The organism is Cnuella takakiae (genome assembly GCF_001953305.1).
Classification (GTDB): Bacteria; Bacteroidota; Bacteroidia; order Chitinophagales; family Chitinophagaceae; genus Flavisolibacter; species Flavisolibacter takakiae.
The window spans coordinates 3,620,252-3,677,922 of record NZ_MTFE01000010.1; the positions used below are offsets into that span (position 1 = coordinate 3,620,252).

Annotated in this window: 43 protein-coding genes (1 of these 43 cut by a window edge); 25 read left to right on the plus strand and 18 right to left on the minus strand. The window is 50.1% G+C overall.

Annotation, left to right across the window (positions count from 1 at the left end; all coding sequences use genetic code 11):
• Window positions 1-22: 22 nt before the first annotated feature.
• Window positions 23-1,057: a hypothetical protein gene (locus BUE76_RS15750; RefSeq protein ID WP_073047777.1), complete on the minus strand. Its 1,035-nt coding sequence runs from the start codon at window positions 1,055-1,057 to the stop codon at window positions 23-25.
• Between the two features lie 124 nt (window positions 1,058-1,181).
• Between BUE76_RS15750 and BUE76_RS15755 the strand changes: the two genes are divergently transcribed.
• From BUE76_RS15755 to BUE76_RS15765, 3 genes are all read left to right on the plus strand, one after another.
• Entirely contained in the window at window positions 1,182-1,955 is a 774-nt protein-coding gene (locus BUE76_RS15755; RefSeq protein WP_073047779.1) for a 3-keto-disaccharide hydrolase, read from the plus strand.
• Between the two features lie 73 nt (window positions 1,956-2,028).
• Window positions 2,029-2,772, plus strand: a complete 744-nt coding sequence (locus BUE76_RS15760) for a class I SAM-dependent methyltransferase (protein WP_073047782.1) — start codon at window positions 2,029-2,031, stop codon at window positions 2,770-2,772.
• A gap of 68 nt (window positions 2,773-2,840) precedes the next feature.
• The gene (locus tag BUE76_RS15765) at window positions 2,841-3,275 is read left to right on the plus strand and encodes a VOC family protein (protein WP_073047785.1); all 435 of its coding nucleotides are present in this window, start codon (window positions 2,841-2,843) and stop codon (window positions 3,273-3,275) included.
• Between the two features lie 254 nt (window positions 3,276-3,529).
• Here the strand turns inward: BUE76_RS15765 and BUE76_RS15770 are convergent, their stop codons facing one another.
• The 6 genes from BUE76_RS15770 to BUE76_RS15785 form a co-directional block, all read right to left on the minus strand.
• Entirely contained in the window at window positions 3,530-6,973 is a 3,444-nt protein-coding gene (locus tag BUE76_RS15770) for a ThuA domain-containing protein (RefSeq protein ID WP_245798424.1), read from the minus strand.
• A 123-nt stretch (window positions 6,974-7,096) separates the two neighbouring features.
• Entirely contained in the window at window positions 7,097-8,845 is a 1,749-nt protein-coding gene (locus BUE76_RS15775) for a sodium:solute symporter (protein ID WP_073047790.1), read from the minus strand.
• Window positions 8,842-8,964 (minus strand): hypothetical protein, encoded by a 123-nt coding sequence (locus tag BUE76_RS25305; protein ID WP_262485779.1) that lies wholly within the window; start codon window positions 8,962-8,964, stop codon window positions 8,842-8,844. Before BUE76_RS25305 ends, BUE76_RS15775 begins: the two co-directional genes overlap by 4 nt.
• 265 nt (window positions 8,965-9,229) lie before the next feature.
• A complete protein-coding gene (locus BUE76_RS24530) occupies window positions 9,230-9,397 on the minus strand; it encodes a hypothetical protein (RefSeq protein ID WP_158069985.1) in 168 nt (55 codons plus the stop codon).
• Window positions 9,398-11,890, minus strand: a complete 2,493-nt coding sequence (locus BUE76_RS15780; RefSeq protein ID WP_073047793.1) for a PIG-L family deacetylase — start codon at window positions 11,888-11,890, stop codon at window positions 9,398-9,400. It lies immediately after the preceding gene.
• 296 nt (window positions 11,891-12,186) lie between these two features.
• Window positions 12,187-14,691, minus strand: coding sequence for a M14 family metallopeptidase (locus BUE76_RS15785; protein WP_073047797.1), 2,505 nt, complete (start codon window positions 14,689-14,691; stop codon window positions 12,187-12,189).
• Between the two features lie 171 nt (window positions 14,692-14,862).
• On the opposite strand from BUE76_RS15785, the gene ggt reads away from it, so the two are divergent.
• From ggt to BUE76_RS15805, 4 genes are all read left to right on the plus strand, one after another.
• The gene (gene ggt, locus BUE76_RS15790) at window positions 14,863-16,566 is read left to right on the plus strand and encodes a gamma-glutamyltransferase (protein ID WP_073047800.1); all 1,704 of its coding nucleotides are present in this window, start codon (window positions 14,863-14,865) and stop codon (window positions 16,564-16,566) included.
• A 75-nt stretch (window positions 16,567-16,641) separates the two neighbouring features.
• On the plus strand, window positions 16,642-17,055 hold the full coding sequence (locus tag BUE76_RS15795; RefSeq protein WP_073047803.1) for a hypothetical protein: 414 nt from the start codon (window positions 16,642-16,644) through the stop codon (window positions 17,053-17,055).
• A 122-nt stretch (window positions 17,056-17,177) separates the two neighbouring features.
• Window positions 17,178-18,188 (plus strand): isoaspartyl peptidase/L-asparaginase family protein, encoded by a 1,011-nt coding sequence (locus BUE76_RS15800; RefSeq protein ID WP_245798425.1) that lies wholly within the window; start codon window positions 17,178-17,180, stop codon window positions 18,186-18,188.
• Window positions 18,189-18,367: 179 nt separating this feature from the next.
• The gene (locus tag BUE76_RS15805) at window positions 18,368-23,146 is read left to right on the plus strand and encodes a translocation/assembly module TamB domain-containing protein (RefSeq protein ID WP_073047809.1); all 4,779 of its coding nucleotides are present in this window, start codon (window positions 18,368-18,370) and stop codon (window positions 23,144-23,146) included.
• Between the two features lie 225 nt (window positions 23,147-23,371).
• Here BUE76_RS15805 and BUE76_RS15810 read toward each other — a convergent pair whose 3' ends face one another.
• On the minus strand, window positions 23,372-24,568 hold the full coding sequence (locus BUE76_RS15810; protein WP_073047812.1) for a bifunctional 3,4-dihydroxy-2-butanone-4-phosphate synthase/GTP cyclohydrolase II: 1,197 nt from the start codon (window positions 24,566-24,568) through the stop codon (window positions 23,372-23,374).
• 296 nt (window positions 24,569-24,864) lie between these two features.
• On the opposite strand from BUE76_RS15810, the gene BUE76_RS15815 reads away from it, so the two are divergent.
• From BUE76_RS15815 to BUE76_RS15825, 3 genes are all read left to right on the plus strand, one after another.
• Entirely contained in the window at window positions 24,865-28,017 is a 3,153-nt protein-coding gene (locus BUE76_RS15815) for a TonB-dependent receptor (RefSeq protein ID WP_073047815.1), read from the plus strand.
• Between the two features lie 81 nt (window positions 28,018-28,098).
• Window positions 28,099-29,037 carry a hypothetical protein gene (locus BUE76_RS15820; RefSeq protein ID WP_143157462.1) on the plus strand — a complete coding sequence of 313 codons (939 nt, stop codon included), beginning with the start codon at window positions 28,099-28,101 and terminating at the stop codon, window positions 29,035-29,037.
• A gap of 701 nt (window positions 29,038-29,738) precedes the next feature.
• Entirely contained in the window at window positions 29,739-30,587 is an 849-nt protein-coding gene (locus BUE76_RS15825) for a glycosyltransferase (protein ID WP_073047821.1), read from the plus strand.
• A 146-nt stretch (window positions 30,588-30,733) separates the two neighbouring features.
• Here BUE76_RS15825 and BUE76_RS15830 read toward each other — a convergent pair whose 3' ends face one another.
• The 3 genes from BUE76_RS15830 to BUE76_RS15840 form a co-directional block, all read right to left on the minus strand.
• Complete coding sequence (locus BUE76_RS15830; protein WP_073047824.1) at window positions 30,734-31,360, minus strand: alpha-ketoglutarate-dependent dioxygenase AlkB; 627 nt, start codon at window positions 31,358-31,360, stop codon at window positions 30,734-30,736.
• A gap of 74 nt (window positions 31,361-31,434) precedes the next feature.
• On the minus strand, window positions 31,435-32,118 hold the full coding sequence (locus BUE76_RS15835) for a CPBP family intramembrane glutamic endopeptidase (protein WP_073047826.1): 684 nt from the start codon (window positions 32,116-32,118) through the stop codon (window positions 31,435-31,437).
• 263 nt (window positions 32,119-32,381) lie between these two features.
• Entirely contained in the window at window positions 32,382-33,146 is a 765-nt protein-coding gene (locus BUE76_RS15840; RefSeq protein ID WP_245798426.1) for an alpha/beta hydrolase, read from the minus strand.
• A 178-nt stretch (window positions 33,147-33,324) separates the two neighbouring features.
• On the opposite strand from BUE76_RS15840, the gene BUE76_RS15845 reads away from it, so the two are divergent.
• The 11 genes from BUE76_RS15845 to queA all read left to right on the plus strand — a co-directional run bounded on the left by BUE76_RS15845 (window position 33,325) and on the right by queA (window position 46,020).
• Complete coding sequence (locus BUE76_RS15845) at window positions 33,325-34,278, plus strand: ATP-grasp domain-containing protein (RefSeq protein WP_073047832.1); 954 nt, start codon at window positions 33,325-33,327, stop codon at window positions 34,276-34,278.
• Window positions 34,279-34,474: 196 nt separating this feature from the next.
• Window positions 34,475-35,587 carry a carboxylate-amine ligase gene (locus BUE76_RS15850; protein ID WP_073047835.1) on the plus strand — a complete coding sequence of 371 codons (1,113 nt, stop codon included), beginning with the start codon at window positions 34,475-34,477 and terminating at the stop codon, window positions 35,585-35,587.
• A gap of 91 nt (window positions 35,588-35,678) precedes the next feature.
• Window positions 35,679-37,334 carry an amidase gene (locus BUE76_RS15855; protein WP_073047838.1) on the plus strand — a complete coding sequence of 552 codons (1,656 nt, stop codon included), beginning with the start codon at window positions 35,679-35,681 and terminating at the stop codon, window positions 37,332-37,334.
• Between the two features lie 249 nt (window positions 37,335-37,583).
• Entirely contained in the window at window positions 37,584-37,862 is a 279-nt protein-coding gene (locus tag BUE76_RS15860; RefSeq protein ID WP_083596694.1) for an endonuclease domain-containing protein, read from the plus strand.
• Window positions 37,863-38,180: 318 nt separating this feature from the next.
• On the plus strand, window positions 38,181-39,785 hold the full coding sequence (locus BUE76_RS15865; RefSeq protein ID WP_073047842.1) for an amidohydrolase: 1,605 nt from the start codon (window positions 38,181-38,183) through the stop codon (window positions 39,783-39,785).
• A gap of 171 nt (window positions 39,786-39,956) precedes the next feature.
• Window positions 39,957-40,790 carry a type 1 glutamine amidotransferase gene (locus BUE76_RS15870; protein WP_073047844.1) on the plus strand — a complete coding sequence of 278 codons (834 nt, stop codon included), beginning with the start codon at window positions 39,957-39,959 and terminating at the stop codon, window positions 40,788-40,790.
• A gap of 25 nt (window positions 40,791-40,815) precedes the next feature.
• A complete protein-coding gene (locus BUE76_RS15875; RefSeq protein WP_073047847.1) occupies window positions 40,816-41,766 on the plus strand; it encodes an alpha/beta hydrolase in 951 nt (316 codons plus the stop codon).
• A gap of 26 nt (window positions 41,767-41,792) precedes the next feature.
• Window positions 41,793-41,978, plus strand: a complete 186-nt coding sequence (locus tag BUE76_RS15880) for a hypothetical protein (protein ID WP_073047850.1) — start codon at window positions 41,793-41,795, stop codon at window positions 41,976-41,978.
• 159 nt (window positions 41,979-42,137) lie between these two features.
• Complete coding sequence (locus BUE76_RS15885; protein ID WP_073047853.1) at window positions 42,138-42,488, plus strand: ArsC family reductase; 351 nt, start codon at window positions 42,138-42,140, stop codon at window positions 42,486-42,488.
• Between the two features lie 118 nt (window positions 42,489-42,606).
• Window positions 42,607-44,748: an LTA synthase family protein gene (locus BUE76_RS15890; RefSeq protein WP_073047856.1), complete on the plus strand. Its 2,142-nt coding sequence runs from the start codon at window positions 42,607-42,609 to the stop codon at window positions 44,746-44,748.
• A gap of 222 nt (window positions 44,749-44,970) precedes the next feature.
• Window positions 44,971-46,020: a tRNA preQ1(34) S-adenosylmethionine ribosyltransferase-isomerase QueA gene (queA, locus tag BUE76_RS15895; protein ID WP_073047859.1), complete on the plus strand. Its 1,050-nt coding sequence runs from the start codon at window positions 44,971-44,973 to the stop codon at window positions 46,018-46,020.
• Window positions 46,021-46,260: 240 nt separating this feature from the next.
• Here queA and BUE76_RS15900 read toward each other — a convergent pair whose 3' ends face one another.
• The 6 genes from BUE76_RS15900 to BUE76_RS15925 form a co-directional block, all read right to left on the minus strand.
• Complete coding sequence (locus tag BUE76_RS15900; RefSeq protein ID WP_073047862.1) at window positions 46,261-47,580, minus strand: aspartate kinase; 1,320 nt, start codon at window positions 47,578-47,580, stop codon at window positions 46,261-46,263.
• Window positions 47,581-47,649: 69 nt separating this feature from the next.
• The gene (locus BUE76_RS15905; RefSeq protein ID WP_073047864.1) at window positions 47,650-48,735 is read right to left on the minus strand and encodes an Ldh family oxidoreductase; all 1,086 of its coding nucleotides are present in this window, start codon (window positions 48,733-48,735) and stop codon (window positions 47,650-47,652) included.
• Between the two features lie 356 nt (window positions 48,736-49,091).
• Complete coding sequence (locus BUE76_RS15910) at window positions 49,092-50,480, minus strand: Gfo/Idh/MocA family protein (protein ID WP_073047867.1); 1,389 nt, start codon at window positions 50,478-50,480, stop codon at window positions 49,092-49,094.
• Window positions 50,481-50,564: 84 nt separating this feature from the next.
• Window positions 50,565-52,409 (minus strand): FAD-dependent oxidoreductase, encoded by a 1,845-nt coding sequence (locus BUE76_RS15915; protein WP_073047870.1) that lies wholly within the window; start codon window positions 52,407-52,409, stop codon window positions 50,565-50,567.
• A 75-nt stretch (window positions 52,410-52,484) separates the two neighbouring features.
• Complete coding sequence (locus tag BUE76_RS15920; RefSeq protein ID WP_073047872.1) at window positions 52,485-52,940, minus strand: single-stranded DNA-binding protein; 456 nt, start codon at window positions 52,938-52,940, stop codon at window positions 52,485-52,487.
• A gap of 5 nt (window positions 52,941-52,945) precedes the next feature.
• Window positions 52,946-53,149, minus strand: coding sequence for a hypothetical protein (locus BUE76_RS15925; protein ID WP_073047876.1), 204 nt, complete (start codon window positions 53,147-53,149; stop codon window positions 52,946-52,948).
• A gap of 169 nt (window positions 53,150-53,318) precedes the next feature.
• Here BUE76_RS15925 and BUE76_RS15930 point away from each other — a divergent pair, with 169 nt between their 5' ends.
• Complete coding sequence (locus BUE76_RS15930) at window positions 53,319-53,927, plus strand: hypothetical protein (RefSeq protein WP_073047879.1); 609 nt, start codon at window positions 53,319-53,321, stop codon at window positions 53,925-53,927.
• A gap of 111 nt (window positions 53,928-54,038) precedes the next feature.
• Here the strand turns inward: BUE76_RS15930 and BUE76_RS15935 are convergent, their stop codons facing one another.
• On the minus strand, window positions 54,039-54,293 hold the full coding sequence (locus BUE76_RS15935; protein WP_083596696.1) for a DUF3072 domain-containing protein: 255 nt from the start codon (window positions 54,291-54,293) through the stop codon (window positions 54,039-54,041).
• Window positions 54,294-54,506: 213 nt separating this feature from the next.
• Between BUE76_RS15935 and mnmA the strand changes: the two genes are divergently transcribed.
• The 3 genes from mnmA to BUE76_RS15950 form a co-directional block, all read left to right on the plus strand.
• Window positions 54,507-55,607: a tRNA 2-thiouridine(34) synthase MnmA gene (mnmA, locus tag BUE76_RS15940; RefSeq protein ID WP_073047882.1), complete on the plus strand. Its 1,101-nt coding sequence runs from the start codon at window positions 54,507-54,509 to the stop codon at window positions 55,605-55,607.
• A 114-nt stretch (window positions 55,608-55,721) separates the two neighbouring features.
• Window positions 55,722-56,501: a hypothetical protein gene (locus BUE76_RS15945; RefSeq protein WP_143157463.1), complete on the plus strand. Its 780-nt coding sequence runs from the start codon at window positions 55,722-55,724 to the stop codon at window positions 56,499-56,501.
• A gap of 9 nt (window positions 56,502-56,510) precedes the next feature.
• A protein-coding gene (locus BUE76_RS15950) for a S8 family serine peptidase (protein ID WP_073047888.1) crosses the window boundary here: on the plus strand, window positions 56,511-57,671 show its 5' portion. It continues 792 nt past the right edge of the window; 1,161 of the gene's 1,953 nt are visible here — the first part of the coding sequence; its start codon is at window positions 56,511-56,513; the stop codon falls past the right edge of the window.

Here is a 57,671-nt window from a genome sequence, read left to right on the forward strand (position 1 = left end):
ATCACTAATCACTAATCACTAATCACTGATACTGTATATACACCGGCCTTGGCACCAGCTTCAGCACATCGGCAGGCTGCATTTCTTTGGCGGCGCCTGATTTCTGTGTGTCATTTTTATAGAAAATTTTGAAGCCGGTAAACTGCACAGGCTCGCGGTAGATGAATTGCTTGTAGGTGTTCACCTTCTTTGCGGCACCACCCCAGCCATCCATATCCATCACCACCTGCACCTCGGGACGGAGTTTAATTTGCTTGTAGTTGGTAACCATGCCCTGTGTAAACCGGTGCACCACCAGCATTTTAGGCGGCAGATTGTGCTTTTTTACCAAGCCCGCCAGGTAATCGGAAACATAGTTGATGTCGGCGGCATCATAGGTGCCTACAACAGCGCCGGGCCGCTGGCCGCCTTTCATTGAAAACTCGGGATCAATCCCAAAATGCACGTTGGGCAGGGACAGGTATTTTTCAAACTCAGGCACTTCCTGTTGGAGGGAGCTCAGGCCCACCTGGATATCGATGAATACAAGGGCATTGATTTCTTTGGCCCAGTTGAGTACTGTATCTATCTGGTGGTGGGGCATCCGCAGCCGGTAGTTGCCACCTTTGCCGGGTTCGCTTTGCGCCGTTATGGCGATATAATGCAGGGCAGGTACTGCAGGAATGGTGCTATCGGCAGCCGTCCATTTTTTCACTTCAGCCTGAAGGCGACGCAGCATTTCCGCTTTGGGAAACTCACCAAGCGCTCCCATACGGGTAGAGTATAAATTGCCATAATAGCTCACGACCCTATTGAAAGGCAGCACGGCGCCGGCCTTGGGATAGTCGTGTTTTACCGGCCAGCGGCCCGTTGTGTCTCCGGCATGGATGTGCTGCATCAAACGGTTGTAACGCACGGTATCCAACTTGGGTTCTGCTACAGGTTTGGGCTTTGAGGCAACCGCCTCTTTCCGCTCAGCTTGTGCAATCCCGCTTTCCTGTGCCTGCGAGGCATCGCGGCAGCCTCCCGATATCAACAATGCGGCAAGGGGCAAACAATTCAGTATTGTGTTGTTCATGTGTACTTAGCTATTTCGTAGGGTGCAAAAAGAAAGCCAGCCCTGCAACAGGCAGGTCGGCAGAATGCGAATATCCTTATCTTCCGCCACGATTTAATTAACCATATAAAATCATTGCGTGCACATGAACTGCAAAGCTTTGCCCACCCTTTTCCTGGCCACCCTTCTTGCCGGTGGCACCAACCATGCATTTGCCCAGAAACCAGAAGACACCGAACAGTGGAAACCAGTGCCCAAAACAGTAGTTACCAAAAGCTCTGGTCAGGCTCCCGCAGATGCCATCGTTTTATTTGATGGCGATAACCTCAACCAGTGGCTGTCGGTAAAAGACAGTACCCAACCTGCACAGTGGACCGTTAACGGCGATGTGTTTACCGTTAAAAAAGGCACGGGAAATATCCGCACCAAACAGGCTTTTGGCGACTACCAGTTGCACCTGGAGTTCCGTATTCCCAAAAACATTACCGGTAAAGGACAGGGCCGCGGCAATAGCGGTTTGTTCCTTGCCAGCATCGGCCCCGGCGATGATGGTTATGAACTGCAGATACTGGACTCTTACCAAAATGAAACTTATGTAAACGGCCAGGCCGGTTCTATTTACAAACAAACAGCTCCCCTTGCCAATCCTACCAAGGCACCCGGTGAGTGGAACCTGTATGATATTGCCTGGAAAGCGCCCCGCTTTAAAGCTGATGGCAGCCTGGAAACACCGGCAATGGTTACCGTTTTCCTGAACGGCGTGCTGGTGCAAAACCACACCATATTGCAAGGTCCAACCCAATATATTGGTAAGGCTTCGTACAGGAAAGCACACGGTGCTGCGCCCATCAAGCTGCAGGACCATGGTGATCCCAGCGAGCCTATCTCCTACCGCAATATCTGGATCAGGCCTATTTAATATTTGGTGCTACTTGCAAAACCCGCGACCTTGTTGCGGGTTTTGTTTTAATATCTTGTTGAAAACGCATGTCATGAAAGACCTGTTTTCGGGCCACTCAGCACAGTATGCACAATACAGACCCGGCTACCCACCCGAACTGTTTCAATGGTTAGCGGATAGTTTACCTGCACAAAAAACTGCATGGGATTGCGGCACCGGTAACGGGCAGGTGGCCACCCTGCTGGCACCCCATTTTGAACAGGTTTTTGCCACCGACATCAGCAGTGAACAACTGGCGCAGGCGCCGAAAGTTGCCAACATCACTTACAGCCAACAACCTGCCGAACATACCAACATCCAAGATCTTTCTATTGACCTGGTTACTGTTGCACAAGCCATACATTGGTTTGACTTAACTGCCTTTTTTACCGAAGTAAACCGGGTTGCCCGGCCAGGAGCTAGACTGCTGGTTTTAGGTTATGGTTTACTGCAGGTAAACGAAAACATCGATGCCTTGATCAAACAATTGTACACACAGGTATTAGGTCCTTATTGGGCGCATGAACGGCGCCTGATTGACGAAGGTTATAAGAGCATCCCCTTTCCGTTTACCGAGTTAACCCTGCCCCAGTTCCCTAATCTTTACCAATGGAATTTGCAGCACCTGTTGGATTACCTCCGTACCTGGTCGGCAGTAAAGCAATACCAAAAAGTAAACGGCACAGACCCGGTAACTATAATGAAAGCGGATTTCAGCAAGGCTTGGGGGCCTGGAGCAACAGCAACCATTTCCTTTCCCCTGATAGGCAGGCTAGGTGTTATTGACGGACTATAAAGTAAAGGCTGCCATTTTGAATTTGCACACGACCGGCGCCAGGCCTATCTTCATCAAAACCCATAAACATGGCAACCAGAATTTTTGTCAACCTGCCGGTAAAAGACCTGCAGGCTTCCATTCAGTTTTTTACCAGTCTTGGCTTTTCCTTTAACCCACAGTTTACCGATGAAACGGCTACCTGTATGTTGATTGGCGAAAACATTTTTGCCATGTTGCTCACAGAAGAACGTTTCAAGGATTTTACCAAAAAACCTATTGCCGATGCCAAACAAACCACCGAAGTACTCCTGGCATTGGATGCACCCAGCCGCGAAGCCGTAGACACCATGGTGCAGCAGGCAGCAGAGGCCGGCGGCACTATATATGCTGAACCCCAGGATCATGGCTGGATGTACGGCCATAGCTTCGCCGACCTAGACGGGCACCAATGGGAAGTCATGTTTATGGACGAATCGGCGTTGCCACAGGAAGAGCGGGAAGCTATAGAAGCGGGGACTTAGGAAAAGTGTTAGGATAAGGCTTAGGTGAAGGTTATGCGCATTATACCATTTTCAAATGGGTAGTTCAGCAATAGGGGAATAAGTCATGCCGAAATAAGTTCAGCATGACAATCGCCTAACGTGCAAACCGAACTACTTAATTGAAAAGAGTATTAGTTGCATTTTTCTAATCCTTTCGTCCAAACCAGCAATCACTGGCAAATAAAAAAAGAAAGCCGCATCCTTTGATGCGGCTTTCTTTTTTATGGTATCAGTTACCGGGGATTAAACCGGATACTTGTTACCGCAGGTTCGTGCCGTTCGCCGGCTTTGGCGGAGCGGGCAACAATATACAGGGTATGCATCTTGTTGTCGGTAACAGGTTGAATATCTACCTTGATACCGGCGCCACCACCAGTGGCACTGGTGGGCAGTCCGCCGGCAAGGGCACCGCTACCAATCTGCTTACCATCAGGTGCATCCAGCCTTACTTCGAAAGCATAGCCATAGAGCGGCGCCTTGCCCCAGTTCAGGTTAATGTCCAGGCTGCCGATACCCGACAGGTCGATATTGTTGAATGCAAACCAACCACTGCCCTTGGGGAAGATGAGCAACTGGTTGCCGCCATTGTCCATCAGGTTAAAGCCCTGGGTTTTGGCTACCGCACCCATACCAACCGTATTGCTGCGCAGCGCAATGCCGCTATGACTTTCCAAAGGCCTGATGCCATTGCTACCCTTATCGGTATAAGATGCAGAGATCACCAGCATGCCATTGTCTTTGGCAGGCTTGCCCAGGGTGGCAGGTACCGTGCCATTTGCAGGCAGTGATTTGTTCAGGGCACTACCACCGGAAAGAGAGAGGATATAGGCAACAATTTGCCTTGCATCAGTTGGCTTCAGGTTGGGGTGCGCCGGCATCGCCGTTTCGCCCCATACACCTGCGCCGCCCCTGATAATTTTATTTACCAGGTGGTTTACGGCGCCGCCATCTTTTTGGTATTTCTGCGATACCGCTGTATAGGCAGGACCTACAGATTTTTCTTCCAGCTTGTGGCAGGCTTTACAATCCAGCGACTGCACCAGGTTCTTACCCATCATAGCTTCGGTGAGCACCTGATGGCCCATGTTGGCGCCAGCCTTATCGGTGCCTTCTACATAGTCGGCCGAAACAAGCAAGGCATCGGGTGCAGCCTGGCTGCCGTCTTCCTTATCAGTATAGGTAACTGCATATGCCACCGGCTTGCCGGGGAAGTAAAAGGTCTTATTGCCAGTAACTGTTACGTTGATATCCGGTGCGGCATTGCCGGCAAAAACAGGAACGGTTTCACTCTGGGTTTTGGAGCCATCCTTGTCCTGCACGGTTACACTCAGGGCGTACTCTCCTGCCTTGTCGAAGTTGTGCTCCAGGCGGGGCTCGCTGGTTTCTTTGGTCTGGCCATTGCCGAGATTCCAGATGTATTTCAGTTCTTTTTGCTCGGGGTCTTTGGCATCAACGGTAGCCACTACTTTCAACGGCAGCGCTCCCGATGTGCGGTCCACTTTGATACCGGCTACTTTGGGTGCCAGATTGCCGCTGTTATAGTCGATGCGTGAAAGGGCAGCATCGGGATTCTTGCTAAACCAACCACTTCCATACTCCAACAGGTACAGTTTACCATCGGGACCCACTTCCATGTCAATGAGTGCATTGAACTTGGTGTTACCCATAAAAGGTTCCATTTTGTCAAAATCGCCATTCTCCTTCATGGTTACCGCTTTGATCCAGCCGCGGATCCAGTCGTAGATCAAGAGCTTGCCATCGTAGTAATCAGGCAGACGGGTTTCTTTGGGGAACATGCTGGTATAATACACTGGCCCAGCCATGGCATTGCGGCCGCCAGTGGCAACCTGCGGAAACTCCTTGGAGGCAGCATATGGGTACCAGATGAAAGGCGGCGCTACAGGGGGCAGTTCCTTGATACCGGTGTTGTTGCGCGAATTGTTAATCGGTTTATTGGGATCAAAAGCAGCACCCGTGGCACCTGTTTCGTAATTGTACTCGTGGTAAGGATAGTTGTTTCCTACAAAAAGGGGCCAGCCAAAGAAGCCTGCCTTGCGTGCCTGGTTCAGTTCGTCGTAACCACGCGGACCTCGGGTATCCAAACTATCTGCGGCTGCATCTGGGCCTACTTCACCCCAATACAGGAAACCGTTCTTCTGGTCTACCGAAATGCGGTAGGGGTTCCGGTTGCCTTGTACATAGATTTCGGGGCGGGTGCCGGCAGTGCCCTTAGGATAGAGGTTGCCTTCAGGAATTTCATACGATCCGTCTTCCTTGACACGGATGCGCAAAATTTTACCGCGCAAGTCATTGGCATTACCCGATGTGCGGCGGGCATCGTACTGCTCGTGGCCCGGAGCATCATTCAAAGGCGCATAGCCATGGTTCACATATTGCTGTCCTTTTTCATCAAAGGGTGTTGAGTTATCGCCGGTAGAGAGGTACAGCAAACCTTCGTTATCAAAAGCAATGGAGCCGCCGGTATGACAGCAGATTTCGCGTTGCGAATACAACTGCAAAACAACCTGCTCGGATTGCATATCCAGTTTGTCGTTAACAAACTTAAACCGCGACAGGCGGTTCACCGAAGTATCGGCAGGCGAATAATAAATGTATACGTAGTTGTTCTTGCTGAAATTGGGATCCGCTTTCAAACCCAGCACGCCTTCTTCGGCATTTACTCCTGGCGTATTAAGGGTTTTAAAATACACATTCAGGAAGCCTGCCTGCTTCATGGCGGAATCACCATTTTTATACAAAAGGATCTCACCACGGCGCTGGGCTACCAGGATGTCAAGGTTGGGCAACACGGTCATTTCCGTAGGCTCATAAAACTGGCCACCGGCAAGCATCGTTTTGTTGAAGCGCTCTTCTTCGGGTACCTTGGCGGTGCGTGCCTTATCGAAGTTGAGTTCCTTATTGTCGCCAACAGCGTATTTGATGCCACCTGAAATATGCTTCAGCACTACCGGATCGCTAAAAGACTCGTTGGTATGACCCAGGTTGGTATACCAGGCACGGCCACCGTCATAGTCATGGTACCATGCCATGGGGTGGTTGCCGTTCATATAGCCACCCTTAAAGGAAGCTTCATCCACGGTGAGCAGCACGTTAACGGTGCTGTCCATCTTTTTAAAAGAATAAAATTCATCGGTGTGGTTAAACTTGGCGGGCATGTCTTTCATACCGGGACCGTCTTTTTGCACCACAGCAAAACTTCCGGGCTGCACGTTGGGAAAGCTGTCGCGGATACCGGGATGGGTTTCAAAATAACCACCCACCAACCGGCCGTACCAGCCCCAGTCGTACTCGGTATCGGCAGCTGCGTGGATACCTACAAAACCACCACCCGACTGGATGAAGCGTTCAAATTCGGCTTCCTGGTAATTGTTCAACACATCACCTGTTGTGCTCAGAAAAACAACGGCTGCATACTTCTTGAGTGAATCTTCGGTGAAGTATGCTGCGTTGGTAGTAGTGTCTACCTCAAAACCATCCTGGGTACCCAGCTTTTGCATGGCGGCTACACCAGCAGGAATGGACTCGTGCTGCCAGCCATTAGTTTTACTGAATACCAACACACGAGGCTTGCCCGAACGTTTGTTACAGGCAGCAAATAAGAGCGAGGCAGCAAAAAGAAACAATACAAAAATGCGGAGCGAGGGCTTTCGTTTCACGGTGTTACGTTTATATGGCATCTAAAAGGCACGTGAATATAAGCCATTGAGCGCAGTAAAATACAAGCGCAAAAAGCTTTGTGTCGTTCTGGCACAAAGAAAACCCTTTACACCTGCAAAAACTTAAACAACAGTTGCTTGCTTTTGCACAAATTTACCCTGCACACCCTGCAGTAATAATCCTAGCAGCACCACGCCAAGTGCGCCGATGGCATTAAGCCATAAAAAGCTTACATCAGGCAAGAAGCTAAATAGGGAAACCTGCTCATTGAAGAATAAAACAACGATGAACAATTCAACGACCACCGCCGACCAGAATGCTGCCTTACCTCCTACTCTTTTACAGTAAAAAGCAAGGAGGAAAATACCGAGTATCACCCCGTAAAAAAGCGAACCCAATACATTCACCGCCTCTATGAGGCTTTGCCCAAGCTGGTTGGCAAATTCGGCTACGAGCACGCAAAACACACCCCAGCCAAAGGTGTACCACCTAGACACCTGGTACTCCTGCTCCGGTGTTTTGGCACCGGTAAACTGCTGGTGAAAATCGCAAACAGTGGATGCCGCCAGCGAGTTGAGTGCAGCGGCTATTGAGCCCCATGCCGCAAGGAAAATGATCGCTACTAACAAGCCGCGTAATCCTGCCGGCAGGTATTCTTTTACAAAAGAGAGGAAGACATAATTGGTATCATTGGTATCACGGCTGCTGGCTTTTTTTCCTAAAGCTTTAAAAGCATCCCGCACCTCAGTGGACTGTTGATTGAGGGCAGAAAGCTGGGTAGCGAGTTGTGCTTCCTCCACTGCTTTCCCCGACTTCACCGCCTGTGCAAACGCAATGGCTGCCTGCTCTTTTTGCCCCGAAATGGTTTTGTATTGCTGCTCCAACCGGGAGAGGGAATCGGCATAGGTTGAATTGCGCACATCTTCCACCAAACCGCTATTGAAAGAGATTGGCCCGCCGTTGAATTGGTAAAACGAAAAGATCAGTACGCCTATGAGCAGGATAAAAAACTGCATTGGAATTTTTACAATGCCGTTCAGCAGCAACCCAAGTCTGCTTTCGGTATTGTTCTGGGCAGTGAGGTAACGCCCTACCTGGCTTTGGTCGGTACCGAAATAAGACAATGCCAGGAAGAAGCCACCAATGATGCCGCTCCAAATGTTGTACCGGTCGTTCCAGTTGAACTTGCCGTCTTCAACACCAGTAGTAATGATATTGAACTTACCCAGCTTGCCGCCAATATGCAGGGCATCCACAAAGCCAATTCCGGAAGGCAGCAGGTGCACCACCATGTACCCCGCAAGAAACATGGCGCCAAAGATGATCAGGAATTGTATCTGCTGCGTATAAGCCACGGCCCTTGCGCCACCACTAACAGTGTAGATAATGAGCAGGCCACCCATCACGATATTGGTATAAAAAATCTCCCAACCAAAAAGTGAAGAGAGAATAAGCGCCGGTGCATAGATGCTGATGCCAGTAGATAAGGCACGCTGCAGGAGAAAGAGAAAGGATGTTAACAGCCTGGTCTTTTTATCAAAACGCTGCTCCAGGAACTCGTAGGCAGTAAATACTTTAAGCCGGTTGAAGAGGGGTACAAAGGTGATACAAATCACCACCATGGCCAAAGGCAAACCAAAATAGTATTGCACGAACCGCATGCCATCGGCAAAGGCCTGCCCGGGAGCAGAAAGAAAGGTAACGGCCGACGCTTGGGTGCCCATGATGGACAGCAGTACAATCCACCACGGCATGCTGCGGTTGGAAAGAAAATACCCTTCCAGGTTGCGGCTGGTGCGGCTTTTCAGCAGGCCGTACAATATAATTCCTGCGAGGGTTACGGATAATACCAGCCAGTCGATCCCGTTCATGCAAAATATTTAGTGAGCCAGTAGAAGATGCCAATGAGCAGGGCCAGGAAAGCAATTACTAGGAGGTACCATCCTTTCCAGGATTTAAAGAGCGGTATGTGTTCTTTGGGTTCGGTCATAATATTTCACGCAAAGTCGCAAAGTAAGGAAAGGCGCAAAGGCTTTTATTTACAGTTAGATAAAAGAGGAAGAACAGGAAGTAGCTAAAGTTCAATTGCACCCAATAATTTCTTAATGCTCTTTAGAAAACACCAATATGAATACTTTCTTCAACTGATTACAGAACGCTATTCCGGAGCAATTCCCTTTATTTATCTCTTAGAGTTTACCCATTGCAAAATCATTTTTGCTGGCTTTGCTCCTTTGCGTCTTTGCGAGAAAAACCTACCGCCTCCTCGCCAGTAAGCCCGAAGCCAGTATCCCCAGCACCAATCCCAGTATCAATCCCAGTTGCACCCGCTTGATGGCAAACCCGATCAGGTATCCCAACAGCACGATGAACAAAAAACTGATATTCGCCCGCTTATTATCTGGCTTTCGCTTATCATCCATTTAAAATGCTTTCTTGTTATTAAGCGCAATCAGGTTGGCCATGAGGCGGTAGGCACCCGGAACACCTGCAGGCAACTCGCGGAAAAAAACCAAACCTGTATAGGTGAAAAAGCCTTTACCATATTTGGCAATCATCAGGCTGCCGCCGTCGCTGCTTTCACCGGGGTCGCTCATGCCCAGCACTTTTTCAAATGCAGGATCAGGGCTGGTGCCGTGGTAAATACTGCGTTCCTGTATCCAACCTTTAAAATCATCGGCACCGATCTTATTGGGAAAGTTCAGCACGGGATGGTTGGGCAGCAGGAAGCTGACTGCGGCATTTTCATCCGTTACCCGGTTGCGGGTAATGTCGAATGGGTAAGGTGCGATCCTGGCTTTCAGCGGACCTACCTGCGACGAGGTATTATATTGCACGATCAGGTTGCCGCCTTCCTGCACATACTGCATCAGTTTTTCGTACTGCGGCTGTAGCCAATCGTTGGTATTATAAGCACGCACCCCCGTAATGATGGCATCGTATTGCTGCAGGTTGTTGCGCAGCAATCCTTTTTCATCCAACACCACTACTTCATACCCCATCTCTTCCAAAGCAGCAGGCACTTTATCGCCGGCACCCGTAATATAGCCAATGCGTTTACCTACCGTCTTTAAGGGAAAGTGAAGCATTTTCACATCATCGTTGTAGAAATACCGGATGGTGGGAATATGATCGTAATTGATGCTGGTAGTAGAAAGGTAGGCCTCCTGTTCATTGTTGCCTTCCTTAATGGTGGCAAAAGCCTGCAGTGCGTCCCTCTCCCTACCCTCAACCTGCTTTGGATCGATGGTGAAATTGAAAGTACGGGCCGCATTTTTTTCCAGTGCCAATGGCTGGTAAGGCTGCGTTATTTCCTTGTCGGAGCTGCGCACGGCTACTGCCGCCGAAGCCTGTAGCCTTCGGTTGGCATTAAGCTGTACCTGCATGGCCTTCGGCTGTTCGGCACCTTTGGGATAAATCATCAGGTCGGGGGTACTGAACACGGTTGCTGCCGGCATTACAAATACAGGTTGCAGCAGTTCGCCCTTTACAGGATCGGTGTACTTGTATTGCACCGGCAAATTGAATTGCACGGGCACTCCGGCAATGTCGAGCGAGAAGCTGGCGGTAAAAGCCGGTGTAATATCGGGCTGTCCAATCAACTGCTGGTCGCGGATGGTGAACATGCCCTCCTGCATTTTTTCGCGCAGCCAATAAGGTTGGGTATTGGGCAGTTCGGGAGCTACATACACATGGTGCACAAAACCAATATTGCGGTTGGCGGGCAGGGCGGTATTCAACAGCGTATCCCTTCCTGCCAGTGAAAAGCGGTTCCATTTCACCGGTGCATCGTTGCGGTTAATCACGTTGATGCCTACCCGAAGCGTATCACCTTTCACGGCGTTTTGGACGGAGGTGGTGGCTTCCATAAACAAACCACTGCACCAGGCCATCAGTTGCCGAACCTCGCCCATCTTCTGGTTGCGCCAGTACCCTTCGGGCAGCTTTTCCAAGGCCTTGTAAATAGCCGCCAGCTGCGGCAGTGATTTTTGGGGTTGTAAAAAGTCGAAGCTGGTACTGGCAGCCTTGATTAATGCAGCTACTTCTGCACCACCTGCAACCCTTTTCCAGTCTGTTTCAACACCTTCAAGAATATCGCTGGTGGGCGCGGAACCTCCGGTTGTGGCAAAGTATTCCATTGCGGCGCCCCGGCTGCGCGGCACGCCAAAACCTTGGCTTTTGTGCTGGCTGCGGCTTTCGGCAGCTATCTCGCCATAGCTTTTACCCAGCACGGGGTTAAAGCCACCAACATCAATGGTAAACTGGTCGGGGCGCTGGGTATTGTTGCCGCCAAAATTGAAAGTATTCCACAGGATGCGTTTTGCCTGCCATGGCTGTACCCATTTTAACTGATCGGGAAAACGCTTGGGATCGGCAGCAGCCTTAAAGGCTTCATTGGCCAGGATGGCCGATGCCGTGTGGTGCCCATGACCACCTTCGCCTGTGGTGGGAAAACGGGTAATGATCACATCGGGCTGGAAGCGGCGGATGGTCCAAACAACGTCGGCCAGGATGGTTTCGCGGTCCCATTTGGTAAAGGTTTCCTGTGGGTTTTTGGAGAAACCAAAATCAAAGGCGCGACTGAAAAACTGCTCGGCGCCATCGATGCGGCGTGCAGCCAGCAGTTCCTGGGTACGGATCATGCCCAATGCCACTCCCTGTTCATCACCAATAAGGTTCTGGCCACCGTCGCCCCTTGTCAGCGACAGGTAGCCGGTGCGGTACAGCCGGTCTTTCGACAGCCAGGTAAGCAGGCGGGTGTTCTCATCGTCGGGGTGGGCGGCCACGTACAGCACCGAACCCAGTACATTGAGCTTCTTCAGCCCTAAAAAAATATCTGCGGAAGTGACGGTTTGCTGGGCTTTGGCGGCAAAGCAACACAGCGCAAGACCAATAATAGCAAGCGTTTTTTTCATTCAGCCGGCGGTGGGGTTTCAGAGTGCCAAATAAAAGGAAAAGAAATGAAGCAAAACGGGAAGGGAAGTTAAAAGTCCTAAATAGGGTAAACCCAACAGGTCTTTAGAATACACCTGACAGGCTTTCGGGACACACCTCACAGGTCTTAAAGACCTGTGAGGTGTGTGAAAACAGGGGGCATAAAAAAACCTTGAAGGTTTGGGAAACCTTCAAGGTTTAACTGGTTTTAGAACAAACCTATAAGGTTTTTAAAACCTTATAGGTTTACCGAATGAAAAACTTTGAAGGTCTGTGCTTACTGCCCTACCTGGAAAACCGCATTGCAAAACATCAGCTTGCCGTTTTCCCAGAAGCTGCGGAACAGCACGTTGTCGGCCAGGTAGGTAATGTTACCGCGACCCACCTCCTGGGTACCATAGAGCAGGCCATCCTGTAAACGCTTCTGCAGTTTGTTGCCTACAAAGCCATTTACCAGGCCGCCCTTTTTGATCACGCCTACATTCCAGCCATCTTCTTTGATGAACTCGTAAATATTATCATCCTGCTTAAGGGTATAGTAGTAGTTGGGATAACCAAAACCAAGCGGGTGGGTATTATCCAGGTCCACTTTATAAATGGAGCCGGGCGTGATGTTCTGGATATAATCGCGCTCCCTGCTTTCAAAACGGGATAGCGAGGTATATGGGTCTTTATCTGCAGTTGAGTCCGCTTTTTTCAGCTTAATGGCCCAATCCAGCCGGCTCAGTTGCGCTACCGCTCCTTCCAAAGCCACCAGGTTGCCGCCACCTGAAATCCAGGTACGCAGTTGCTCGGCGGAGGCTTTGTCAGAAAGGAAACGATAATTGCCATCGGGCAGGATCACCACGTCGTAATCTTTCCAGTTAAAGCGGGCAAGATCGGCCTGGTTCACCAGGGTTACGGGGTATTCCAGCACCTGATCGAAGAAATGCCAGATTTCACCGGCACCCAGCGAAGAAGTGCCTTCACCGGTTACCAGGGCTACCCTGCGGTTTTTGAGCGGTACCACTTTGGAAGAACCAAAATCATTGCCCTTATCTACAAAACCGGTAGCTACAGGGGTTAGCTGCACACCGGCAGCATCTGCCAGGCTGCGCACGGTTTGCCACAGGTTAGGCTGGTACTGGTTACTGGTTTTTATGACTACAATGGCACCCCGCTCAAACTGCTCGTTGCCGATGGTAAAGGGGTTACCCGCACTGCGCAGGCGGATACCGCGTTGCATCAGCTGACCCGCCAGTTTGGCGCTGGCCACACCATTCCACCGTATGATATATGCGTAAGGATCTGCGGCAGGGTTGTTTACCGTTGCCACTGCTGGTGCCGCATCAAAGGCTATCGGCGTCCGGCTGGCGAAGGCTTTGAGCCCATATACATAAGGCATGGACCAGGCAGTAATATCATAAGTATTGGAATCAACTACGGTGGTGCGGGGCTCGAACAGCACATTTACCAGGGTACCTTTTGCCTGGTTGGTAGGGATAACCAGGTCGCTGCCGGTAGCGGCAAATGCCTCTTCCTTACCATTGTCGAAGTTGAAACCACGCAGGTTGGCACTGCGGGCAATACCATAACGAATGCCATTTTTATCCAACAGCTGGCGCAAAGCCTGGATGCGGCCGGCATCCTGGGCAGAGTATTTTACCACGTAAGACTTGTATGCACCCACGCCATTGGTTGCGGCATTGCGGTGAAAGCTCTGGAACTCACCCAACAGGCGGCCGGCATTTTGCGAACCCACTTCGATGGTGCTCAACCCGGTGGTAAAATGGTGCAGGGCACGATCAACCAGGGTCAGGGTATCACCCTCATCGGTAAGCACACCCAGGCCACCGGCGGGGCCACCACCCTGCTCGTAGGTCATGCCAATGGAGCCGTTGAAGATGGGATAGCTGTCGCCATATGAAGGATAAAGCAGGTCGAATACTTCCTTGGTAAAATAAAGCCAGCCTTTTTCATCAAAATACCTGGCGTGATTGCGGCCAATGGTTTCCTGGAAAGAACGCTGCCAGGGCGTGATCACTTCGTGGTAGGGCTGTGCGGCCGGTGCGAAATAATAAGGCTGGTTGACACCCTGCTCGTGGAAATCCACATGGATCTGGGGCATCCACTGGTTGAACAGCTTCAGGCGCTGCTGGCTTTCCAGCTGCGTTTGCCAGGCCCAGTCGCGGTTGAGGTCAAAGTTGTAGTGGTTGCTACGACCACCGGGCCAGGGCTCGCGGTGTTCGCGGGCTTCCAGTGCGGGATTGTACTGGCGGCCTACCACGCTGTTGAACCAGTTCACATAGCGGTCGCGGCCATCGGGGTTAAGGCAGGGATCGAGCACAACCACCGAGTTTTGGAGCCAGGTTTTGGTGCGGGCATTGTTGGGGTCTACCAGGGCATAGAGGGTCATCATGGCCGCCTCGGAAGAAGAGGTTTCGTTTCCGTGTACATTATAGGAAAGCCAGGTAATTACCGGCGCATTGGCAGTGCTCCCGCTTTCTGCTGTTGCTAAACGTAAGTTGTTGGTGCGAATGGTTTCCAGGTTGCTGATATGCTGCGGCATCGACACATAAGCCACCATCAGGGGGCGGCCTTCATTGGTTTGTCCATAGGGCTGCAGCTTCATCATATCGGGCTTCTGCGCCGCCACATGGCGGAAGTACTCCACGATGCGCCAGTGCGGGGTATAGCGTGTGCCCACCTTATAACCCAGAAACTGCTCCGGGCTTTGCAGTTGGGCCGCACACCAGTTGGCAACCAGCAGCAGCAGAAATAAGGGCGAAAAACGTTTGGTCATGTGAACAGTTTGTGCGGCAATATTACAAAAGGCAGGGCAGGGATAACCTACTTTAGTTGGGCATCAAAACTATTGGGGAGAAGATGTTATTTATTAAAGCGGGGAAGGCTGCATACACCCTTGCGGCCTCCCCATATCTGATTACATTCGCTACCCGATCCTTTTACGTTCATGAAGCACAAAATATTTACCGTCCTCGTGGCAGCGGCAGCAAGTTTGCCCCTGGCTGCCCAGCAAACCACCATCAATCCTTACCAGTACCGCATCCAAAAAGAAGTAAGCGCCCGCAAGGGTGCCGTAGTGTCGGCACACCCGCTTGCCAGCCAGGCGGGCCTCCTGGTCATGCAAAAAGGCGGCAACGCCTTTGATGCTGCCATCGCCACCCAGCTGGCACTTGCTGTTGTTTACCCCAATGCGGGCAACCTGGGCGGTGGCGGCTTTATGGTGGCCCGGCTGGCGAACGGCAAAACCATTTCGCTCGACTACCGCGAAACCGCCCCTGCTAAAGCGCACCGCGATATGTACCTCGATGCGCAGGGAAATGTGGATGGCGACAAAAGCGTCAACGGCCACCTGTCGAGCGGTGTGCCGGGTACCGTTGCCGGCTTGTTCGAAACATTGCCTTATGCAAAGCTGCCTTTCCGCACCCTGATTCAGCCAGCCATCGACCTTGCTGTAAAAGGGTTCACCATCAGCCAGCGAGAAGCCGCTTCACTTAACGGCTTGCAGCAGGACCTGAAAAAATACAATACTCAATCCAATGCCCTGATGCGTGACAAACCCTGGCAAGCAGGTGATACCCTGTTTCAGCCGGAGTTGGGCGCTACCCTGTTGCGTATCCGCGATGAAGGAGCAAAAGGTTTTTACGAAGGAAAGACTGCCGCGCTGATTGTTGCGGAAATGCAAAGAGGCGGAGGCCTTATTACGCCCGACGACCTTAAAAGCTATAGGGCCAGATGGCGCACACCTCACCGTTTTATGTACAAAGGCCACGAGGTAGTATCCATGCCCCTGCCCAGCAGCGGTGGCATCCTGTTGCACCAGATGCTGAAGATGGTGGAGAACAAACCCCTTCCCTCCTATGGCTTTCTTTCGCCCATGGCTACCCACCTGATGGTAGAGGCGGAGCGCCGCGCCTATGCCGACAGGGCGGAGTTTATGGGCGACCCCGACCATGTGGCGGTACCGGAAAAACAGTTGACCAGCGAAGCCTATATAAAGATGCGGATGCAGGATTATGTAGCGGGCGTTGCAGGCAAAAGCAGCCAGGTGAAACCAGGTGTGGTAAGAAAGGAAAGCGAGGAAACGACCCATATATCTATTATTGATGACAGGGGCAATGCAGTAGCGGTTACTACCACCCTCAACAACTCTTACGGCAGCAAAACCTTTGTAGGTGGTGCCGGATTCCTGCTCAACGACGAGATGGATGACTTTTCGGCCAAACCCGGTGTACCCAATATGTATGGCGCCGTGGGCGGCCAGGCCAATGCCATTGCACCCGGCAAAAGAATGCTTTCGAGCATGACGCCAACATTGGTACTAAAAGGCGGCAAGCCCTTCCTGGTAGTGGGCACACCCGGCGGCACAACCATCCCCACATCGGTATACCAAACCATTATTGACATCATCGATTTTAAACTTCCAACCGCCAAGGCCGTTAACGGTCCTAAGTTTCACCACCAGTGGCTACCCGATGAAATCGCTACCGAGCCCTCCTTTCCCGAAAGCACCCGGAAACGCCTGGAACAAATGGGGTATAACTTAAAGCAAAGGGGCGCCATTGGCCGTACCGAAGTGATCCGGGTATTGCCCAACGGCAGCTTCGAAGCAGTGGCTGATGGACGGGGAGATGATAGTGCGGCTGGATACTAAGGGTAATTGAGCGTTGAATGATTTCACTCATACACTTGACACACCTGAACTTAATAAAGCAACAAGCAGCTCAACATGGTTCCTCCCATAAAAGCAGCCAAAGCAATAGTGATTATCCTATTGCCCGTAATTACTTTTCACCTTTTGGTGCTAACGGGCATCATCCCTTACACTATTGTGTGGGGTGGCCGGCTGCAAACACAAAGTGAAATGCTCCGTTTTGAAACAGTTTCCATTGCCATCAACCTGCTCATGGTCATGCTAGCGGCAGTAAGGGCCAACTGGTTGCGGTTGGCCCTGCGGCCTGTACTGGTACAGGTGGGACTATGGTTGATGGCGGGGCTCTTCCTCCTCAATACCCTTGGCAACCTCTTTTCCACCAACCGTTGGGAGCAGGTAGTTTTCACACCACTCACCCTGGTGCTGGCCCTGCTCAGTTTTTGGGCTGCAAAGGGCGCACCCAAGGCTAAACCTGCCGCAATCAACTGAGTTTGGCCCCAGGGCTTCAAGTCCTTTATAGGGTTAACAAAGTCATTAGCGCAATCTCCCGATATTTACCGGAACAATTTTTTTACATGAGAACACTGATTTTACTCCTAACCCTTTTCCTTATGACAGACATACAGGCCCAGCAGCCCGGGGCGGGCGGTAAAAAGTTCTCTTTAGTTATCCATGGCGGTGCCGGTACCATCCTGAAAAAGAACATGACGCCTGAAAAGGAAAAAGCTTACCAGCAGGCCCTGAATGATGCCTTGCAGGCGGGGTATAAAATATTGAACAGCGGCGGCTCGGCACTGGATGCGGTTGAAGCAACTGTACGTGTACTGGAAGACTGCCCCTTGTTTAATGCGGGCAAGGGTGCCGTTTTTACCAATGAAGGAAAGAACGAACTCGATGCTTCCATCATGAATGGTAAAAATCTGGCAGCTGGTTCGGTAGCTTCTGTTACCACCATCCGCAACCCCATAACTGCGGCCCGTGCTGTAATGGAGCGTAGCCAGCATGTGATGATGGTGGGTGCAGGAGCCGAAAAATTTGCCAAGCAACAAGGCCTTGAGATCGTAGACCCTTCTTATTTCTACACCGAAGAACGCTGGCAAGGACTGCTAAAGGTGCGTGCCGAGGACCCCGACAGCGTGGCCCTCGACCATGGCAATAAAACAAAAACTACCGGCATGCTGAAGCAACCCGAAAACCGCGACTATAAATATGGTACCGTTGGAGCCGTAGCTGTAGACATGCAGGGCAACCTGGCAGCAGCCACTTCTACCGGCGGTATGACCAATAAAAAGTTTGGCCGTATTGGCGATGCCCCCATCATTGGCGCAGGCACTTATGCCGACAACAATACCGTTGCGGTGAGCTGCACTGGCTGGGGCGAATTCTTTATCCGCCTGTCGGTAGCGAAAACCATAAGCGACCTGATGGAGTATAAAAACTTTACGGTGAAACAAGCCACCGATGAACTGATCCACAAAAAAGTGCCTGCCCTTGGCGGTGACGGCGGACTGATTGCTGTAGACAAAAATGGCAATATCGCCATGCCTTTTAATACCGAAGGCATGTACCGTGGTTATATCAAACAGGATGGCAAACCGGTGATCGCGATTTACAAGGACTAAAGACGGGTTGCAGGTAGGTGATCCCAGGTTGGTTTATCATTCAATAAAACCCAATCCTTATCAAGCAACTGCAAAGCGGGATTTCATAATAAACCTTCCTCCGCTCCGTTCTCCCATTTGGTTATTTTTACCACCAAATTTTTAAAAGCCTGAAACGTTTTTTTGATATCACCGGTCGTGTGCTGCTTTCCCTGGTACTGCTAATACTGCTGGTGCTGGGGTTTTTGCATACCGAATGGGGACAGAACTACGTGGTGCGGCAAGTAACGCAAAGGCTTTCCCGTGACCTCCGTACCCGCATTGCCATTAATAACGTGGAGATTGGATTCTTCAACCGGCTGAACCTGGAAGGCGTGCTGGTGGAAGACCAGAGAAAGGATACCCTCCTTTATGCCGGCGCACTCACGGTGCGCATCACCGACTGGTTCTTTCTGCGCGAAAAGGCGGAACTCAAGTACATAGGGCTGGAAAATGCGGTAATCAAACTGCAACGATCGGATTCCGTTTGGAACTACCAGTTCATGGCCGACTATTTTGCATCGCCGGGAAGTTCGGGCCCGAAAAAGAAATCGGGTATTGAGCTGGACCTGAAAGAGGTAGAGCTGCGCAACGTATCCTTTTTGCAAAAAGACGGATGGGTTGGCCGTGATATGGCCGTTCGGGTGGGCGTAATGAACCTGGATGCCAACCAGCTCAGTATTACCCAACAGGTCATTGATATCAATAGCCTGGAACTGGTACGGCCTTACTTTTCCCTGTTTGATTATGACGGGAAGCGGCCACCCAAACCCATAGCCGCCAAACCTGCAAAGGATAAGGATACCACCAGTGGTCCTTTCAATGCCGACAACTGGCGCATGGCGGTGCGCTATATTTCGTTGAAAGATGGCGCTTTCCTTTCCGACCAGGACAGTACCCATGCCACACATACTTATTTCGACGGCGCCCACCTGGGCTTCCGGAAAATTACCGGCACCATTGAAGGCGTAAAGCTTGTAGGGGACACCCTGCGTGCCCGGATGAACCTGTCGACCAAGGAACGCAGTGGTTTTACGGTAAATAAAATTGCCGCAAACTTTCGCCTGCATCCCGGTATGATGGAGTTTGCCAACCTGGAACTGCGCACCCCCGAAAGCATGCTGGGCAACTACTTTGCCATGCACTATCCTTCCATCAACAGCATGAAGGATTTTATACATGCGGTGCAGATGGATGCCAATTTTCGAAACAGCACCATTCACAGCAACGATCTTGCTTTTTTTGCTCCCGAACTGCGCAGCTGGAACCGTACCCTGCGCATCAGTGGCAAGGCGGAAGGAACCGTAGATGATCTTTCGGCCGAGAACGTGATTGCTACCGCTGGTGCCAACACCTTTTTTGCCGGCGACTTCAGCCTGGTGGGATTGCCCGATATCACTACCACTTTTATCAATGTAAAAGCCAACCAACTCCGCACAACTTATACCGACGCGATTAGCCTTGCTCCTGCCCTGCGCCGGGTAAGCACACCCAACCTGCGGCAACTGCAGTTCCTGCGGTTCAATGGCAACTTCACCGGCTTCCTTAATGACTTTGTAACCTTTGGCACCATACAAACGGCGCTGGGCACCGTGGTCTCCGATCTCAACATGAAATTGCCTGCCGGCAAACCACCCGTATACTCCGGTTCGCTTTCCACCTCAGGTTTCCGCCTGGGCAGTTTCCTCAACGACACAAAGCTGGGCAAACTGAGTTTTGCCGGAAATGTAAAAGGCAGGGGCTTTGAATGGCGCTCCCTTAATGCAAACCTCGATGGCACCATCAGGGCCATTGAATACAACGGCTATAATTTTCAGAACATAACCGCTAAGGGAAGGGTGGCCAACCGTACCCTTGATGGTGATTTCATTATCAAAGACCCCAATGCCGACCTGCGTATAAGAGGCCTGGTAGACCTGGCCAGCAAGGTTCCCGTTTTTCGCGCCGAAGCGCAGATAGACTATGCTAACCTGCGCCTGCTGGGTATCACGCCACAGGACCTGGTGCTGAAAGGAAACTTTGACCTCGATTTCAGGGGCAATAACCTGAACAACTTTGTGGGCCGTGCCCGCATCACGGAAGCTTCCCTGCTTCGTGATGGACAGCCCCTGCCCTTCGATTCGTTGACCCTTACTGCCAGCATTCGTGATGGGGTCAAGAACCTGCGGGCATCTTCCAATGAACTGGACGCCGAAATCAATGGCCGTTATGACCTGGCCTCCTTGCCCGATGCGTTCACGCTTTTTTTGAACCGCTACTACCCTTCTTATATCCGGCCGCCCCGTAGGCAATTGCCGGCGCAGTCCTTTTCCTTCCGCATTACAACCGGCATCATTGAAGACTATATCAAACTGCTGAACCCCAACTTTACCGGTTTTAATAATAGCGAGATCAGCGGGATGCTGGACCTGGACTCCAACAAGATGCAGGTGCGTGCCGATGTGCCCCAGGCAGGTTTCAAGCAATACGCATTTTCCAATGTGGCGCTTAATGCTGATGGCAACCTGGAGCGGCTGATGCTTTATGGCAGTGTGGACAATGCCGTGGTGAGCGACAGCCTTAACTTTCCGCATACTACCCTCAGCATTACGGCCAGCAACGACCTGTCCACTGTTAACCTCAATACCGTTGCCAACCAGACCATCAACAGCGCGGCGCTGGCAGCGCAGGTGCAAACTTTTGAAGATGGTTTTAAGGTATTGCTCCAACCCTCGCAATTTGTCATCAATGGAAAAATGTGGACGGCACAGGAAGGCGGGGAACTGGATTTCCGGAAGAATACCGTGGTGCAGGGCGCCGTGGTGCTGCGCGAAACAGACCAGGAGATCCGGCTGGCAACCCAGCCTTCGGGGATTGGCAACTGGACGGACCTGACGGTTAACCTTACCCGTGTAAACCTGGGCGACCTCTCGCCGCTGCTGTTGAAACAAAACCGGGTCGATGGTTTGTTGAACGGCGAAATACTTGTGGAAGACCCGCAAAACCGGCTGAACGTTATCACCAACCTGCGCACCGAAGCCTTGCGCCTGGATAATGACTCGATAGGTTCGGTACTGGCGGCGATTGGGTATAACAATACCACGGGTTTATTAGCCGGAACGGTGGACAGCGAAAATCCCGACCAGCAGGTTTCGGTGGAGCTTGCACTCGACCTGATTGATAGCAGCAACCAGCACCAGGACCGTATTTCGGTAAAAGCAAAAGATTACCCCGTAAAGATTTTAGAACGCTTTATTGGCGGGCTTTTCTCCGGGCTGCAGGGCACCACAACGGGACAACTGGATATTTTGGGCGAGGGCGCCAACCGCGATTTTGTGGGCAGGGCACAACTGCACAACGCCGGGCTGAAAGTAAATTTCACGCAGGTGTTTTACCGGCTGGATGATACAGAGATCGTACTCCGGGAGAATGAAATTGATTTCGGCACCATCAAAATGCGCGACTCACTGGGCAATACCGCCACCATGCGGGGCAAGATCGGGCACGAAGGGTTTCAGAACATGAAGTTTGACATCCTGGTGCGAACCGATAACAAGCCCATGGTACTGCTTAATACCACCTACCAGGACAACCAGACTTTTTATGGCAGGGCCATGGGTACCGGGTCTTTCGAACTTACGGGCAGGCAGGATGATATGTTCATGAATATTGACATGGTGGCTTCCGATAAGGACAGCTCTTATATCACCCTGCCGCCGGGTGAAAGCCGGGAAAATGGACTGGCCGACTTCATGGTGGAGCGCAAGTATGGCCGCGAAATGACGGAAGAAGAACTGCGCGGCAACAGCACCAATCTAACCTACCAGGTAAACCTCACGGCCAACCCGATGGTAAATATTGAGGTGATCCTGGACGAACTGACCGGCGATATCATCAAGGGCCGGGGTACGGGTACCCTGTTCATTTCGGCGGGCACCACCGAACCCCTGAATATCAGGGGCCGTTACGACATTCTGGAAGGATCTTACCTCTTTACATTCCAATCCTTTTTCAAAAAGCCATTCACCATCCGTCCGGGTGGCAACAATTTTATAGAATGGACCGGAGATCCATATGGCGCCAACATCAAATTTGATGCGGTGTACCGTGCCGAAAAGGTAAGCTTTGCGCCCCTGGTGCAGAGTGGGCTGGTGCCCAGTGCCGCAGGCAATGTAAACGTGTCCAATTTCAGGGGCGATATCAACGTGGTAGCCAAGCTCACCGGCGAGCTGTTCAAGCCTACCTTTACTTTTGAATTGGAGTTGCCGCGTTCGCTGGGTACAGCCAACGAGTTTACCTATGCCATCCAGCAGATTGAGAAAAACCCCAATGAACTGAACAAGCAGGTTACCTACCTCATCGTATTCAACTCCTTTGCGCCTTTTGAAAACGGCACCAACCAGGGCGGTCAGTTTAACGAACTGGCTTACAATACCATTTCGGGACTCTTTTTTGGCGAGGTAAACAAACGCCTGAACCAGCTACTGTCGAAGGTGATCAACAACAATGACCTTACGTTCAATTTCTCCGGATCGCTGTATAACCGCGACCTGGTGAACTCCTCGCGCAACTTCAATATCAACCAGGGCGACGTGAACCTGAGCGTGGGCAAGGGTTTCTTCGACGATCGTTTTATCATCACATTTGGCAGTACGCTGAACGTGCCGCTTCAAAGTACGCTCCAGCAAACGGTACAATACCTGCCTGATGTAACAGCGGAATGGCTGATCAATGAAAGCGGCACCGTACGGGCAACTTTCTTTTACCGGCAAAACCTCGATTTCTTCGGCGGATCTTCAGCAGGCGGTGGCATCCGCACCACCCGAACGGGTGCTTCTATTTCTTACCGGAAGGAGTTCGACTCCTTAAAGGAATTCTTTTTCAATAAAAAGAAAGGACGGTTAAAAGCGCAGGCGGCTTTGGATAGTTTGCCCTCAGGTACAGATTCGGTGAGGCAGTAATACAGCTGCAGGCATTTAGGTACAAGCACCCCCAATTGCTCCACTAAGTTTTGGAAAAGGATTGATAGGTGACCATGCACTACGCAAAAGCCCCGCACGTTTGTGCAGGGCTTTTGATGGTTCGATAGGCAGCAAAACCAACATTTTTTTCTTTTAACCTGGATGCTTATTACGCTCAATGCTTGCAGCTTGAAGCTAATTTTTTAGGCGCCTATTCAACTGATCTTAATGCAATTCATGTCCCAACTTATCCCGCTTGGTGGCCAGGTAGCGTTCGTTGTGGGGGTTGGGTGCAACCTTGAGGGGAACATTATCCATTACCTCCAAACCATAACCAATCAGTCCTACCCGCTTGCGGGGATTATTGGAAATCAGGCGCAGCTTGGTGATACCCAGGTGACGTAGTATTTGCGCACCCACGCCATAGTCGCGCTGGTCCATTTGAAAACCCAAGTGGAGGTTGGCTTCTACGGTATCCATGCCCTGCTCCTGCAGGCGGTAAGCTTTCAGTTTGTTCAGCAGGCCAATGCCGCGGCCTTCCTGGTTCATGTACAGGATACAACCCTTACCTTCCTGTTCCACCATTTCCATGGCGCCATGGAGTTGTTCGCCACAATCGCAACGCATGGAGCCCAGTATGTCGCCGGTAAAGCAGCTGGAGTGCACCCTTACCAGGATGGGCTCGCCGGGTTCCCAGCTGCCTTTTATGAGGGCAAGGTGTTCGTTGGATGTATTTTTTTCCTGGAAGGCTACCAGCTTGAAGTGGCCGTGCTTGGTGGGCATATCCACGCTTACAATCTCTTCGATCAGGGAATCGCGTTTGATGCGGTACTCGATCAGGTCTTTTATAGAAATAATCTTGAAGTCGAATTTCCGGGCAATCTCCTGCAACTCGGGCAGACGTGCCATGGATCCGTCATCGTTGAGGATTTCAACCAGTACACCGGCGGGCTCAAATCCAGCCAGGCGGGCAAGGTCAATGGCAGCCTCCGTATGACCGGCACGGCGCAGCACACCGCCTTTTTTGGCTCTTAAGGGAAATATATGGCCGGGGCGGCCAAGGTCATCCGGTTTGGTAGCAGGATCTACCAGGGCCCGGATGGTAGCGGCACGGTCGTGGGCCGAAATACCCGTGGTGCAGCCATGACCGAGCAGGTCCACAGAGACGGTAAAAGCGGTTTCATGAAGCGCGGTATTATTGTTCACCATCATCTCCAGCTTCAGTGCATCGCACCGCTCCTCCAAAAGGGGAACGCAAATCAGGCCGCGGCCGTGCTTGGCCATAAAATTTACGACCTCGGGCGTAATGTTCTGTGCTGCCGTTATAAAATCACCTTCGTTCTCGCGGTCCTCGTCGTCCACCACAATCACCATCTTGCCTGCCTTGATATCCGCTATCGCACTTTCTATGGTATCCAGCATTTCGGAAATTTTCGCAAAGGTAACAAGGAAAAGAAGGCAAGGGTTCAGGTGGCAACGTTAATTGTGGAAGGCCGGATTTTGAGATTTCAGATCTATGATTTCGGATTGCGGGTATCGGATTTTGGTGGGGTAACTTAAAAGGGATTTACCACCATGAACAACATCCGAAATCCGATATCCGGCATCCAAAATCCGCTTGCCGGTAATAAATTGTTAATATAAACCCGGTCCTGTTCGGTCTGTTATTAGTTTCTTTGCAGGGGAAAACCCCTAATCACATCAGAAAATCACAGCAAATGCAAAGGAAATCTACCCTCTTGCTCGGCTTTTTCTTATTAGCTGCGCAAATCCTTTGGGCCCAGGTAACCACCTCCAGTATCAGTGGTACCGTTACCGGCCCGCAAAACGACCTTTTGGTTGGTGCCACCATCACGGCCGTTCACCAACCTACCGGCACCACTTTTCGTACGACATCTTTAACCCGCGGGGTGTACAGCATTCCCAACATGATTCCCGGCGGTCCCTACCGTGTAGAAGTTAGCTATGTTGGTTTTCAGAACTTTGTTCAGGACAATATCACCCTTTCCCTAGGCGAAAACAGCCGCATTGATGTGCCCCTTGCCACCACCGCAGGCACCTTGCAGGAAGTGGTAGTAACCGGAACCTCGGGCGCCAACCGCCGCAAAACCGGTGCCTCCACCAGCATTGGTCGCCAGCAAATTGAAAGGCTGCCAACACTGAGCCGCTCCCTCCAGGATTTTACCCGGCTAACCCCCCAGGCCAATGGCAACTCCTTTGGCGGGGCCAACAACCGCTTCAACAACATCACCATTGACGGTGCGGTAAACAATGACGTGTTTGGCTTGTCAGGTTCCGGCACCCCCGGCGGACAGGCCGGCACCCAGCCAATTTCCCTGGATGCCATCCAGGAGATCCAGGTGGTTCTGGCACCCTACGATATCACCTACGGCAATTTTACCGGTGGTGGCGTGAACGCCGTAACCCGCTCGGGTACCAACAAGGTGGATGGTTCGGTGTACTATTTTGTACGCAACCAAAACACCATTGGCTCCGACCCCATCAGCAAAGTGAAATCGGCAACCTTTAGCGACAAGCAGTACGGCTTCCGTGTAGGCGGTCCCATCATCCAGAACAAATTGTTCTTTTTTGTCAATGGCGAACAAACCCGCCGTACGGCCCCTACCATTTTCAATGCCGGCGAAAACGGCGCCCTGCTCACTACCCAGGATGCACAAACCCTGGGCACTTTCCTGAATAATACCTACAAGTACGATCCGGGGACCGCAGGCGTGTTTGACGCACAAACCCAGAGCGACAAACTATTTGCCCGCCTGGACTGGAATATCAGCGAAAAGCACCGACTGACCCTGCGGCATAATTTCATTGATGCCTTCGACGACAATATTTCGCGATCGGCTACCCTGTTCCGATTTGGCAACAACGCCTATCGCTTCAACAACAACCAGAATATCACGGTAATGGAATTGCGCAGCCGCTTCAGCAATCGCGTTTCCAACAACCTGATTTTGGGTAAACACCGCATCCGCGATTTCCGGAGCACCCTTGGTACTGCGTTCCCCTCGGTGGAAATCACTGTTGGATCGGGCACTGTGCAACTGGGCTCCGAGCGCAGCTCTACCGCCAACGAACTTGATCAGGATATTTTCGAAATCACCGACAACCTGCGGATTACCCGTGGCAAGCACACCATTACGGTGGGTACGCACAACGAGTTCTTCCAGTTCCGCAACCTCTTTATCAATAACCTGAATGGCCGCTGGCGCTTCCGAAGCCTCCAGGATTTTTACAACAATAACCCCAACCAGCTGGATGCAACCTGGAGCAATGTGGCCGGCACAGCCCGTCCTGCAGCCCGCTTCAATGCCGCCCAGCTTGCATTTTATGCGCAGGATGAAATCCAGTTCAACCGCCAGTTCCGCCTCACCTTCGGCCTGCGAGCCGATATGCCGGTGATCCAGGACCAGCCAGGTTTCAACAGGATTGTAGATTCCACCTTCAAAGGACAGTACTCAACTTCCTATATCCCCAACAAGCAACTGCTGTGGAGCCCCCGCGTTGGCTTCAACTACGATGTGATGGGTAACCGCGAGGTGATTGTACGGGGTGGTGCAGGTATTTTCACCGGCCGTGTTCCTTTTGTTTGGGTTTCCAACCAGTTTTCGAACAATGGCTTGCTGTTGAATACCTATAGCCAAACAGACGTAACAGCTACGCCCGCCAACGAGGTAAACAATGGGCTGGGCTTTAATCCCGATGTGAACTATGTCACCAGCCTCAATGCCAACAACCGCAACTTCGAAACCAACCTGATCGATCGCGAGTTCAAGTTTCCGCAGGTGGCCCGTTTTAACTTAGCTACCGACGTGCGACTGCCCGGTGGTGTGCAGGCAACCTTTGAGGCCATTTACAGCAAGACCCTCAATAATATTGCTTACAGCGATGTAAACCTGACCGCTCCTGTTGGTGTGGCAGACCCCGCCTTTAACAACGGCGCCGATACCCGCATTGCCTATGCCGCTTCGGCTACTGCACGCCGCGTGAATCCCACCATTACCAATGCCATACTGCTGAGCAATACCGATCGGGGATATTCGTACAACCTCACGGCGCAGTTTAACCGCACCTGGAAGCATGTGTTTGCGCAGGTAGCCTACAACCACAACAACTCGGCAGATGTCAACTCAGGTTCTTCTTCCACAGCACTTTCCAACTGGGAGTTTGTGCAGGTAGTTGGCAACCCCAACAACCCGCAACTGGCCATTTCCAACTATGCCCTGCCCCACCGCATCACCGCAGTGCTGAGTACCAATTTCGAATATGCCAAGTACTTCCGCACTTCCTTCTCCCTGTTCTATGCAGGTAACTCGGGAACACGCTTTACCTACCTCGTGAATGGCGACCTGAACAACGACGGCCGCTTTGGCAACGACCTGTTGTATGTGCCCCGCAACGCCAGCGAGATCAACTTCGTGGATTTCCTGAATGCCAATGGTACCGTGCGCTTTACAGCTGCGCAACAAGCAGCGGCCTTCCAGCGCTTTATTGATGAAGACAAATACCTGAGCACCCGCCGTGGGCAGTACACCGAGCGCAATGCCTCCAGCACACCATGGGAGCATGTGATCGATGCCCGTCTGGCACAGGACTTCTTCGTAGGTAAAGGCAAGAACCGCCACACCCTGCAGGTAACTTTCGATGTGTTCAACTTCACCAACCTGCTGAACCGCGACTGGGGCCGTCAGTATGCTGTAACCAACCAGGCATACAGCGTGCTTACCACTGTTACCCGGGGCACCGGTGCTGCACAGGTGAAAGGCTATACTTTCAACGTAGGCCAGACGCCCTGGAACCCCACTTTTGCTTCCCGTTTCCAGGGACAATTGGGAGTACGCTATTCTTTGAATTAACCATCAAGTAAATAGTTGCTATAAACAAAACAGCCACCGAACGGTGGCTGTTTTGTTATGTGTTCGATTGAACTAAGACGAATGCGGCCATATTACTGGCAAGTAAACAGCATTTTTATACCTCCAGTTATCAACAACACAGGGTTTTCTGCTCTTGACAAGAAATTGTTGGAGTTGTACATTTATGAAAGCACATCATTAAGGCTCTGCGTTTTTCCTGCTTTTCATCCAATTAAGTACCCACGAAACCGGTCCTTTTCCCACCCTCAACTTTTTTTTGCATCCAGCCTTCCTTCATTTCAATGCAACACCATGAAAAAGCTGCATTTCATTTTCACAACCCTATTCCTGGCAGTTTACCCTGTTGTTGTTCAGGCGCAAACTTGGGAAATCAGGGCGGGTTTGGCACCAGGCCTGTCCTATTTTGGCGGAAATGGTGCGCAGAAGGAAGCCATTTATCTATATAGAATATCCAGGCTGGGCTTTGGTAACCTGGCGCCATTTGGCAGCAGCCCCCTGCCTTCCTTAAGTGGAGAATTACAGGCGCAGCACCTTTCACCCAACCAATTCATTGGCGGTATAGGTGTTAGTTACGAAAGCCTTAGGTGCAGGCAAACGCCTAAATACCTTAATGGTGACTTGGGATGGGTAACACCTGTTACCGGAAAAATAATTATCCGTAATAACTTCCTAACCCTTAATCCCCATTTCGGCAAAAGGCTCAACTTAGGCATGATAGACCTGGACCCGCTAATGGGAATGGATGTGGCATTTAATGTGGGCGTACAAGAAAAAACCAGTTTCACCAGTACAAATGAAGAAATTGTCATTGAATACAAACGTCATATTACTGACTTAAGGCCAAGGCTACAATCCACAGCTCAGATGGGCAATCTATCGGTAACAATTGCCTATGCTCATGGACTGACAGACTACCTTGATCTTTCAGCTGATAACGGCGAAAAATTAAATGCTTACAACAGGTACTTGCGGGCTGGACTGTATTATAAAATCAGGTGAGCACGTAACACTTCTTGCCAAGTACCCAGGCAACTATCTATTTATTACACGTAGACGCTTCCCATTACTTTCAAACTGTATGAAGTGCTTTCATATTGCTTCTGGCAACCCACTAAAATTTAATCTCCCAATGCAACCAGAGGTCACAGTGTTACCTGATATGGATTGTTCATTCCCAATAAGCATGTAGTAAGGATTACAGTCCAATTCTTTTTATTTAATTATAATGGCATTTGCGCCATCAATTGCCTGTGTTTGCGGCCATTACTTTCTTATCTGGCTTTTCATTTGAACGAGGTTGAGACCCGATGATTATATAACCAAAAACAAAAATATTTATTTCCATAATATTTAAATATTTCCCTTCTTTACCCTACCTTAGAATAATTAGGTGGAATTATTTAGAAAAATTTTTCAACTACATGTATTTAAAATAAATGTTTATATTTTAACACATATATTTTAAAACCAACTTTGATAATATTCTTTTTGCAACCTAGCTTAATTACCGCTAATAACCGCTAACATACTCTGTGAAAACATTTTGCCTGGTTCCTACCGCTGCTTACAGCAGCTGGTCTTGGACCAGTTGCCTCCTACAAATTCATGGGAGCAATTGCCACTATTTGCGGGTTATATACCGCTACAACCTAAAATGTTTTTTAGGTGAATAACCATGAATTCATGTTAAAGGCAATATTATGTACAAACATTTCCTGATCACAAGGTTCAACATCAAAGTCAAGAATTGGAACCAGACCAAAAGCGGCAATGAAGTGGTAGGCACACAATGGCTTACCGATCGTTTTAAGTTGTTTGAAACTTATTGCCTGCCCTCCGTACAAAACCAATCCAACCAGAACTTCACCTGGCTGGTCTTTTTTGACCTGCACACACCTGAATTCTTCAAAGAAAAAATCAGTCGTTTACAACAGGAATACCCTGTGTTCTCGCCAGTTTATATTGATGATGCCGCCGAATTCAGGCCTACCATTATCAGTGAAATGCAGGCTAAAACCACTGCAGAGAATGACTACATAATCACCAGCCGTATAGATAATGACGACCTGATCCACAAGGATTTTATTCAAACCATTCAATATTTATTCAAACCCATACACAACCTGGTTATTGATTTCCGCAAAGGTTTTCAAATGGTGATTGAAGATGACCGGAACGAAATAGTAAAAAAGGAGAATAAATTCAGTCCATTTACGAGTATCGTGGAAAAGCGCGATGCTGCAGCTTCAGTATTTTCAAGGGAGCACAAACAATGGGCAGATTCTGCTCATGTAACTGTGTATACCGAAAAGAGGCTATGGGTTACGGTTGTTCATCCCAACAATATTTGGAACGCACAAAACCCTAATCTTAAAAGAGCCTACACCTTCAACAACATTGACTTTGGTGTACGGAAAGAAGCAGTCCCGCAAAGCAAAATGCTGCAATCAGCGTTGTATAATTTGCGCATAGACGCAAGGCAATCTTTGTCGTCAATAAAAAAAATAGGCAAAATACTTACCACCAATTTGACACTTCGAAAAGCATAGCTGTCCTATTGGTTTGGTATCTGCTTTCCCGAATCTTTCACCTTTTAGCAAATCTATCATGCTGCAGCCCGCAAATAGCGGTATGATAGGTTTGCTAACTCCTGCCAACTAGAACAGTCGAGGCTTAAGTGGTATAACAGCACTATCTACCCATTAGCCGGGAACAGCTCCCGCAACATCTGAGCGACCTTACCATCCGGATTTATCGCTTTTACCTTACCGGGTATTACTTTACGGTAGGTTATCGACCACCTTACTTCGCGGTGTTGTACCTTTCCTTCAATGGTATCTTTCTTCCTTGAGGGTATTGAATGGTTCCATTTGTAGCGGGCATCATCCTGCATCAGGTATAAGGAACGCCGGGGAACTGCCACATCCACCACATCGCCGCCTTTGATTTTAATGAACCGCATGATGCAGCCGCTGCCTAAATTGATGCCGCAGATTTGGTTTTCAAAATAATTCCGGTCCTTGTGCGGCCGTAGTCCCTGCCCCGGCAGGTATTCATTGATGATCACCTGGTCGGGTTGATATACCAATAACTTGCGCGCTACCAATTGCTCGGATAATTGTTGCACTACCGGCGGCAAGGGTACAGGAATGGCAACCAGGTTGTATGGGGTTTCCAGTTCATTGCGGTAGCCGTAGTATTGCAACCTTCTGTCGTAGTCTACAACCCATGTTTGGGTATCTATTTCCTGCATCAAAGCGGCTTCCATCGAAGAATCAATAAAGTCAGGAATTACCAGCAAGCCAGGTACACCAGTCTCCATTTTACAAAGTTTGCCACATTCGCTAATAAAACTGTACCACTCATGTCATAGTCAAAGCATACCCGTAGTACTTATTATACAGTTGCTTTGTGTCGCTGCATCCCTTGTGCGCAATAATATGTAAGCGGCATCACCAACAATATCACAACTACAAAAACCAGGTTAGGCATGGGACCATGCCCTGTTTCTTCGGATGTAATTATTTCATGGCAATAGAAAAAGGTGAGGTTGCCCGCCCAATGCATGCCGCCCGTAAACCATAACCTGCGGGTAAGCAACAGGGGAATAACATACAATATCCCCAACAGGAAAAGGTAGGACCATACTAATGGGCCATCATCAAGGCGGTAGATATGATTGAGCAAGTAAACTGTAGCCGAAATCAAAGCGATGATCCGGTTGTGTAATCTTCCTTGTAGGTGTTGGTATACATACCCTCGTGTCAGCAAGTCTTCGGAAAAAGATGAAAACAAATTACCCAGAACAAATAATCCAAAGGGCATCCAAACCTCGGACAATGCAGGCACCCGCAACACTTTTTCACTACCCAATAGCAGGCTACATAGAAAGGTAGCACCATAAAGGGCTATGCCCAGCAACATACCCAACAGCAATTGGGTCAGCGTGCCTTTTTTAAAGTTTAATCCCCATGCTGCCAGTCCAGGCTTGTGCTGCCACCAGGCTACCAGGTAGGCAGCAATAAAAAACATCACCTGGAAAGCTAAGAACCCCGGAGGGCTATTCCGGAACAGGATCATGTACTCGGCAGCGTGATAGCAGAAAAATAAAACAGCAAATCCGATAAAGCAGGTAAAAGTCTTAGTTGTCACTGTGGCAATGTACGAGTATAAATAAATTCAGCAGCAAACACAACGGTACGGTGATTGAAAATTGGGACAGCCTGCGATTAATTTATTGATGCCATTGCAACGGTCAGATACAGTTTACTTTATACGGGGTACCCCATGTCAAATTAGCAATAGTCCATTTTTACTTCAAAGTACTGCACTGCACGAGGCAACTAAAGGAGTTTAAAAGCCCATTCCAAAAACGCCGGCATCACCCTGCCCCAGGTTGCCACATCATGGCTGCCGTCTTCGTAATTCAGGTACTGGATATCTGTAGTGTTTTTATAGCCTTTTGCCTGCAGTTCTTTTACCAGGTCGGTGGTATCGTCAATGGAATCAATGATACCATTGCCGTTGCGGTCTGCGGATTCATCAAGCGAGCCGGTGGTAAAATAAAAACGTTGGCCCGGGTGGTACTGACCACTGCGTACCTTTTGGTGCATGATGCGGTGCTGGTCGTCGTTGTAGCCATCGTCCAGGTCGCGGCTGCGCCACCAGAAGGAACCGGAAAAAGCACCGGCAACCTGGAACACCTGTGGGTGTTGCCAAACGGTATCAAAAGCGGAAAGACCGCCCAGCGAAAAACCTGCAAAAGCAATCCTTGCAAAATGAGGTATGGCTAGTTGGTGGTACAAGAATGGCAGCAACTCCGATAAAATAAAATTCTGGTAGGCCCCTGCAAGGGCACCCCTGCCGGCATAGTCGGGCGTAGCGCCAATGCCATACTCCTGCAAACGCTCGGGACCCGCATGTATACCCACGCAAATCACTGGATGGATGCTACCGGAGCGGAACAACGCCTGCAGCATTTGCTGAAATTGAAACTGGTGAAGGTCCTGCCCGTCGTTGAGCAACAACAGGCAGGGGGCAGTGCCGGCAGGGGGCGCAGGATCGTAAATATCCACAACTACTGACCTTCGAAGGTAATTTGTGGTCACATAATGGGATGTTACCTGTATGGATATTGGCGCCTGCTCATGCATGCCCCAAAGATACCTTTGCAGAACCAATGCATCGTTGAAGCAACCCTACACAAGCCACCTTGTTGTGGTTTTCATTTACGCCTTCCCAGCTTTTTTGCCCCGAATGCCTTAGCTTGTAACCGAAACCATGCGTATGAAAAAGATCGGCATCCTCTACGGCCAGGAACGCAGCTTTCCTATGGCTTTGATAGAAAAGATTAACAGTAAAGGCATTGAAGGCGTACGGGCCGAACCGGTGCGCATAACTAGGGCTGTGCAGGGAGAAGACAGTGGTTATGCCGTAATTGTAGATCGCATATCGCAGGACGTGCCGTTCTACCGCACCTGGTTGAAAAATGCCGCACTGATGGGTACGGCCGTTATCAACAATCCTTTCTGGTGGAGTGCCGATGAAAAGTATTTCAACAACTGCCTGATGACGCAAATAGGTGTTGCCGTACCGCGTACAGCAATACTGCCCTCCTACGAACTGCCTGAAGAAACCAGCGGCGACTCTTTTTCCAACTTATCCTACCCGCTCGATTGGGAAAGCATTTTTGGCTATGTAGGATTTCCTGCCTATATGAAACCCTTCGCCGGCGGTGGCTGGCGCAATGTTTACCGGTTGGAGCACCGGGAGGATTTTTACAACAAACATTGCGGGACAGGCAGGCTGGTGATGCTGTTGCAGGAAGAAATTGTATTTGAAGAATATTACCGCTGCTATTGTATCGGCGGCAAATATGTGCACATCATGCCCTACGAGCCGCGCAACCCTTTTCATGAACGCTACCAAGCGGGCTTTACACCCTCGGAAGAAAGGCTGCGCCAGATGGAAGACATCGTGTTGCGCATCAACCAGTACCTGGGTTATGATTTCAACACGGTGGAACTTGCTTACAGGGACGGCATTCCCTATGCCATTGATTTCTGCAATCCTGCTCCGGATGCCGACCTGCCCAGCGTTGGCGCCGACAACTTTGCATGGGTGGTAGACAATGCCGCCACATACTGTATTGAAAGGGCCATGGCACAGGAAGCAGGGAAAGACAATTTAACCTGGGGCCAATACCTGCAGCGGAGTGTAGGCGGCAAGCCGCTGATTTAGGTTTTGTTTGTAGCTTCCGGCCTCATTGGTGGATGTTGAATGGTGAGTGGCGGTTGGTGAATAATAATTAGCCAGTGATCATTTTGATACGATATTTTTATTCCTATCCTTTATTTAGATGCAACACTGTTACCCAATCACCAATCACTAATCACCAATACCTAATACCCAACTCCCAATACCCTACCGCTATCTAATGAGCAATATCAATTTCAACACATTTACCATCGGCGTTGAGGAAGAATACATGGTGCTGGACCCGCATAGCCGGGAACTGAAAAGCCATGAACAGAAAATTGTGCAGGAAGGCCAGAAGGTGATCCGCGACAAGGTTAAAGCAGAAATGCACCAGGCCGTTGTGGAAGTGGGTACCGATATTTGCCGAAATGTGGACGAGGCTTTTGCCGATGTAGCACACCTGCGCAAAACCATTTCCGGTATCGCCGAGGGCTTAGGTTTAAAAATAGGCGCTGCAGGCACCCACCCTTTCAGCCACTGGGAGCGGCAGTTGATCACCGACCATATCCGCTATAGCGAAATTGTAAATGAACTGCAGGAAGCTGCACGCAGCAACCTCATTTTTGGATTGCATGTGCATGTGGGTATGGAAACCCGCGAAATGGCCATGCATATCGCCAACAGCACGCGCTACTTTCTGCCCCACGTGTATGCCCTCAGCACCAACTCGCCTTTCTGGGAAGGCCGCAAAACGGGTTATAAATCTTACCGCACCAAGGTTTTTGACAAGTTTCCGCGTACCGGCATCCCGGAGGTATTTGAAAGCATAGAAGCGTACGACAACTACCTCAAGCTGCTGATTAAAACCAACTGTATTGACAATGGTAAAAAGATCTGGTGGGACCTCCGGGTGCACCCTTACTACAATACCGTTGAATTCCGTATTTGCGATGTGCCGCTCACCGTTGATGAAGCCATTGCCATTGCCGCACTTTTCCAGGCCATTTGCGCCAAGATCTATAAACTACGGATGCAGAACATGAACTTCATCCAGTACTCACGCCACCTGATCAACGAAAACAAATGGCGGGCAAGCCGCTATGGTATTGACGGCTACCTGATCGACTTTGGAAAGGAAGCAGAGTTCAATACCCGCACGCTGATATATGAACTGCTGGACTTTGTAGACGATGTGGTTGACCCGCTGGGTTCGCGGCACCGCCTGCAGCATGTACACCAGATGCTGGAAAAAGGCACCGGTGCCGACCGCCAGCTCCAGGTGTTTGAAGAAACAGGCAGCCTTACCAGCGTGGTCGATTATATACAGGGGCAGTTCCTGCATAACGTATAGATAATTACTTTTTCATGTTCCTTTTATAGCTATCGGTTTACCTACATAGCCTGGTTACCCATAGCACAACGACTATTTCCATACTTTTCACATGAGCAAAATCTTAAAAGCAACCTTACCGTTGCTGTTGGCAGCAGCAGCAAATGCCCAAACACGGCAGGATACCATCAACCTCATTCAGCAAACTGCTGCTTACAGCGACCTGCAGTTCACAAGGGCTGAGGCCGATTCAATGGTCGAGAGTATCCGGGAGTTTCATGATGCCTACCGCAACTTCCATGGCAGGCTGGCCACCAACAGCATTCCTTACCCTTTTGCGTTCAACCCGGCACCGGCAGGTTTTACCCTGCCCAAAAACCAGGTCAAGAAAAACATTCCGCTGCCATCGGCCGTTTCATTACCTGCCAATAAAGAAGACCTCGCCTTCTACTCGGTTGCGCAATTGGCTTCCCTGGTAAAAAGCAAGAAGATCAGCTCCGTTGCGCTGACCCAGTTTTTTCTCAACAGGTTGAAAAAGCACAACGACTCGCTGCAGTGTGTCATTTCCTTTACCGAAGACATTGCCATGGAACAGGCCCGCAAGGCCGATGCGGAACTGGCAAAAGGCATGTATCGCGGGCCCTTGCATGGTATACCTTATGGCCTGAAAGATTTGCTTGCGGTAAAAGGCACCAAAACAACCTGGGGTTCCACCCCCTACAAAGACCAGGTGATCGATGACAATGCTTTTGTATACGAGCAACTCACCAAGGCAGGTGCGGTACTCTGTGCCAAGCTTTCGTTAGGTGCGCTTGCCTTCAACGACCTGTGGTTTGGCGGCCGCACTAAAAACCCCTGGAACCTCCGCCAGGGCTCCAGCGGCTCGTCGGCGGGTTCGGCATCGGCAACAGCCGCCGGACTGCTGCCTTTTGCCATAGGTACCGAAACCTGGGGCTCCATTGTATCGCCCTCGGCACGTTGCGGCGCTACAGGCTTGCGCCCCACCTTTGGTGCCGTTAGCCGCAGTGGCGCCATGGTGCTTTGCTGGAGCCTCGATAAAGTTGGCCCCATCTGCCGCAGTGCCGAAGATTGTGCCCTTGTGTTTGATGCCCTGCATGGTACGGATAACGAAGATCCTTCGGCAGTTGACTATGCTTTCAACTATGCCGCTGCCAAGCCGGTATCTGCACTGCGCATTGCTTACGCCGCCAACTACTTTGAGAAATTGCCAAAGGATGCCGCTGAATGGAAGGCCCTGGAAGTATTTAAGAAGATCAATCCCAATATTAAAGCCGTCACCTTTCCTGATACAGCGTTCTTCCCCGGCGATATTATGAATATCGTGCTCACAGCTGAATCGGCGGCAGCTTTTGATGAACTGACCCGCACTGGCCGTGATGAGTTGGTCGAGCGGCAGGACAAAGGTTTCTGGCCCAATATCTTCAGGGCGGGCCGCACCATTCCTGCTGCAGAATACATTAACGCCAACCGCTTCCGTTCGGAACTGATTCGTGTGACCAATGATTTTATGAAGCAGTACGACGTAGTGATCGTTCCCTCATTCATGGGTAATCAATCTGCAATCACCAACCTCACCGGTCATCCTGTAGTTGTTTTCCCAATAGGATTTTCGCAAAACGGCAGCCCCTTAAGCTTATCGCTTGTGGGCAACCTGTACGACGAAGCTTCTATTCTGCAAGCAGCCAAAGCTTTTCAGGACAAAACAGAGTGGAATAAAAAACACCCGCCGATGTTTGTGGGTAAATAAGTCCCTGCGTTTCGAGGGTTGCCCCTTTTACAAAGCGGGCAACCTTCCACAACCTCCCCCTTTGTAAAAGGGGGCGACCTTTAACAGCTTTCTAGATTAGGGTTCGGGGGATTTTCCTCCACCTCCGGCCACTTAAACCAACTCCAACAGCTAACTCATGTCAGGTTGGGGGATTTCCCCCAACCTCCAATCCCTCCCCTTGCTTTAGCCCCACTCTTTTTTTATTTTCTTGGGAGCAAATACCCTCCCATGCTCCCCTACGACCCAGCCAACCGCTCCTATAGCCGCGATCTCAGCAACCACTCCACCTTCGGCGAAATCACCCTCTGGCAGCAACTGAAATCCCGCCAATTACGCGGATACCAATTCTACCGCCAAAAGCCTTTAGACTGGTACATCGCGGACTGCTACTGCCCGGCACTCAAGCTTTTGATTGAGCTGGACGGCTTATATCACGAGGCTCCTGAAATACAAGCCAAAGACCAACGCAAGGAAAAAATTTACCTGCAATGGGTTTGCAGGTATTAAGGTTTACGGAAAAGGAAGCACAATACGATACAGAAGAAGTGATTAAAAAACTTAATACCTGGATCGATGATTATGAGCGAACACACCCGGAGGTAGTTGGGAAAAATGTGCGCAAAATGCGGGGAGGCGGTTGAGGGAGTTGGTGCATCTTTGCGGGCTATGAAATGGAGGAAATATTTGGAGATAAAGATACTTCCTGTTTTGGGAGGAAAATCCCCCGAACCCGATAGCAGTGAGGGGCTGCAGGTCGCCCCCTTTTTCACAGGGGGAGGCCACCTAAGCAAAGAGGGAAACCACTTAAGCAAAGTCCTTGCGGCATTGATCATTGGCTTAGCTTCTTGTAACACCAAAACAGCAGCCGACCTCTTTGTTTATAATGCTACCATCTATACTGTAGACAGCGCCTTCAGCAAGGCGGAGGCCATGGTGATAAAAGATGGTAAAGTCCTCGCTACCGGCACCAGGGCTGACTTGGAAAAATCTTATGATAGCAAAGAGCAACTGGATGCCAAAGGCCAGTACATATACCCCGGTTTTATTGATGCACACGCGCATTTCTACCGCTATGGGCTCGGCTTGCAAACCGCCGACCTGGTGGGCACCGAAAGTTGGGAAGCCATTCTGCAAAAGCTGCAGTCATTTGCCCAAACCAATCCAGACGGCTGGCTGCTGGGCCGCGGCTGGGACCAAAACGACTGGCCCGAAAAAACTTTCCCAACCAAAGAAAAGCTGGATCAACTTTTTCCCGATAGGCCCGTACTCCTTACCCGCGTAGATGGCCACGCGGCCATTGCCAATCAGAAAGCATTGGATGCGGCAGGCATAAAGGCTGGCATGCAACTGACCGGTGGCGATGTGGTTACGGAAGGTGGAAAATTGACGGGTTTGCTGATTGATAATGCCGTGGACCTGGTAGGCGCCAAGGTACCACCGGCAACGCCAACACAAATAGCCAAAGCACTGGACCTTGCACAAAACAATTGTTTTGCCATGGGCCTGACCACAGTGGATGATTGCGGGCTGGATTATACCGAAGTGCAAACCATCGACAGCCTGCAGCAAAAAGGCGAACTCAAGATGCGTGTTTATGCCATGCTTAGCGATGCCGCCCGCAACTATGATTTCCTATTTGCCAAAGGCCCAATCAAAACCGATTTCCTGAATGTGCGTTCCTTTAAGGTTTATGCCGATGGCGCACTGGGTTCCCGTGGTGCCTGCCTGCTGCAGCCTTACACCGATAAACCCAACTGGACCGGCTTCCTCTTATCGCCGCAAAACCATTTCGACTCGGTTGCCCGTATCATTTACAACAAAGGTTTCCAGATGTGTACCCATGCCATCGGCGACTCGGGCAACCGCGTGGTGCTGGATATTTATGCCCGTTACCTGAAAGGCAAAAACGACCTGCGCTGGCGCATCGAACACGCACAGGTGGTGAGCCCGCAGGACTTTGCTACATTCGGTGCCTATGGCATCGTGCCTTCCGTTCAGCCTACACATGCCACTTCCGATATGTACTGGGCGCAGGAGCGCCTTGGAAAAGAAAGAGAAAAGGGCGCTTATGCTTTTAAGCAGCTGATGCAGCAAAACGGATGGATACCGCTGGGTACCGATTTCCCGGTCGAAGACATCTCTCCTTTCAAAACCTTTATCGCTTCTGTTTTCAGGCAGGATGCCAAGGGTTGGCCTTCAGGCGGCTACCAACCCAAAAATGGGCTTTCCCGTGAAGAAACCCTAAAGGGCATGACCATTTGGGCTGCCAAAAGCAATTTTGAAGAAAGGGAAAAAGGCAGCCTCGAAAAAGGCAAACTTGCCGACTTCATCATCCTGGACAAGGACCTGATGCAAGCCAGCCTGCAACAAGTGCTCAGCACCAAAGTACACGGCACCTTTATTGGTGGTAAAAAAGTGTTTGGAAGATAAATGATGAACCACAAAGACAGGAAGAAACGAAGTAGCACAAAGGGGTTTTGCCATTTGCTAACAAAACCTAGCTCCAGATTAGCCCCTCAAATCATGGCCTTTCTTTGTGCCTACTTTACTCCATCCTGTCTTTGTGGTTCAAAAACCTGCAACCCATAACTTTGCACCGGCATGAAATTACGCATCGCTATTCTTGATCTTTATGAAGGACAACCCAACCAGGGGATGCGTTGCCTGCGTGAAATTATCGGGCAGTGGAGCGAGTTTCATGGTCATGAGACCCAGTTCGACGAATTTGATGTACGCCTAAAACAGGAAGTTCCGGACCTTTCGTACGACATCTATATTTCCAGTGGCGGCCCCGGCAGCCCCCTGGAAAGCGAGGGCAACGAATGGGAGAAAGCCTACTTCAGCTGGCTCCGCTCCATTGAAAGCTGGAACAACAGCCCGCATATCTTTCCCAAAAAATTTGTTTTCCTGATTTGCCATTCCTTCCAGCTGGTTTGCCGCGATTATGGCATTGCCACGGTATGCAAACGCAAGTCAACCTCCTTTGGCGTTTTCCCGGTGCACGTGTTACCGGCGGGCCAGCAGGACCCTGCATTCCGGGCCTTGCGGGATCCTTTTTACGTGGTGGACAGCCGCGACTGGCAGGTGATCCACCCCAACTGGGAGATCATCCGGCAGATGGGCGCCCAAGTTTTATGTGTAGAGAAATACCGGCCGCATGTGCCTTATGTGCAGGCCGTGATGGGCCTACGGTTTTCGCCCTGGATGATGGGTACCCAGTTTCACCCCGAGGCGGATGCCCTGGGTATGGCCGACCATTTACAAAAGGAAGACAAGAAAGAACTGGTCATACAACAACACGGCGCCGAGAAATGGCAAAGCATGATTGAGCAGCTGAATGATCCCGAAAAGATCATGTGGACCTACGGCCATGTACTGCCCAACTTTTTCGATACCGCTGTACAGCACCGCCTGGCGCTCAACCCGGCTAACTGATCCCCTGTTCCAATTTCCTTTGACAATGAAAATCGTTTATTCTTTCCTGTTAGCCTTGTATAGCCTTGGCGTATTTGCCCAAAAAGACAGTGCTTTCGCTGAAACGCCTCTTGTGCTGCATACCGCCACCGGCGATATCATGGGCACACTGACCCTTCCAAAAGGAGGCAAAAAAGTACCGGTTGCACTGATTCACTCCGGCTCCGGACCAACTGACCGTAATGGCAATAACCCCGTGATGCAAAACAACGGCTTACAGATGCTGGCCCATGCTTTGGGTGAGGCAGGCATTGCTACCCTGCGTTTTGACAAACGGGGCGTGGCTGCAAGTAAGGCTGCAGCAAAAAGCGAGGCTGACATGCGTTTTGACGATTTTGTACAGGATGCAAAAGCATGGGTGGAACTGCTGAAAAAGGACCCGCGTTTTTCCGGGTTATATATCCTGGGACACAGCGAAGGCTCGCTCATCGGGATGATTGCCGCTGCTGGAAAGGCTGATGCCTTTATATCGCTTGCAGGCCCCGGAAGGCCAGCCGCGGTGGTATTGAAAGAGCAGTTTGCCGCCCAGCCTTCCATGGTTAAGAATGCAGCCTATCCCATACTGGACAGCCTGGCAGCGGGCAAAACAGTGGGCCAGGTACCCCCTTACCTCCTATCCGTTTTCAGGGCTTCTGTTCAACCTTACATGGTTTCCTGGTTCAAATACGACCCGGCTAAAGAGCTGGCCAAACTTAACATTCCAATCCTGGTGGTACAAGGCACTACCGATATGCAGGTAAGTGTGGAAGATGCGGTCATTTTGCAAAAAGCCAATCCCAAAGCAAGGCTACTGACCGTACCCAACATGAACCACGTTTTGAAAACATACGAAGGCACCAGCCGGCAGGAAAACTTTGCTACCTATAGTAAACCTGAACTCCCGCTGCACCCCCTTTTAGCTAAGGAGATCATCTCCTTTTTGAAAGGGATCAGGTAAGTGCCATAACCCAAACCTCTTACCTGATGCGCAATACTATAATTGGCTTTTTGTTGCTGCTCACCGTTGCCTGCAACAAAGCGGACTTGAGCCTGCCGGAGGGAATCCGCAAACTGGTACAGGACAAAGACTGCTCCAGCCAACCTTATATGGACCTTTACCGCTGGCAGGGCCAGCAGGTATTTGTATTGAAAATGAAAGGGCCGGCCTGAAGCTGGGTACCGGCTTATTACCATACAGATGGCAGTGCACTGGCTTTGCCATTGGGATATAATGCTACAAAGTTTGAACAGGAAGCGGTTTTCCTGTCGACTGTTTGGAACTGCGGGCAATAACACAAGCGCTTACTTTTGCAATCCACATCTACCCCTATGATCAAAGTTTACGGCATCCTCAATTGTAACACGGTAAAAAAAGCCACCACCTGGCTGCAACAGCACAATATTGCTTTTACTTTTCACGATTATAAAAAACAAGGCATCACGGAAAAGCAGCTGCAACAGTGGGCTGCTGAACTTGGATTTGAAAAGCTGGTGAATACCAAAGGCACCACCTGGCGTGGCCTCAGTGATGTTGAAAAAGCAACCGCAGCAACAGAAGCCGGTGCATTGAAACTGATGCAGGAAAAAACCAGTGTCATCAAAAGACCGCTTATTGAAAAGGATGGAAAGACCCTTTGCCTGGGCTATGATGAAGCGGCATACAGGCAGGCATTATTGTAGGATTCATGCTGCCTTCAGCTAATCGCAATAGGCATTCAGCTTCAATTTTGCGCCCTTAACCTAAATACGGACCGCCACCCTTCCTACGTGTTTATTTTACCTATAAACCGTTCTTATTATGTCCGTTTTTACAGGCAGCAATAGCGTTGCTACCAATGCCAGCACCAGTCCCTTCACTGGCCGTTTCACACCTATTGCCATTTTAGTAGCACTGGTGATTACCATTTCCCTGCTTACGCGTACTGTTTTACTGTTCCATCCCAATACGCATTTCAGCTGGACCCTGGGCAATATCGCTGGTGTATTTGGCATTGGCCTTTTTTACGACCTTTCGGTATGCGGGTATATCATTTTGCCATTTGTGCTGCATCTATGGCTCACCAATGATGGCATGTATAGCAAAAAAGGAGAATGGTTCACCCATTTAGCATTTGCCCTGTTTATGGCGATCCTATTGTTCACCAAAATCATCCCCCCCGACTTCAACAAAGGGTTGTACAAGGCACTGAAAATATACATAGCCCTTCGCTGGGCCATTTATACATTTTTGACTTTTCAAACAGCAGCATTCCGGAACAAGTGGCGAGCCGGAGTATTGTATGCCGTATTTATGGTCGTTACGTTCCTGCTGCTGTTCAATGGTATCAGCGAAGGATTTTTCTGGAGCGAGTTTTCTACGCGCTACAATTTTATCGCGGTGGATTACCTGGTGTACACCAACGAAGTGGTGGGCAATATCCGCGAATCGTACCCGGTAAACTGGATTGTTGCCGGCGTACTGCTGGTAACGGTAGCCATCTTTTTCACTTACCGAAAAACCCTGCAAGCTTCCGTAGCCGCACCCTCCCGCTTTGGCAAACGTACCGCAGGTGCTCTTGCCATGCTGTTGATTTCGGGCATGTTGCACCTTTGGGTAAACGGCGAAGGGCGTAAGTTCAGTAAAAACGAGTACGCCAACGAACTGGCGGGCAATGGCATTTACTGTTTTGGCAACGCCTTCTGGAACAACGAGCTGGACTTTTACCAGTTTTACAAAACCCTACCCGATAAGGAAGCTTTTGCCCTGGTGCGCAAGGACCTGGATGTGCCGTATAGCCATTTTATCAGCGCTGACCCGTTCAATTTGGACCGCCAAATAAGCTATCCGCAACCAGAGGCCAAACACAATGTGGTGCTCATTTCTGTGGAAAGTTTTTCGGCCGATTTCATGCAGCATTTCGGCAGCCAGCAAAACATTACGCCTTACCTCGACTCACTGGCAGATAAGAGCCTTTTGTTTACCAACCTGTATGCTTCCGGTACCCGCACGGTGCGTGGCCTGGAGGCCCTTTCGCTGGCCATTCCGCCCACACCGGGGCAGAGCATTGTAAAAAGACCGCACAACGAAAACCTGTTCTCGCTGGGTTCGGTGTTCCGGTCAAAAGGTTATACCACGCAGTACATCTATGGTGGCTATGGATATTTCGACAACATGAACTATTTCTTCGGGCATAACGATTACGAGGTTATTGACCGTTCTGCACTCAAGCCCGAACAGATCCATTATGAAAACGTATGGGGCGTAGCAGATGAAGACCTCTTTACCCTTGCCCTCAACACCATGGATAGCAATGCCGCGTTGGGCAAGCCTTTTTTTAGCCATGTGATGACGGTATCCAACCACCGGCCTTTTACTTACCCCGATGGCAGGATTGATATTCCCTCCACCTCGCAAAGCAGGGAAGGCGGCGTTAAATACACCGACTATGCCATCAACAAGTTCCTGAAGGAAGCAGCAGCAAAGCCCTGGTTCAACAATACCATTTTCGTGATCGTTGCCGACCACTGCGCCGGTAGCGCCGGTTCGGTGCAACTGCCGGTGACAGGCTACCATATTCCCATGATGGTATATGCGCCAGCCCTTTTGAAACCCCACAGGGAAGAACGTTTGACAGCACAGATCGATATTGCCCCTACTATTTTAGGACTCTTGCATTTCCGCTACCAGTCCAAGTTCCTAGGACAGGACATTCTGAACCTGCCCGCCGGAAAGGAGAAAGCATTTATCAGCACCTACCAGGGGTTGGGCTTTATACAAAACGGACAATTGGTATTGCAATCGCCGGTTAGAAAAGTAAAGAGCTTTATCCCTGATTTTAAAACCGGCGATGCCAGGGAGGCGCAGGTACCCGACAGCCTGGTGAAGAAAGCAATGGCCTATTACCAGGTAGCAGCCTGGGAGGTAAAGCACAAACGTTACGGGAAAATCAACAAATCATAAAAAATCGGGAACTGGCTGAAGGGAATATGGCTTTGGCGCTTTACCTTTGCCGCCCATTTTGTACATTGACCATTAACGGTGCCGTAAGACCGGTGGTTGCAGAACTCAGCGTTTAGCGATAATAAAATAGTACAGCGATAGCCCACATCAGGGCGCTGCTGCTTCTACCCGCTACACTGCCTGGTACCCACCTCATGCGGCAAGGAATAATAAAAACAGCCCATGAAGCTTTCACAATTCAAGTTTGACCTCCCGCTCAACCTAATTGCTCAAAATCCGGCCAAAAAACGTGAAGACTCCCGCCTGATGGTGATTGACCGTAAATCGGGCAACATCGAAAACAAGAACTTCCGCGACATCCTGGACTATTTTGACGACAAGGATGCTTTCGTGGTAAACAACACCAAGGTTTTTCCCGCAAGGATGTATGGCCGGAAGGAAAAAACAGGTGCCAAGATCGAAGTATTCCTGCTGCGTGAACTGAACAAGGAACACAAGCTGTGGGACGTGATCGTTGATCCCGCAAGGAAGATCCGCGTAGGCAACAAACTGTATTTCGGCGACAATGAAGACCTTGTTGCTGAAGTAATCGACAATACCACATCGCGTGGCCGTACCATCAAGTTCCTGTTCGACGGTACCGAAGACGAGTTCCGCCAGGTGCTTGAAGTGCATGGTGAAACCCCGCTGCCAAAATACATCAAGCGCAAGCCCGATGAAGAAGACCGGGAACGCTATCAGACCGTTTACGCCAAATACGAAGGTGCTGTGGCGGCGCCTACTGCCGGGCTCCACTTCAGCCGCGAGCTGATCAAGCGTTGCGAGATCAAGGGTATCCGATTTGCCGAAGTAACCCTGCATACCGGCCTTGGTACTTTCCGCCCTATTGAGGTGGAGGACCTGAGCAAACACAAGATGGATGCAGAGTACTACCGTATTGAAGACACTGCCTGCAAAATTGTAAACAAGGCCAAAGAAACAGGTCACCGCATCTGCTCTATTGGTACCACCACCATGCGGGCACTGGAGTCATCGTTTACCGCGCAAAAGTTTTTGAAACCTTCCGAAGGCTGGACCAATACTTTTATCCACCCGCCTTACGATTTCAGCATTGCCGATTCGCTCGTAACCAATTTTCACCTGCCCAAAACTTCCCTGCTCATCATGACCTGCGCTTTTGCCGGTTACGACCTGACCATGGAAGCTTATAAAAAAGCCATCAAGGACAAGTATCGTTTCTTTAGCTATGGCGATGCGTTGTTGGTGCTGTAATACCCCCTGTCCCCCTAAAGGGGGAACTTAGGTCAAATAATCTTTAGCATGCATAAAGCCACTCTGTTTGAGTGGCTTTATGCATTTATACCCAACATTTATTTAACTCCTCTATTTTAATTGCATTTAGGAAATGAAACATGAAAGCCACCCAGTAACTGAGTGGCTTTCTTTATAGGAAGATAGCTTCGGCCTAAGTTCCCCCCTTTAGGGGGACAGGGGGTGTGCCGGGGGATGAGGTTACAGTTTAAACACCCCACTATTAATCTTCTGCAACACTTCCTTCTTTTGTGCGGCGGGCACCAGGATAGAAATATTGTGCGGGCTGCCGCCATAAGAAATCATGCGCACATCCACACCAGTGAGGCTGTTGAACACATCCTGTAGGGTTTCGGTGTTGTGGGCAATTTCGTTACCTACGATGGAAACAATGGTCATATCATTTTCAGTATCCACGCTACCCAGTGCTTCCAGTTCCTTGCGGATAGAAGGCAAAGCAGCATCCGTATCTATGGTAACAGATACGGCCACTTCCGAAGTGGTGATCATGTCGATGGGCGTGCGGTATTTTTCAAAGATTTCGAACACCTTACGCAGGAAACCATAGGCCAGCAGCATGCGGCTGCTCTTGATGTTTACGGCAGTAATACCATCTTTAGCTGCAACTGCTTTCACGCCTTTGCTGGCAGCTTCAGAAGTAATGGTGGTGCCTTTTGCTTCAGGCTCCATGGTGTTGAGGAGCTTTACCGGCACATTGTATTGCTGTGCAGGCCAGATGGATGCAGGATGCAAAATCTTTGCGCCGAAATAGGCCAGCTCCGCAGCTTCGTCAAAACTTAGTTGCTCAATGGGCTGGGTTTTGTTTACAACACGCGGATCGTTGTTGTGCATGCCATCGATATCGGTCCAGATTTCGCAAACAGAAGCGTTGATGGCAGCAGCGATCAATGACGCACTGTAATCCGAACCGCCACGCTTCAGGTTATCTACCTCGCCCTTGGCGTTGCGGCAGATATAACCCTGGGTGATAAACAAGTTTTTACTGCTGTTTTGTGCCACCTGTGCTTTCAGCTTTTCGGAAATGGCAGCCACCTGGGGCTCGTCATTTTCGTCGATGCTCATGAAGTTGAGGGCAGGCAACAGCATATGGTCAATACCCTGCTCGCCGAGGTAAACGGAAAAGAGCTTGGTAGAGATCAGCTCGCCTTGCGCCAGGATATCCTTGCTCAGGGCTTCGCTGTAGGAAATTTTTAAAATGATGTTCAGGAATTCGAAATGCTCCTGGATGATGGCTTTTGCCTGGGCATAAGCATCTTCCTTTTGTACCAGTTCCTTAATGAACTCCTGGTACTTGGCCTCCAGCACGTCGATCTTCTCCTTGGCTTCTTCCCGTTTCTGTGCCGCCAACAGGTTGGCGATTTCAACGAGGGAATTGGTGGTTCCCGAAACGGCGCTCAATACCACGATCTTAGGCTCGCTGTCTTTAGTGATCAGGCGGGCTACGTCGTACATGCGTTGCGGCTTACCTACGGAGGTGCCGCCGAACTTCATAATTTTCATGACCTGTTCGCTCTTGTGGAGGCTTTTTTAGATGAGTTGCAAAATTAACAGCAGATGGTTGAATAAAAATCAGTAGTTGAATTCAATTTTTAGTTTATCTGATAATGCTTTCAGGTCAGCAACAACGGCTTCATGCAGCGGAATTCCGGTTTGCATGCGGATGGCCGCCATTTCTCTTTCCGGATCGCCGGGAATGAGTACGGGTTGCGCCGGGTCGGCAGGTGTGGCGTTGCGGAAACGGTTAATCCAATTGTCCATGTGCTGCTTGAATTCTTCCGCCGGACGGAAGGCATCCACCCGCATGGCACCAAAGAAATGACCAAGACCTTCACCGGGCATGTTCTGGGGCATGGGCACGTAGGCAGGGAAAGGTGGCGCCCAGGGACCATAAGATGCACCACTGAGCACAGCTGAAAATATATCGACGATGGAACCCAGTGCATAGCCTTTGTGGCTGCCATGATCGCGGTCGCTGCCCAGGGGTAAAAGCGCACCGCCTGTTTTCAGGGCATGTGCATCGGGGGTTGCCTGCCCTACTTTATCCTGCACCCAACCCAGTGGCGCTTCGCCACCTTTGCGTTGTAATATTTCCAGTTTGCCGTTGGCAGCCGTTGTGGTTGCCATATCAGCAACAAAAGGCGGCTGCTCCCCTGCAGGGATGGCTACGCAAATGGGGTTGGTACCCAGCATGCGCTCGGTTGAAAAAGTAGGCGCTACCAGGGCACTGGCATTGGTCATGCTGATACCAATCATATCCTGTTGCAGGGCCATCATGGCATGATAGCCTGCAATGCCATAGTGGTTGCTGTTTTTTACACTCACCCAACCGGTACCTGCAAGCTTTGCTTTGTCAATGGCTATTTGCATGGCCTTGGGCGCAACCACCAGGCCCAAACCTTTGTCACCATCAACGGTTGCCGTAGAAAGGGTTTCATGAATGATCCGGACATTGGGCGTAGGATTTATTCTACCGGCTTCGTATAACCGAACATAGCCTGTGAGACGGGCAACGCCATGCGAGTCGATACCCCGAACATCGGCGGACAGTAATACCGTTGTTGCCAGCACCGCATCTCCGGTAGGGCAGCCGATATTTTCAAAAACAGATTGGGTAAAGCGAAAAAGATCGCTGTAGGAGAGGATGGTTTCCTGCATGGGGGCAAAAGTAACCGGAACCGCTGATTTGTATGATTTGAAATGATTTATATGACTTTATCTCAAAGAATGCTACCCCAAATGCCCAGGCCCATGCTCAGAATATGATTGAAGGAAATTGACCAGCAAGGTTATCATCAGGATAAAACAGCGTAAAAATTCAGAAGTATCACATTCCTTTCAGCTGCATAGTCCGCCCAATTTTAATTTAGTATTCAGTGTTGTTCTTTATATGCATGCTGTAATGCATACGATTTTAAAAGTTCATCACTGCACGCATTACAGCATTGAATAGTGCCACATAAAATCTACAATAGAGTGCAACTGGTTAGGAGTTTCATATCAATCTTTCCTAATCATAATAATTTGCGGTCCATGCCATCCCAATGCATCACCTTGCCCTGGAAATAACTTTCATTGGCCAGCAGGCAGGGCGCTGCGGCACGGAAGCCAAAGAGCGCATCTTCAATTACGGGCTTGCCGGTACGCACAGCCTCGAAAAAGTTCATGTGATGGTCGAGGTGCTCATTGTAACCTTGAGGCGCCTGGAACTTGATTACCTCTTTGCAGTCATTCTTTTTATCGGCATCGCTCCAACGTTTGTTGTACGCGGCAATGATTTGTTCCTGCATGGCCTTTGGATATGTATCCATAGCATCCCAACCGCCATAACCCGGCGCTTTTGCCAGTTTATTCCGGTACACCTGTATGCCGCCACCCCCAAAATCAATTGAACCGTCCGATCCATAAAAACGAATGCGGCTGTCATCGGGCCGCTCGCCGCCGGAAGCAAAGTTTACCTTAAGGAGTACCTGGAATGCAGGGTGCTGGGGTGTTGCTTTATACTCCATCACACCCGTCATTACATCGGGCACATTGCGGCCATCCTTCCAGTAGCTGGTATCACCCGAAGCAAATATGCGGGATGGCCCATGCGAACCGGTGATGAAGTGAATGCCCGTGAGCAGGTGCACAAAAAGGTCGCCGGCAACACCGGTACCATGCTCGCGGTAATTGCGCCACCAGAAGAATTGTTTAGGATCGAAAGCCGCTTTTGGATTGTGCCGGTTGAAGCGCTTCCAATCTACGGTATCGGGCGAAATATCCAAGGGCATGGTGTACTGCCAGGCACCCAAAGCATCATGCCTGTCGAAAGAGGCTTCAATACAGTTGAGGGTACCAATTTCGCCCTGCTGATATAGTTCCTTTGCCTTGGCATATACAATGGAGGAAATACGCTGGCTGCCTACCTGCATGGGCTTACCGGTTTCCTTTTGGGCCTTTACCATGGCAACACCCTGGTCGATGTTTTGCATCAGCGGCTTCTCGCAATACACGGCCTTTCCTTTGCGCATGGCCTCAATGGCAATTACATCGTGCCAGTTGTCGGAAGTGGCTACAATTACCGCATCGATGTCTTTTCGGTCAAGCAGTTCGGAAAAATTCTGGGTTGTAAAAAGGTTCGCACCATACAGTTCCTTTGCCCTTTCCAGCCGGCCTTTGTAGAGGTCGCATACGGCGGCAAGTTCAACACCGGGTACCTTCAATGCAGTTCGGGTGTTGTTGAGCCCCATGATGCCAAAACCAACCACGCCGATGCGAATGACATCGTTAGCGCTGTAGCGGCGTTCGTAGGGAATGATCCGTTGTTCAATTTCATGATCGGGAATATTGGCCAGCGAGGCAAGCGGAAGCAGCAAACCGGCATTACCGAGGTTGCGTAAAAAGCGGCGACGGGTGGACATGGCAATCGATTTAAGCGTGTTGATCAGGAAGTTAAGTATTTATCTTTCCTGGAAGTCAAACCCCGGAAAAGAAAAGACCCTTTTTTACCAGGACAATGGCTGGATGTATGCATCCAAAATAACCGCTACTTCCCTGCGCGGCATGGGTGCTGACGGTACCAGGGACTTATTGAAAGCTTTCTGGTAAAACTGATCCAATGCCTTTGCATCAGGGCTGCCTGCAGGTTTAAAGCCAGCAGCCTGAACCTGTGCAAGCAGGTCAAACAACCAGGAACCAGTTATAAATGACGAATTGTTAGTTTCCAGGCCCTGCACCCACTTGGTTTTAAATGCCGGTACCTGTTGCAATCCAGCCAATAGTTCGGCACTTCGGGTGAGGCTATCGGGATGAAACAACATCTTATTGGCCCAGGCCTCCGGTTTGCCTTCCCCTTTCAGCAGGCCCCGCACTCCAACCCTTTGGATGGCTGCCCAATGCGGATCATCAGGTGTAAGATCGGTAAAGGGCATGAGGTAAGCTTTTGCAGCGATCAAATCGGCCTGTACTTCCCGCACCGGAACAACTGCCGGTTGACGATTTCCCATCGCTGACTTAGCTGCCAGCACACCAGCCGCCTGCCCGGTTAACAGTACTACCGGCTGCAGGCGGGTACTGCCATTTGCAATATTGGAAACGGAAATACTTTTATCGCAAACAATAAGTCCCCCGACCGTTTCCGGTATCAAAGCACCAAGCGGAATATTGAATGCGGGAATGGGCGGGAACTCCAGGTCGGGCACTTTGCCCATATACTGGCCATGGTGGTGATCTACCGGGTAGTTGCCAACAGCAATTCCTGACTGGAACAGGTTATAGTTGCAGGGATGCTGCAGGTGATGAATAGCCAGCAGTGTTTTGCCCCTTAAACGGCGTCCTTCACGGTGATAAGGCACCAGGGCCATGCCGCCCTCCAGTTCATCATCTGCAAGACCGATGTGCTCTAAGCCGAGGTCATTTTGTAAAAAGTAGAGAAAACCTAGGGTTTGCTCTTTGGCCTTAGCATAAGCCTGCTGCCGTTGGGCTTCGGGTAATTGTACCACATCCAGATAGGTGTCATTGCCATGAATGGGCCAGTTGAGCATGTACTTTTTTTCTGTGCTGTCCCTGGTGGTAAGACGCCCATACTCCAGCATTTTTTGCACATCGCCATTCCAGGGTTTACCGTTGGGGCAGGGTGCCTGTAGGTTGGAACAATAATACCGGGTTGCATCATACCCTACCGGCTTGGGAATGGTACGGTTTACACCAACACCATAATCTTTCAAAATGGCCGTCCAGGTAAGGTCCTGAATGATCCCATTCCTCTCCTGGGCTTCTTTTTCACCAGTTGCTTTTGGATCGTCCATACCCAGGTAAAAGGCAGCACCGGCACTTGCCAGCACATCTCCCAGATCGGTAGCATCGATGGTGACGGTTGCCACAATGTCTAGCTTTTCGCCCTTTTTATTGGTGAACCGGGCACCCTCTATCCTGTTGCCCTTTTTATTTACCCCTGTAAACCAAAAGCCATACACCACTTCCAGGTTTGGCTCGGCAGCTGCCATTGCCTTAAGGATACTATCACCTACAAATGGCTCAAAGCAGGTATTGCTTACCCAGCCGCTACCCAGGTTGCGGGTACCATAGTGCCGGTATAGCGCTTCCCGGAACTCCTGCCACATGCCGCTGTTGAGCAGGTGGTTACCATCGGTACAGCTAACACCGGCTGCTGTAAGCATGCCACCCAGCATCGTCGTAGGCTCTATTAATAGGGTTTTAGCCCCGCTGCGTGCAGCCTGTATAGCAGCAGCCGTGCCACCGGTACCGCCACCCACTACCAGCACCTGGGCCCTACGTTGGGATAATACAAGAAGGGGAAAACAAAGGAAGTACAGCAGCAGGCGCAACATACAGCAAAGGGTTTTGCTGCTGAAAATAAAAAAAGCCTTCCGTAATGGAAGGCTTTAGCAATTTATAAGGGTTGATTAAAACGGCAGATCATCAACCGGCTCGCCAATTCCACTGGAGGCAGGAGCTTCGTTGCGATTGTTGTTGTAACCACCTTGATTTCCGTTATCCTGCTGACCGTAATTATTGGAGCCACCGCCACCAACGCTATTGCTATCACGGCCACCCAGCAGTTGTACGTCGCGTACCCGCATGGTGAGTGTAGCACCGCTGGTGCCATCGTTACGGGTGAACGTGCGTACTTCGGGTGCACCTTCTACGTACACCTGTGTTCCTTTGGTAAGGTAGGGTGCAACGGCCGTGCGGTCGGTCCAATATGCGCAGTCAACCCAGGTTGTGCGTTCCTGATTGTTGCCCTGGCTGTCTTTGTACTTCTCGGAATGTGCTACAGTAAAGTTGATTACGTTTTTACCATTTACGGTATTTACCATACAATCTTTACCCAGGCGTCCGATAACTTGCATCTTAATCATAGTACTCAAATATTAGAACCACAAGATAAAAACAATCCCTCCTTTCCTGCAAGTATTTTGGTTAAAATATTTAGCAAAATGGACAAAAGAGCCCTCAAATTTAGGCCTGTAGCGGGTTCCAGCAATCTTTCCACAACTAAACCTTTTAGCATTCCCATTTTCATTCCCTCTAAAAAAAATTCCAGGACAAACAATTTGTTAATGCCCATAGAGCCCATTTGTAAAAAACCGTCATGCGCCACTTGCTACTGCGCATTCATCAGGCACCTGCAACCGTTCACAGCGACAATAAGCCAACTACGGCTAATTGGCTAGCCCTCCCCTCCACACTGAACTAGCTTTGAATTAAGTTTTTTCAATCACCCAAAACCTAAAACAATGAAAAACTATTTGCTTAGCACCCTGTTCAGTGCCGCTGCTGCACTCCTGCTCAACCCTACCAGTATCCATGCCCAATCCGATCAACCAGTTGCCTTAGCTACTACTGCCGCCATCAGTGGCATCCAGGAAAATAGCGAGGGGAATAAAGAAAGTGGGGCAACTGTTTCAAAAGGCAATTTCCTGCCCATCAACGAGGTGAGTGCCAAAGCCGTCCGCTCGTTGAACTATACCTACAAAAACGCAAGCACTGCAAACTGGTCGGCATTAAAGGGAGCTTACCTGGCGGAATTTGACCTGGCAGGTCGTAAGTCAAAAGCACTTTTTGCCCGCAATGGTTATATGATTTACGGCATTTGTTATGGCAGCGAAAAAGACCTGCCTAAAGAAGAGCGGCAAGTGCTGAAGTCAAATTATGTTGATTATGAAATAACCAGCGTAGCCGAAGTACAGGCTGAGAATAAAATATACTGGATCTGCACGCTCCAGGACAAGGACAATATTGTAGTTACCCGCTCCCAAAATGGCGAACTGGAAGAATTGGAGCACATGGTAAAACGCATGGAGCCCAAAGGAAAGAAAGGGAAAGTGATTATTCCTAAACAGTAATTTTCAAATTAAAAAACCACGAGACAGGGCGTTCTCAGACCTCCATATTCAATGTACAAAGGAGAACGACCTGCTTTCGTGGTTTTTATTACTACAGTAACCAATTTAAGTTTATTGTCCCCTACCGGTTTTCTGCTGCAGTTCATCAATTTTTTTCGAGGCTTCTGCCTTTGTGATCTGGTCGTCAAAGGTTTCGCCAGCTTCGTCTGAAAGGGTTTTTAAATAACTCCGTTGCGCCCCGGTAATGGGCTCATCGCCAGTAACCCACTCATCAGGGTCCTTCTCTGTATTATCTCCCCGAAGGTTATTGGTTTGTTGTTCCAGGTCTTTGTCCTGTTCGCGGTTATGCTGCTGTTCGTTTTTCATACTAATTTATTTAGCAAGGATAGAAAAAAACAGCAGGCCAAAACACTTTTGGGGAAAGGTCATCTTTACAAAATGGCTTAAGCAACTAATTGGAATGAATGCTGATTTTCCGCCTGCGACGACCCTATTTTCAATAAGACCACCCCAAACAGTTTTCTTAACAATCAGAAGACAATTCCCCCAATCTGCTGTTGTACCTTTGCCGCTTCAATTATGAGCAGGAAAGGAAAAGTTTTGGTAGCCATGAGCGGCGGTATCGATAGTACGGTTACCGCACTGATGCTGCATGAGCAGGGTTATGAAGTTATAGGCATTACCATGAAAACATGGGACTATGCCGCAAGTGGCGGTTCAAAAAAAGAGACCGGCTGTTGCAACCTTGATTCGTTCAACGATGCAAGGCAGGCGGCTGTGGAGCATGGTTTCCCGCATTATATCCTCGACATCCGCGATGAGTTCGGTTCTTTCGTGGTGGAGAATTTTGTGGACGAATACCTGGCCGGCCGTACACCAAACCCTTGTGTGCTGTGCAATACCCACATCAAATGGCGGGCACTGCTGAAAAGGGCAGATGCTTTAGGTTGCGAATTTATTGCCACTGGTCACTATGGCCAGGTGCTGCAACACGATAATGGGCGGTATTTCATCCGTAAGGGTGTGGACGAAACCAAGGACCAGAGCTATGTGCTGTGGGGACTGGAACAAGACCTGCTGAGCCGCACGCTTCTGCCTTTGGGCACCTACCGCAAAACCGAAATCAGGCAGATGGCCCATGACTTTGGTTATCCCGAACTGGCCAAAAAGCATGAGAGTTACGAAATTTGTTTTGTACCCGACAACGATTATCGCGGTTTCCTGAAGCGTAAAGTGGACGGATTGGAAGAGCGGGTGGCGGGTGGTTATTTCGTTGACAAAACCGGCAGGAAACTGGGCCAGCACAAAGGTTATCCCTTTTATACCATTGGGCAGCGCAAAGGTCTGGATATTGCCCTGGGCAAACCTGCCTATGTTACCGGCATTGATCCCGATACCAATACCGTTGTTCTTGGCGATGAAGCCGACCTGGAAAAGGAAGACATGCAGGTAGGCCGCATCAACTGGATGAAATACGATTCTGTGGCTGCAGATGCGGAGGTACTGACCAAGATCCGGTACAAGGACAAAGGCAGTATTTCAGCCCTCCATCCTACCGGTACAAACCAGGTAAATGTTCGTTTTTACGAAAAGGCCAAAGGCATTGCACCCGGGCAAAGCGCTGTTTTTTACGAAGGCGACGATGTAATTGGCGGCGGCATTATCCAAAAAGCATTTTAAATAAAAAAGAAACCCGGGCTTACCCGGGTTTCTTTTTTATTCGAATTCATCCTACTAGGCAGGCTGCACCGGGAGGCTACCTTTACCGGCGAACGACGAAACCTTACCCTTCTTATGCGCCTGTTTCCCTTGCTATGCGCCTGTTGCGCACTACTGGTATTAGCTTGCACCAAGTCCACTCAAAGCATCCAACTTCCTGAGTACGCTCCAGAAGCCATAACCCGGTTGGCGCCTGCCTACAAAGGCAAATACATCACCTACCGGCTCGACTCTATCGTGCCCATACTCCAGGGTCGTGTGCTGGCAACAAGGCGTTACCTTGCCAAAGATGTTTGGGATACTTTGATTGTAGATAACCAAGGCAAACCGGCATGGCGCATTTTCCGTTTCCTCAACGATTCGCTGGGTAGTGGCCCATGGAGCGCGAGTACCACCTATACCCTATCTGTTTACAACAACAGGCTGGAACAGTTGGAAAACAATCTGCGCACCATACGCCTGCAACTGCCCCTGCGGGATGGAGCAGCATGGAATGGCAACCAGTACCTGCCCTTTGCAGCCTATGGCGCGTACAACAACCTGCTTTTTACCGAACCCCTAAAATGGACCTACAAATGGCAAGGCCCCTTGCGGGAAACATGGTCAGGAAGGCAATACGACAGCGTATGGACCGTTGAACAACTCAACCAGGTATTTGATACCTTGTCGGTGGCCAACCCCCAATACCGGCTGTATGGTATCGGTTATATTGCGGATAAATATGCAGTTGGCGTAGGACTTGTGGCGCGGCAATTGTTGCTCTTGGAAAACAACCCCAACCAGCAGGATGCCACAACCTTTAATCCTTACAAAACCGGTTTCGGCATCCGGATGTGGATGGTTGATCATAACTAAAGAAAATGTATGAAGACCCTGTTGTGCGCCCTCTTATTTTGCTTGTGCATTGGCGAGGCTTCGGCACAACAGTACCTTGTTTTCTTCAGGCATAAAGCACCTGCCACGCATTCCCTGAATAATCCTTCCGCATTCTTATCACAAAGGGCATTGGAACGCCGGCAGCGTTATGGCCTTTCCATAGACAGTACCGATCTGCCAATCCCCAATACTTTTATTACCCAATTGGAAGCTGTTCCAGGTGTAAGGGTATTGAACCGCAGCAGGTGGCTGAATGCAGTAAGCATCAGTGCACCGGTTGCGGCAGTAAACCAGGTAGGCAACCTGCCCTTTGTGGCAAACACTAGGCAGGTGCGCACCAACCTGCAGCCTGCCAACAGGGTATCCAAACCAATGATGGGTGCTGAAGCAGAGGTCACAACCAGCACTTTGGGGCCCACGGGAACACAGGAAAACTTTTACCAGTATGGCCGATCCGAAAAGCAGGTAAACATCCATAAAGGCGTCTTTCTGCACAACCTTGGATTGCGTGGTGGTACAATGGTCATTGGTTTACTGGATGCCGGGTTTTACCGGTACCATTCTCTTCCTGCATTCGACAGTACCCGCAGCAGGGGACGCGTGCTGGGCACCTGGGATTTTGTTGCCGGCGATACCAGCGTTGCAGAAGATGATGCCCATGGCATGCAGTGTTTTTCCATTATTGCCGCTAACATGCCTGGAACCTTTGTAGGTACGGCACCTGAGGCTTCCTTTTACCTGTACCGGAGTGAAGATGCAGGCTCCGAAACACAGGTAGAAGAATTGAATTGGGTAAGTGCTGCTGAAAGGCTGGACAGTGCCGGTGGCGACATGATCAGTTCCTCTTTAGGCTATAACCAGTTTGATAATGGTCTGGGCAGTTATACCTATGCAGATATGAATGGAGGTGTATCCATCACGGCACGAGGTGCCGACCTTGCGGCCCGCAAAGGCATACTGGTGATCAATTCGGCAGGCAACGAAGGAGCCAGTGCCTGGCGCTACATCAGTACACCTGCCGATGGCGACAGTGTGCTTGCCATCGGTGCAATAGATACTGCTGGCAATTCTGCGGCTTTCTCCAGCTATGGCCCTGCAAGCGATGGAAAAATTAAACCCGATGTGGTGTCGGTAGGTGTGCGTACGGTA

What these genes read in the sequence shown, in the direction of transcription:
- BUE76_RS15760 (WP_073047782.1), top strand. Translation starts at nt 2,029, where the DNA reads ATGAAAGACCTGTTTTCGGGCCACTCAGCACAGTATGCACAATACAGA.
- BUE76_RS15785 (WP_073047797.1), bottom strand. Translation starts at nt 14,691, where the DNA reads ATGACCAAACGTTTTTCGCCCTTATTTCTGCTGCTGCTGGTTGCCAAC.
- BUE76_RS15825 (WP_073047821.1), top strand. Translation starts at nt 29,739, where the DNA reads ATGTACAAACATTTCCTGATCACAAGGTTCAACATCAAAGTCAAGAAT.
- BUE76_RS15905 (WP_073047864.1), bottom strand. Translation starts at nt 48,735, where the DNA reads ATGCAGGAAACCATCCTCTCCTACAGCGATCTTTTTCGCTTTACCCAA.
- BUE76_RS24530 (WP_158069985.1), bottom strand. Translation starts at nt 9,397, where the DNA reads ATGGATGATAAGCGAAAGCCAGATAATAAGCGGGCGAATATCAGTTTT.
- queA (WP_073047859.1), top strand. Translation starts at nt 44,971, where the DNA reads ATGAAGCTTTCACAATTCAAGTTTGACCTCCCGCTCAACCTAATTGCT.
- BUE76_RS15870 (WP_073047844.1), top strand. Translation starts at nt 39,957, where the DNA reads ATGAAATTACGCATCGCTATTCTTGATCTTTATGAAGGACAACCCAAC.
- BUE76_RS15900 (WP_073047862.1), bottom strand. Translation starts at nt 47,580, where the DNA reads ATGAAAATTATGAAGTTCGGCGGCACCTCCGTAGGTAAGCCGCAACGC.
- BUE76_RS15765 (WP_073047785.1), top strand. Translation starts at nt 2,841, where the DNA reads ATGGCAACCAGAATTTTTGTCAACCTGCCGGTAAAAGACCTGCAGGCT.
- BUE76_RS15855 (WP_073047838.1), top strand. Translation starts at nt 35,679, where the DNA reads ATGAGCAAAATCTTAAAAGCAACCTTACCGTTGCTGTTGGCAGCAGCA.
- BUE76_RS15830 (WP_073047824.1), bottom strand. Translation starts at nt 31,360, where the DNA reads ATGGAGACTGGTGTACCTGGCTTGCTGGTAATTCCTGACTTTATTGAT.
- mnmA (WP_073047882.1), top strand. Translation starts at nt 54,507, where the DNA reads ATGAGCAGGAAAGGAAAAGTTTTGGTAGCCATGAGCGGCGGTATCGAT.
- BUE76_RS15915 (WP_073047870.1), bottom strand. Translation starts at nt 52,409, where the DNA reads ATGTTGCGCCTGCTGCTGTACTTCCTTTGTTTTCCCCTTCTTGTATTA.
- BUE76_RS15775 (WP_073047790.1), bottom strand. Translation starts at nt 8,845, where the DNA reads ATGAACGGGATCGACTGGCTGGTATTATCCGTAACCCTCGCAGGAATT.
- BUE76_RS15920 (WP_073047872.1), bottom strand. Translation starts at nt 52,940, where the DNA reads ATGATTAAGATGCAAGTTATCGGACGCCTGGGTAAAGATTGTATGGTA.
- BUE76_RS15850 (WP_073047835.1), top strand. Translation starts at nt 34,475, where the DNA reads ATGAGCAATATCAATTTCAACACATTTACCATCGGCGTTGAGGAAGAA.
- BUE76_RS15860 (WP_083596694.1), top strand. Translation starts at nt 37,584, where the DNA reads ATGCTCCCCTACGACCCAGCCAACCGCTCCTATAGCCGCGATCTCAGC.
- BUE76_RS15800 (WP_245798425.1), top strand. Translation starts at nt 17,178, where the DNA reads ATGACAGACATACAGGCCCAGCAGCCCGGGGCGGGCGGTAAAAAGTTC.
- ggt (WP_073047800.1), top strand. Translation starts at nt 14,863, where the DNA reads ATGAAGCACAAAATATTTACCGTCCTCGTGGCAGCGGCAGCAAGTTTG.
- BUE76_RS15820 (WP_143157462.1), top strand. Translation starts at nt 28,099, where the DNA reads ATGCGGCCATATTACTGGCAAGTAAACAGCATTTTTATACCTCCAGTT.
- BUE76_RS15890 (WP_073047856.1), top strand. Translation starts at nt 42,607, where the DNA reads ATGTCCGTTTTTACAGGCAGCAATAGCGTTGCTACCAATGCCAGCACC.
- BUE76_RS15845 (WP_073047832.1), top strand. Translation starts at nt 33,325, where the DNA reads ATGAAAAAGATCGGCATCCTCTACGGCCAGGAACGCAGCTTTCCTATG.
- BUE76_RS25305 (WP_262485779.1), bottom strand. Translation starts at nt 8,964, where the DNA reads ATGACCGAACCCAAAGAACACATACCGCTCTTTAAATCCTGGAAAGGA.
- BUE76_RS15910 (WP_073047867.1), bottom strand. Translation starts at nt 50,480, where the DNA reads ATGTCCACCCGTCGCCGCTTTTTACGCAACCTCGGTAATGCCGGTTTG.
- BUE76_RS15930 (WP_073047879.1), top strand. Translation starts at nt 53,319, where the DNA reads ATGAAAAACTATTTGCTTAGCACCCTGTTCAGTGCCGCTGCTGCACTC.
- BUE76_RS15945 (WP_143157463.1), top strand. Translation starts at nt 55,722, where the DNA reads ATGCGCCTGTTTCCCTTGCTATGCGCCTGTTGCGCACTACTGGTATTA.
- BUE76_RS15835 (WP_073047826.1), bottom strand. Translation starts at nt 32,118, where the DNA reads ATGATCCTGTTCCGGAATAGCCCTCCGGGGTTCTTAGCTTTCCAGGTG.
- BUE76_RS15935 (WP_083596696.1), bottom strand. Translation starts at nt 54,293, where the DNA reads ATGAAAAACGAACAGCAGCATAACCGCGAACAGGACAAAGACCTGGAA.
- BUE76_RS15780 (WP_073047793.1), bottom strand. Translation starts at nt 11,890, where the DNA reads ATGAAAAAAACGCTTGCTATTATTGGTCTTGCGCTGTGTTGCTTTGCC.
- BUE76_RS15810 (WP_073047812.1), bottom strand. Translation starts at nt 24,568, where the DNA reads ATGCTGGATACCATAGAAAGTGCGATAGCGGATATCAAGGCAGGCAAG.
- BUE76_RS15750 (WP_073047777.1), bottom strand. Translation starts at nt 1,057, where the DNA reads ATGAACAACACAATACTGAATTGTTTGCCCCTTGCCGCATTGTTGATA.
- BUE76_RS15885 (WP_073047853.1), top strand. Translation starts at nt 42,138, where the DNA reads ATGATCAAAGTTTACGGCATCCTCAATTGTAACACGGTAAAAAAAGCC.
- BUE76_RS15815 (WP_073047815.1), top strand. Translation starts at nt 24,865, where the DNA reads ATGCAAAGGAAATCTACCCTCTTGCTCGGCTTTTTCTTATTAGCTGCG.
- BUE76_RS15875 (WP_073047847.1), top strand. Translation starts at nt 40,816, where the DNA reads ATGAAAATCGTTTATTCTTTCCTGTTAGCCTTGTATAGCCTTGGCGTA.
- BUE76_RS15755 (WP_073047779.1), top strand. Translation starts at nt 1,182, where the DNA reads ATGAACTGCAAAGCTTTGCCCACCCTTTTCCTGGCCACCCTTCTTGCC.
- BUE76_RS15795 (WP_073047803.1), top strand. Translation starts at nt 16,642, where the DNA reads ATGGTTCCTCCCATAAAAGCAGCCAAAGCAATAGTGATTATCCTATTG.
- BUE76_RS15880 (WP_073047850.1), top strand. Translation starts at nt 41,793, where the DNA reads ATGCGCAATACTATAATTGGCTTTTTGTTGCTGCTCACCGTTGCCTGC.
- BUE76_RS15925 (WP_073047876.1), bottom strand. Translation starts at nt 53,149, where the DNA reads ATGGGCATTAACAAATTGTTTGTCCTGGAATTTTTTTTAGAGGGAATG.